Raw genomic sequence first — 41,769 nt, forward strand, 5'->3', positions numbered from 1 at the left:
GACGATCCACGGACGCGACTCCCTCTTTCCCACGACCAGACCAACGAGCAACCAAGCCGACAGTCACATGATCAACAGCTTCTGTTAGGACCTCTAAGGGGTCTGTCCGGCCTCGTCGACGGTGCCGCTGTCGATGAGTGCGACGGAGGTGACGACCGTGCCGACTTTCCCCCATGCGGTGTCCTCCACCAGGACTGTTCGCTCACCCAGCAGTCGGGCCGTGCTCTTGTCGAAAATCCACTCAGTCCGTTCGCCATCATGGGTCCGGGTGACGGCGACCCCGTGCCGGCCTGCCGCGTCCACGGCATGGGAGACAACGTCGACTCCGGGGATGAGGGCAGCGGCTCGGTAGAGAGCCGCGGCGATTTCGGGGGGAGTTGCCCCGTTGCGCAGAAGGTCTCCGATCGTGACGAAGGCTTCCTGGTCCGGTCCCATCGTGGAGTCGGAACCAGCTCCGTGATTCGCCTCGGCGTCGTCGCGGATCCGCTTCAGCAGCGCGTCGGGATCGACTGGCAGAGCAGCGAGAAAGCTGTGGGTCGGTGAGTTCAAATTGCCTCGGCCCGGGGTGCCCGGCACCAGGTGGTCGATACCGCCCCTGCGCTGCAGCGTCTGCTCACTGCCGTCCACGGACGTCCACTGCTCCATACCCTCGTCCTCGCGCGAGAGTTCCATCACACCGGAGTCGGTCTCGGACAGCACCGACGTATGGCCGACCGTCTTGACGTACGTGTACTGCTCACCACGCACCTTCGTCTGCGGCGTCGTAGCAGCAGCCAGAGCGGCCCTCTCCAGCAGTTGGACCGAGGCTGCCGAGGCCGGTGGCACGTCAGGCGGAGCGTCAGAGAATCCGGAGCCGACACTGAGAACGACGACGGTCGCTCCAGCGGCCACTGCCGTTCCCACCACCAGCCCCCAACGTCCTCTCGGGCGCAGCGCCGGGCGCGGAGAGCGGGATCGCGTCTGCCGATCGGCCTCGTTCAAGAAGTGCTCACGGCGAGCTTCCACTCGCCCGGGCGCCGGCTCCGGATAAGGAGCCGCAGGCAGCACCCGGCTCACCCGCTCACGCTCGGACTGTTCCCACTGTTCCCACTGTTCCAGACTCATCGTGTACTCCTCTTGTGGAACGCGCGGGCTGCGGCCACCCCGCTCTGCGATAGGTGACCGCTGCCGGGCTGCGGTTCCACACCATCCGGATCTGCTCCAAGCTCCTCCTCGACGAGCCTGCGCAGTTTCTCTCTTGCTCGTGAGAGCCGGGAACGCACGGTGCCGACAGGAATCCCCAACGCCTCAGCGGCCGCGGCATACCCCAGATCGGACCAGACGACCAGGGTGAAGACCTCGCGCTCGGTCCGCTTCAGACGCTGCAGCGCCCGGGCTGCGGCGGCCAGCCGCTGAGCGTCGGCCATCTGCCCGACCAGCTCCTCCGAAAAGTCAGGCAACGCTTCCGGCGGCGGCAGACGCGACATCGCCTCCCGATGCCGACGTGCCGCCCGGGTGATGTTGCGCATCACATTGGTCGCTATGCCCAAAAGCCACGCCCGAACGCTCCTGACTTCCCCGCGCAGCTTGTCGCGCAGACGCCAGGCCTCCAGAAAGGTGAGCGACATGACATCCTCGGCAAGGGCCCCATCTCCCGTCGTCCTGACCGCATGGGCATAGACGACACGCGCATGCTCATCGAAGATCTCTGCGAACGCCGTCCGATCACCAGACCGGACCCGTTCATGCAATAGGACGTCCACAGCAACAAGTGTCCGCACATCCGCGCCGGTTCCACTCATTCTCCGCCACACCCGGAACCCGGGCCGGACCGAGCCCCTCCCGCAGCCCGCGCCCGCCCGCGCGAGGGCTGTGCTCGGCCCGATCCGGTCCCGGCGCCGCCCCACACCGCCTGGCCTGCGCAGACGTCGGACTCGAACGGGCGCGGGGTGACGGTGGTAAACACCGCGACATCGGACGTCCATTGCGCGCAGTGTCACCCGGTGTGCTCAGTGCACCAGGTGCCGGACCTCACGTCCATGCAAGCAGCGACGCCGAGGGAGAAGGTACTCCGACCAGAGCGAAGCGCCGTCAGCCAGCATTTGCGGTCGCCGTAGTTGTCACGGGCAAACCGACACGGACTTCACGGCCGCGGGCGGACTGGCGAGTTTCGGACCACAGAGCGAGAGACCGGACGATAGCTGTGCCGCGCCCATGCTCGTCGGGGTCGGTCTGAGCACGTAGTCCGGGCCGGGCCGGGCCCGAATCGGTGACGGCAATGTGGAGCGTGTCGCGGACGAGGCCCAGGAGCAGAGTCATGTGGGCGTGGCCGTGCTGGGCCGCGTTTGCGGTGAGCTCGCTGACGATGAGGACGGCGGAGTCCCGCTCGTGCTCAGGCAGTCGCCAGCAGGTCAGCAGGCTGGTCGTCCAGCGTCGGGCTGCGGCCACGCAGGCGTGCTGCGAGGGCAGAGCGAGGAGCGCCTGCCGATGGCCAGGACGGGGCTCTGTGGCCTGCGCACCGTGTTGGCCGCTTGCCGGTAGATCGGTGACGAGCACTCCCCTGCGGGGTGGTGTGCCGTGGGCCTCGGTGGCGGATGGCTGCATGTCCATGCGGCTTCCTGCGCGGGGCGGACCCCGCTTGTCGTGAGCGGTGTGGGCGGGGTTACCAGGGGATGGTGCCGTCGGCTTCGAGGAAGGTGCCGGTGGGTCCGTCGGGGCCGATGGTGGCCATGCGGATGATGATTTCGGCGCCTTCTCCAACTGTCTGGGTGCCCTGGTTGTCGTTGAGTCCGGTGGCGGTGAAGCCCGGGTTGACGGCGTTGATCCGCATGTTGGAGAAGGCGTTGGCGTACTGAACGGTGATCATGTTGACCGCGCTCTTGGAGGAGTTGTAGGCGACCATCGGAAAGGTCGCTTCCAGGCTGGTGAGATCGCTGCAGCGGGTGAGGGAGCCGCCGCTGCTGCTGACGTTCACCACGACGGGGTTGCTGCTGGCACCCAGGAGCGGCAGGAAGGCGTGAGTGACGCGCACGAGGCCGAAGACATTGGTGGCGTAGACGGCCTCCATGTCGGCGGCGGTGATCTCGGCGGGTGGGTTCCAGCTGCCTGAGATTGCGGCGTTGTTGACCAGAACGTCGAGCAGGCCGGCTTCCTCGCGGACCCGCCTGGCAGCCGTCTGGACTGACTGTTCGTCGGTGACATCGAGCTGCAGAGCGTGGGCGCCGATCCGCTCGGCGGCTTCCTGTCCGTGCTTGAGGTCGCGTGCTCCGAGGTAGACGGTGTGTCCGGCTTCGGCCAGCCTTCGTGCGGTCTCCAGGCCGAGGCCGCGGGTGGCTCCGGTGATCAGTGTTGTGGTCATGGGCTTGTGAAGGCGTGCGGGGCCTTCCTTCTCGGGCCTCATTCGCCTCCGTCTCCTTCCGGACGTGTGCGCAGGGTCCTGCCGTGCGTGTTTGCTGTTCTAAAGTGTGCTGAGAGTGGTGACCCGCTGTCCGCCTTCTTTGCCGGAAGCGGCCGGGAGGGAGGCCCCGTGGGTGGGTGCAGTTCCCGGCCGGGTCTCTCTCCGCCAGTTAGTGCGCTGCTGTCACCAGGGGACGGGGCCGTCGGCTTCGAAGAAACCTCCGGTGGGGCCGTCGGCGCCGATGACGGCCATGCGGACGATGATCTCGGCGCCCTCCTCGACGCTCTGGATGCCCATCTCAGTGAAATCGATGGGTGTGGGCCCGGGGCTGACGACGTTGGTGAAATCGGTGTCAGTAAGGCTGGGGTTGACGGCGTTGATCCGCATGTTCGGGAAGGCGTTGGCGTACTGGATGGTGACCATGTTGACTGCGCTCTTTGAGGAGGCGTAGGTCAGGATGCCCAGCGCGTACTCGCCAGTGGTGGGGTCGGAGTTGCGCGTGAGGGAGCCGCCGCTGCTGCTGACGTTCACCACGACGGGGTTGCTGCTGGCGGTCAGCAGCGGCAGGAAGGCGTGGGTAACGCGCACGAGACCGAAGACGTTGGTGGCGTAGACGGTCTCCATGTCGGCGGCGGTGAAGTCGCCGGCCGCCTTCCAGGGTCCTGAGATGCCGGCGTTGTTGATCAGAACATCGAGCGATCCGGCTTCCTCGCGGACCAGCTTCGCAGCTGCCTGTACTGATGGCTCATCGGTGACGTCGAGCTGCAGTACGCGCGCGCCGATCTGCTCGGCGGCCTTCTGTCCGCGCTCCAGGTCGCGTGCCCCGAGGTAGACGGTGTGTCCGGCCTCGGCAAGCCTTCGTGCCGTCTCCAGGCCGAGGCCGCGGGTGGCTCCGGTGATGAGTGTGGTCGTCATATGCTGGTGAAGGCGCCGGTTCCCTTTGTTTCGGGGCCCTTTTACGCCTTCGCCTCCTTCCAGGTAGGCGGTGCATGGTCATGCCATGCGTGGCTTTGCGGTGTGATCAGGGGTGTGAGCCGTTGTCTGCTTTCCTCGTCAGAGGGGGGCAGGACCACGAGGAACTGGTCGCGTTCCTGGGCGACTGTGAGGATCTGCCAGTCCAGCCGGACCTCGCCCACAACCGGATGCAGAATCCGTTTGCTGCCGAAGTTCCTTCCGGAGACCCGGTACGTGTTCCACCAGTGCTGGAACTCCGATTCCTGTGCGCTGAGTTCTGTCACCAGTTCGCTAAGCCGGGGGTCGCTCGGGTAGCGGCCGGCCTCCATCCGCAGAAAGGCGACACATTCGCCCGCCGACTGGTCCCAGTCGAGAGTTCGCTCGCGCACAGAGGGATCGGTGAACGTCAGCCAGAGAAGGTTCCGCCGTGCCTCGGGTACGGCAGCGAAGTCGTACAGCAGCTCGGCCACGAGGTCGTTCCAGGCCAGGACGTTCATGAACCTTCCCAGGACCAAGGCGGGCGTGGTGCCCAGGTCGGACAGCACAGCTTGCACTGGCCCCGGCACGACTTGCCGGCGGGTGCGCCGGCGTCGGGCGGGGGCCAGGTCGGCCAGCTGGCGCAGGTAGTCATGTTGGTTCTCGTCCAGCAGCAGCGCACGGGCGAGCGCGTCCAGGACACTGCCCGACGGCGCGGGCAGGCGGCCCTGCTCGAGGCGGGTGTAGTAGTCCACGCTGATACCGGACCGGTGGGCGACTTCCTCCCGCCGCAGCCCGGCCACCTTGCGTGACTGCCCGCCTGCCGGAATCCCGACCTGGCGGGGCGAGACCCGGCCTCGGCGGGCGCGCAGGAACGCGGCCAATTCACGGCGCTTTTCTTCTTCCGTGCCCTTCACCCGGACCACTTTGCCAGATACCCGCGGCTGTCCGGCAGGCCACGTTTTTCCTGGGAAAATTATGTCCCCCAAGCTGAGGGGCAAGGATTTTCCCAGGAAGAACCTGACCTTCCGGATCCTGATGGCTGTCGCGACTATGAATTGTCGGGCCGATCTCGCCCGCTATCGAATCCCCGTGCTGCCGACTTCTGAGTGACAGCACGTCCAAGGCTAAAAAGGTGGCCAGCCATCCGGCGCTTCGACGGCTACCACTACTTCATCGAGCACCCCGAGCAGATGCTGCAGTGGGCGATGAGCAAGACGGTCTGCCCCTGTGCCGGACTCCCGGCCGGGCACGTCCTTCAGGTAGGCACGCAGACGCACTTCGGTGAAAACCGGTCGGATCTAGGCGCTGCCCCGTCATAGATCAAGGAAGATTTGTCACACATGCAGGAAATCGAAAATCAATACTTCACCGGCGAGCGGGCGCTGTTCCAGGGTCGGGATCTGAACATTTCCTATACGACCTTCGCCGATGGGGAATCCCCCCTCAAGGAGAGCCGGGGTGTCACGCTCGACCATAGCTTGTTCAAGTGGAAGTACCCGCTGTGGTACAGCCAGAACGTCACCATGACCCACAGTGCTTTGCTGGAGACGGCACGCTCAGGCGTCTGGTACACCCATAACCTCACCGTCTCCCACAGCACGATCGAGGCTCCGAAGACGTTCCGCCGGGCACGGAACATCACCCTCGACCATGTCGACATGCCCGTCGCCCAGGAGACCCTGTGGGACTGCGACACCGTCCGTATGTCCCATGTCACCGCCAAGGGCGATTACTTCGGTATGAACAGCAGAAACATCTCGGCGATCGATTTCCGCCTGAGCGGAAACTACGCCTTCGACGGCGCACGGAACATCGAGATACACAACGCGACGATGCTCTCCAAGGACGCCTTCTGGAACTGCGAGGACGTGACCGTCCACGACTCCTTCATCGTCGGCGAGTATCTCGGCTGGAACTCGAAGAACCTGACCTTCGTCAACTGTACGATCGAGAGCTTGCAGGGGCTGTGCTACATCGAGAACCTGACCCTGAAGAACTGCCGGCTCATGAACACAACGCTCGCCTTCGAGTACTCGACCGTCGATGCCGACGTCACGACGGAGATCGAGAGCGTGCTGAATCCGAGCGGCGGCACCATCCGCGCCAAGGGGATCGGTGAACTCATCATGGACGACACCAAGGTAGACCCCCGGAACACCACGATCGTCCTCACGGAGCAGGCCTACGCGGCATGACACCGTACGACTTCTCGGAGTTGACGGACCGCCGCCGGACCAACTCGCTCAAGTGGAACGTCGCCGAACGCGAGCTGCCCATGTGGGTGGCCGACATGGACTTCCGGACAGCACCCGAAATCACCGAAGCGATCCGCAGGAAAACCGAGACGGGCATCTTCGGGTACACCGTCGTCCCCGACGACTACGCTCAGGTCATCGCCGAATGGTGGGGGCGGCGCCACGGCTTCGAGATGCAGCAGGATTGGATCGTCTTTTGCACGGGGGTCGTGCCGGCGATCTCCTGCATCGTGCGCAAGATGACAACGGTCGGCGAGAACGTGCTGATCCTGCCGCCGGTCTACAACATTTTCTACAATTCGATCGTCAACAACGGCCGGAACGTGCTCTGCAGCGACCTGCGCTACGACGGCACCAGCTACGGAATCGACTTCAAGGATCTCGAACACAAACTCGCAGCTCCGCAGACGACGCTGATGATCCTGTGCAACCCGCACAACCCGATCGGCAAGATCTGGGACGCCGGGACGCTGGCGAGGATCGGCGAGCTCTGCGCCGAACATCATGTCCTGGTCGTCTCGGACGAGATCCACTGCGACCTGACGGCCCCAGGCCGCTCGTACACGCCCTTCGCCTCCGTGTCCGACACCTGCGCGGACAACAGCATCACATGCGTGGCCCCGACCAAAGCCTTCAACCTGGCGGGGCTCCAGACAGCGAGCGTCGTCATCCCCAACGAGCAGATCCGCGCCAAGGTCCGTCGCGGACTCAACACAGACGAGGTGGCGGAGCCGAACGCGTTCGCGATCGAGGCGACGATTGCGGCGTTCACAGCCGGCGAGCCATGGCTCGACGCCCTGAGGGCCTACATTCAGCAGAACAAGGAACGTGCAGCCGACTTCATCCACACGGAGCTTCCCGGGTTGAAGGTGGTGCCGTCGAACGCGACCTATCTGATGTGGATCGACTGTGGTGCCATCACCTCCGACACCACCGACCTGTGCAGATTCCTGCGCGAGATGACCGGCCTGCACCTGTCCGACGGTGCGGTCTTCGGCGGGCACGGGCGCTCGTTCCTCCGGATGAACGTGGCCTGCCCACGCTCTCGCCTGGAAGACGGGCTGTCACGCCTGAAAACAGGCATCGACGCATACCGCACATCGTGAGCCCGCACGCCTACCCGCGACGCCACGCTGTCGCACAGAGTCTGCTCCTCGGAGCCGAGCTGGTCGAGACACCCAGCGCCGCCCGACGAACTGGGCAGACCGCCAACGTTACTGAGCTCATCAGAGCGGCGGCATACCGGCGATCCATCATTGATCGTCTGATTACGAGGAATTGGACAGTGCCCCCGAAGCCCGACAAGCACACTTCGGCCGAAGCCCCTGCTGACGGCCGCCGAACCCCCGACAGGGAACAGCCACGCGGCTCGCTGCTGACCGCGGCAGACGAACGGTTCGCCTGTGAGTTCCAGGACACGTCTGTGAAGGAAATCGCCACCGCCGACGGCGTCACCGTGTTGGGCGTGCGCTCCTTCCGCACCACAACGCCGCACTGCCCCGAAGCTCAGTCGCCACTGCGGGGCCGACAGGACGGTGTCCTCGGTAGCCCCGGAACAACGGGCGCCACTCTGGTCGAACGGGTCCTGCGCCGGCACGACGCGACGCGGGACGGCACACTCGAGGAAGCGTTCGTCATGGCCGCCCGCTTTCACGATCCGACACAACTCGCCTCTCATGCCGAGGCACTCGCACATTCGCTGGCTGAGCGTTTGGAAGGCCCCGATGTGCGGCTGCGGGCGGAGTTGGCCACGGCGCAGATGCTCGGCCTGGCCGTGCTGGAGGGAGTTCTGCCGGCGCTGGACGGTGCTGCCCCCGTCGACATCGTCCGCGTTCTCGGGCCCGCAGTGCAGGCTGTCCTCGACAACCCTGCTGCCGGCGCTGTCGGCTCGAAAGCCGGCAGCGGGGCCCACTCATGACGAATTTCCTGCTGACCCTGGCCGCGGCATTCACGCTCGGCACCCCGGCCGGGGCACTCGGGGCGTCCCTGGACGTCCCCGCCGCCCTCGTCGTCCTCGCCCTTGTCCTCGGCGCCCTGCCCGTCCCCCTGCTCACCACCTTCGCCGTGACACGCCTGCGGCCACTGTGGCGCCCCTGGTACGACCGGCATCGGCAGCGACTGCCAGGCGCCGGCCGGTCCCGCACGAACGCGCACGGATCCGGTTCACTCAGTGCAGATCGGCCCAGCGACCGTGCCCGCCGCCTCCTGGACCGCTACGGGGCACCCGGCTTCGGCATGCTGGGCCCGCTCCTCTTCGGTACCTGGGGTACCGCCATCCTCGGCTCAGCCCTCAGCCTGCCCCACCGCCGCCTCATTCCCTGGCTCGCTGCCGGCGCCGCCTTCTGGGGCACCGCCTGGCTGTTCCTCTCCGAAGCCACCCTGGGCGTCTTTGCCCCCTGACGCGTTGCAAGAACGGCCTTGCTGCGCCGGGTCGAGGCCTGCTGCTCGCGAGGACTGTGGAGTCTGGAGGGCGCTGCGAGCAGCGCCCGTCCGCGCAAAACCGTGACGGGGTTACCGGTCGGATTGATGCAGCACCGCACCGCGCAGGGTCATGAGGCGGTGTCTGCTCTCATCGTCTGCCGGGGAGAGGACTACCAGGAATTGATCGCGGTCCTGAGCGACGGTAAGGATCTGCCATGTCAGGCGCAGCTCTCCGACCATGGGGTGCCGGAGGTGTTTCGTGCCCCAAGCGCTGCTCGATGCCTTGTAGGAGCTCCACCAGCGGCGGAATTCCGGGGCCTCGTCACTTAGCTCGGTGACCATTGCGGCCATGCGGGGATCGCTTGGATGACGGCTGGCGTCCATTCTCAAGTATGAAACACATTCACGTGCTGTCTGCTCCCAGTCGACGACCCGGTTACGCATTTCCGGGTCGAGGAATGCGAGGCGTAGATAGTTTCGCTGTCCTTCTGGGATCTTGGCGAAGTCGGTCAAGAGCTCGGCAGCCATCGAGTTCCAGGCGAGAACGTCCATGAATCGCCCGAGAACGACTGCTGGTGTGGTTGCCAGGTCGGAGAGGACGGCGCGCACTGGCTCGGGTACGACCTGTCGGTGGGCGCGGGGGCGTGGAGCCGGCGCGCGATCGCCCAGTTGGCGCAGGTAGTCGCGCTGGTCGTCGTTGAGGCGCAGGGCGTCGGCGATAGCGTCGATGACGCCGCCCGAGGGCGCTGGCAGTCGTCCCTGTTCCAATCGCGCGTAGTAGTCCACGCTGATGCCTGCCAGGTGGGCGACTTCCTCCCGCCGAAGTCCGCGAACCTTGCGTGATTCCTCCTGTGCGGGCAGCCCCACCTGGCTGGGAGAAATCTCGCTTCTGCGGGCGCGCAGGAATGCAGCGAATTCCTGACGTTTATCTTCTTTCGTGCGATTCACGTCACTCACTCTGCCAGATTCGCCGTCAACCAAGGGGGACACGATTTTACCAGGCAGACCCTGGCGGCTTCGAACTGAAAGAGATGACCAGTCACTCAGGATCGGGAACCCGCTGTTGCCCGAGGGCGACGCGCCAGGCAAAGAAGACTGCTGCGGTTGGGACGCCCATGCAGGTATGACCAGGCGGCCGGGAGGAGGACGCCACCGGTGAGCAGCAGGCAGGGCGGGTACCACCGCGGTGCTGTGCCAAGGCGGTCACCACGGTGCAGACACAGCGCTGCCGAAGTCGTGAGGGCGCCCCACGCCCACCACACGGGCAAGGAGGATCGAGGAACGCTCGAATTCGGCGGCCGTGGATCGCCGTGCAGGCCAGGATGTAGACGGTGGCCACAAACACGAGGTCAGGGGAGATCGAAGCAGTTCGGATGGGAGCTGTCCGCGCGTGAGCCCGTCCGCGGGTTCGTGCGGTCTCGTGGAGGGGGTGGTCGCTCACTGCATCAACCGCGGGACCGACTGCGCGAGGGGTCCGGCGCGCTGAGGCCTCGGGGGATCATCCGCCAGCAGCAGCGCAGCCTTGTCTGCTGTCCAGGATGTCAGGCATGGCGGGCGCTATCTGGGCGCGTGTTTCCGCAGCGCTACTCCCCCACGCCGAGACTGCTGGCACGAAAGGGGGTTTTATTTCCCTAGGAAGAATGTGTCCTTCCGGCGTTCGGGTACAGAGGCAACGATAGAGCTACGACAGTTGTGCGGGTGCGATGTCCCGCCAACAGCCCGAATTATTAGCGTCGGCGTCCCGATCCCGGATGCGTCCGTAGCTACGGACGGCCACGATGGGCAGATAGCGGGTTTGGCGAAGGTCTAGCCGTTTCGTGGCGAACCCGGCTCGGGCGTCTTCTGTACTGCCGGAGGTAGTGGACATGCCCATTCCAAATACGAATGACGCTGTACGCAGCGTCAATATTTCGTTGCGAGTCAATGGCATCAAGCATGAACTGACTGTTGATCCCCGCGTCACACTGCTGGACGCGCTGCGTGAGCAGCTCGGCCTCGGTGGGACCAAGAAGGGGTGTGACCAGGGGCAGTGCGGTGCGTGCACCGTCCACGTCGAAGGCCGTCGGGTGCTGGCCTGTCTCACTCTCGCCTGCCAGGTCGAGGGTCGTGAGATCACCACGATCGAGGGACTCGCTGCGGAGGACGGAACCCTGCACCCGGTGCAGGCCGCTTTCGTGGAGCACGACGGTTTCCAGTGCGGTTACTGCACGCCTGGCCAGATCATGTCGGCAGTCTCCTGCATCCGCGAAGGGCACGCGAACTCCGATGCCGACATCCGGGAGTTCATGAGCGGCAACCTTTGCCGCTGCGGGGCCTATCCGAACATCGTTGCCGCAGTACGCGAGGCAGCACAGCGCGAGGTGGACCATGCACGCCATTGATTACCTGCGGGCGGACACCCTCGAAACGGCTATTGAAACACTGCGCGACGACCCCTCCTCAGCACCGCTCGGCGGAGGAACGACCCTGATCGACCTCATGAAGTGCGGGGTAGCGCAGCCGTCCCGCCTGATCGACCTCACCCATCTGCCCGGCCTGAACACGATCGTAGCGAGCGAATCGGCGCTTCTGGTGGGTGCCCTGGCCAGGATGAGCGATGTGCAGGCCCACCCGGAGGTTCAGCAGCGCTGGCCGGCGGTCTCCGAGGCACTCCTGCGCGGGGCGTCTCAGCAACTGCGCAACATGGCGACCATCGGTGGAAACCTGATGCAGCGCACCCGATGTGGCTACTTCAGGGACCCCACGTTCTCAGAGTGCAACAAGCGCTCTCCCGGCTCAGGGTGCGCGGCCCTGAACGGCGAGAACCGAGGCCACGCCGTACTGGGCACCAGCGACCACTGCATCGCCACCTACCCCGGCGACCTGGCGGTAGCCCTGGTGGCGTTCGACGCCATGGTGCACATCCTCGGGCCGGACGGCCCCAGGACCGTACCGATCGACGACTTCTTCCTCCTGCCCGGCGACACCCCGGAGCAGGAGCATCCACTGAGCCAAGGCGAACTGATCACCGCGGTGGAGGTGCCGGCATCGCCTGCAGCCAGGCGGTCCCGCTACCTCAAGGTTCGCGACCGGGTCAGCTACGAATTCGCGGCGGCCTCGGCTGCCGTCGGGCTGGAGATCGCCGATGACGGGACTGTCGCCGACGCTCGCGTAGCGCTGGGCGGGGTGGCGGCCAAACCCTGGCGGGAGCCCGCCGTGGAAGCCGCGTTGCTCGGCCGGCCAGCGGTCCCGGAGCTGTTCCGTGAGGCCGCTGCACTGGCCGCTTCAGGCGCCCGCCCGTGGCAACACAACGCCTACAAGGTCGAGTTGGCCCGCCGCACGGCCGCCAGGGCGCTCATGACCCTGCCCCTGTGACGGAGGAAAGCGACAGAACATGACGAGTACCAACTTCTCTCAGATCGACGTCGGACCAGGCTCACCGATCGGTGCTGCGACCCGCAGGCGGGACGGCCGGGACAAAGTCACCGGGACAGCCCGCTACGCCGCCGAGTTCCAGCCAGAGGGCATGCTGTACGCCGCTTTGGTGACCAGCACTGTCCCCTCGGGCACCATCACGGCCATCGACACTGAAGAGGCCCAGGCCATGCCCGGCGTCCGCATGGTGCTCACCCACCTCAATGCCACACCGCTGTTCCCCGCGCTGCTCTTTCCCTTCGGGGCGGCGTTCCAGAGCCTGCTTCCGCTGCAGGACGAAAGGATCAGGTTCAGTGGCCAGCCGGTCGGCCTGGTGGTCGCGGACACCTTCGAGCAGGCAACCGAAGCGGCCACCCGAGTACGTGTCGCCTACCGCACCGAACCGTTCATCCCCGATGGCAGTCATCCGGACGCCACCACCTTCGGGGCAGAGGACTGCGGCAAGGTGCAGGAGATGGTCCCTGACCTCGTCATGGGTGATCCAGACACCGCGCTGGCCGCTGCGCCGGTCACGCTGGACGTCACGTACTCCAGTCCGCGGCACTATCACGCCGCGATGGAACTGCACTCCACAACGGCCCACTGGAGTCCGGACGGCACCCTGACCGTCTGGGAGCCCACCCAGTGGACCGCCGGTGCCCGGGCGGCGTTCGCCCAGTGGTTCAAACTGCCACTCGATCAAGTGCGGGTGATCTCGCCCTACGTCGGCGGCGGCTTCGGCTCCAAGGGCGGACTACATCCTCACGCGGCTGTGACCGCGATGGCCGCCCGCGAGGTGGGCCAGCCGGTCAAACTCGTACTCACCAGGCCGCAGCAGTTCACCTGCACATCGCCTCGCCCGGCAACCCGGCAGCACCTGCGTCTCGGCGCTGACCATGACGGGAAGCTGACAGCGCTGACACACGACAGCCTCAATGAAACGTCCTTCGATGACCTCTACATCGAGGCATCGGCAACCCTCAGCGCGCTGACCTACAGCGTGCCCAACGCGCGGTCGAGGTACCGGTTCGTACGTGTCAACGCGGTGACCCCAGGCAGTATGCGCGGTCCTGGGGAAACCATGGGCAGCTTCGCCTTGGAATCCGCGATGGACGAACTCGCCGTCGCCCTGAAGCTCGACCCGATAGAGCTGCGGCTCCGCAACTACAGTGATCGTGACCAGCTGTTCGACAAGCCCTGGTCAACCAAGGGACTCAGGCAGGCTTACGAGCAGGGCGCGACCGCCTTCGGCTGGCAGGACCGCGACCCGAATCCGCGCAGTATGCGCAACGGAACGGAACTGATCGGCTGGGGCATGGCCGGCGGCGCCTTCCCCTGCTACTCCCATCCCACGTCGGCCGGGGTCCGCGTACATGCGGACGGGACCATAGAAGTCTTTAGCGGTGGCTCCGACATCGGCACCGGAACCTACACCCTCCTTGCGCAGGTGGCGGCCGACGTCTTCGGGCTCCCCGCGGATGAAGTGGCGGTACGGCTCGGCGACAGCGCCTACCCGGAGGCTGCGGTCGCGGGTGGCTCCATGCTTGCCGGAGCCCTCACCCCCGTAACCCACCAGGCCGCGACCGCGGTACGCGACGAGCTGATCCAGCTGGCGTCCACGCTGCCGGGGACCCCGTTGCACGGGCGTGAGGCGAGTGAACTCGCCGTCGGGCAAGGCCGGGTTCACCTCGCGAGAAGCCCTGACACCGGTCTGCGCTTCACCGAGATCCTGAGTGCCTGCGGCCGCAAGCTGGTCGAAGCGGTAAGGGACACCTTCGGGGACATTTCAGAGCAAGACCGAAAGGACAACTACGGCACTCTGGCGCTGCTCCAGCTGCCCGCCGCCGGCACGCATTCCGTGTACTCATGGAGTTCGATCTTCGCCGAAGTCGGCGTGGACGAGGAACTTGGCACCGTGCGGCTCAAGCGTCTTGTCGGCGCGTTCGACTGCGGACGGATCCTCAACCCCACCACGGCCCGCAGCCAGCTCATCGGCGGCATGATCATGGCCAGCGGTGCTGCCCTACTGGAAGCCGGCGTCGTCGACGCCCGCCAGGGCCGCCTGGCCAATCCCAACCTCGCCGAATATGTGGTCCCCGTCAACGCCGACATTCCCGAGATCGAAGTTCTGTTCGCAGGCGAACCGGACCCCCACTCCAATCCCCTCGGTTCCAAGGCAATCGGCGAGCTGGGCATGACCGGCGTTCCGGCCGCGATCGCGAACGCCGTCTACCACGCAACCGGCCGACGCGTCCGAGACCTGCCGATCCTGATGGAGAAGATGCTCTGACCAAGACAAAGAGATGACTACCAACCGCGCCCATCTACACCGCCACGGGATAAGACACCGTTTCTTACAGTATGGTGTGATCGTTCGTTGAGCCGTGCATGACGGATCTGGTGGAGCGGTTGGTCCCGGACGAGTTGTGGGTGCTGTTTCGGCGGGTGGTTCCGCCGATGCAGGTCATACGCCCGCAGGGTGGCGGGCGACGTCGGGCCGGGGACCGTGAGTGCCTGGCTGCGATCATCTTCGTGGCCACCTCGGGTTGCACCTGGCGGCAGCTGCCGCCGGTGTTCGGGCCGGCCTGGCCGACGGTATACCGGCGCTTCGCCCAGTGGAGCCGGGACCGGCTCTGGGCCCGACTCCACCGCGTCCTGCTTGACGAACTCGGCGCCCGGGGCGAGCTGGACTGGTCGCGGTGCGCGATCGACTCCGTCAGCATCCGGGCGGTAAAAGGGGCCACTGACCGGACCGAATCCGACCGACCGCGGCAAGCCAGGATCGAAAATCCATCTGCTCACGGACCGGAACGGACTGCCCTGTCCCTGGGCATCTCTGGCGCCAACACCCATGACAGCCTTGGCCTGGAACCGCTGGTGCTCGGAATCCCGCCCATCCGCTCCCGTCGCGGACCGCGGCGCCGGTGCCCGGCCAAGCTCCACGCCGACAAGGGCTATGACTACGACCACCTGCGCCGATGGCTGCGCAAGCGCGGGATCCGGCACCGCATCGCCCGCAAGGGCATCGAGTCCTCCAACCGGCTAGGCCGCCACCGCCGGGTCGTCGAGAGGACGGTCTCATGGCTGGCCGGCTGCCGACGTCTGCACCGACGCTACGAACGCAAGGCCGAGCACTTCCTCGCTTTCGTCGGCATCGCCGCAGCCCTTATCTGCCACCGCCGACTTGCATGCTGAGGTGCAGGCTCACTTGGTGATCGGGGTCAAAGGATCCGGCCGAGACAACGTCTCGGACAGCGGCAGCCCATCTCTGACAGCAACGAGCCGACGCGCTCGCAGTTCGGCGCGCGTACGCGGACGGAACTTCGGCTCCCTACCGCACCCGCAGGCCGAGCGCCCCTCATAGCGCAGGCCTCCAGCCAGGACTGCGGCTACCACAGACCATCCGCGAACGTCCCGCCTCGATGGCGGAGCGAAGTCGTGACCAGCACATATCAGTGACCTGCCGCAGTTCGGGCAGCCATGCTTCCGCTTCGGATTGGCGTGCCGCTTGAAGCTGACACGACACGATACGCACGCGTAGTGCTGCTTGTAGGAAGCCATGGCATAGACGCACACCAGGCGACCCTGCTGAGCCGGCCCTTGAACGGCCACTCCTTTCCACCACTCGCCCCTCTGGCTACCAATGACAACTGACCATAAGAAACGGTGCCTTAGGCGCGTTCAGGCGCCATTCGGGACACATCGCTGGGTGCACATCTGGGGCGCCTGCACGTGAGCCTGGGCCGGGCCTGCGGTCGGGGGCTGCTGCCGGGTGTGCCCGAGACGATCTGGGCGGAGGTCACGCTGGCGCTGTGGCGAACGCCGTCCGCCTCGTCCTCCCGTTCCGCTCTGGCCGGCTGGCCGGCGTTTGCTCTGGCTCGTCGACGTCGACGCGGGTGAGAGGGAACCCGCGCCGACGTCGTCCGGTGTCAGGCCGGTTCGTGTGTCCGGTCCTGTGCGGAAGGTGAAGTGGCGCTGCCCGCAGCCTCTCGATCGAGGGCGGCCAGGTGGCGGAAGAGCTTGCCCGGCCACCAGAACCAGCGGCCCAAGTCCAGGGCCAGGGCCGGGACCAGGACCGTGCGGACGAGGAAGGTGTCCAACAGGACACCGATGCCGACGAGGACGCCCATCTGGGCCATGGTGACCAGCGGCAGACCGGCGAAGACCGCGAAAGTGGCGGCGAGGACGATGCCCGCGGAGGTGATGACGCCTCCGGTGCTGGTCAGACCTTCCAGGACGCCACGCATGTGACCGAGGCCGGCGGCTTCCTCCTTCACGCGGTGCATGAGGAAGATGTTGTAGTCGATGCCGAGAGCGACCAGGAAGACGAAGCCGAGCAGCGGGATCGACCAGTCCACGCCGGCGAAGCCCAGGACGTGCTCGAAGAGCAGGTTCGAGGCGCCCAGGGCCGCGAAGTACGACAACACCACGGTGGCCAGGAGCAGGAGCGGGGCTACGAGGGCCCGTAGCAGCCAGATCAGGACGCCGAGGACGACCAGGAGCACGATCGGGATGACCGTGGTCAGGTCGCGGTCGGCGGCCCGCTGGGTGTCGAGGGTCTGTGCGGTGGTGCCGCCGACCAGGGCATCCGCGTCCTCGACCTGGTGCACGGCGTGGCGGAGTTCGTCGATCGTGTCCTTGGCGGCCTGACTGTCCGGGGCGTCCTGCAACACCACGGAGAGGGTGGTGAGTTCGCCGTCCGGGGTGCGGTCACCGCCGTCCTCGATGCGTGCCACGCCCTCGACCGCGGCTGCGGCCGTACGGACCTCCGCGGCCTGGTCGGTGCTGGTGATGATCTCCGCGGGGTCTGAGGCGCCCGACGGATAGTGCGCCGAGATCCGCTCCTGGGCGACGACCGACTCGGGCTTGTCCTGGAACATCTCGGCCTGCGTGAGGCCCATGCTGATGCCTGCCGCGCTGAGGGCGAGGACGCCGGTGACGGCGACGGACATCATCCACGACCAGCGCGGGCGGCGGGCGACGGCCGTTCCGATGCGGGACCAGACGGTGCGGGGCTTGCGGGCCGGCGTGCCGTGGTGCGGTACGGACGGCCAGAACACCCACCGGCCCGTGATGACGAGCAGCGCCGGAAGCACCGTGACCATCGCGAGGAAGCCGCAGACGACTCCGACCGCGCCGACCAGTCCCAGCGAGCGCGAGGAGTCGATGTCGGCGAAGGCGAGGCAGGCCAGGCCGACGGCGATGGTGCCGGCCGAGGCGAGGATCGCCGGGCCGGAGCGGCCGAGCGCGATGCGCATCGCCTCGTGGCGGTCGGCGTGGCGGTGCAGTTCCTCGCGGTAGCGGGCGATGAGCAGCAGCGCGTAGTCGGTGCCGACGCCGAAGACGAGCACCATCAGCACGCCCGCGCTCTGCGGATTGACGGGCAGTCCGGCGTGCTTGGCCAGCAGGTAGGCGGTGACCTGGGTGAGGACGGCCGCGAAGCCGACGGAGAGCAGGGGGAGGAGCCAGAGGATCGGGCTGCGGTAGGTGATCAGCAGCAGGAAGGCCACGACCAGGGCGGTGGCGATGAGCAGCGTCGAGTCGAGGCCGTCGAAGACCGCGACCTGGTCGGTGAGGGATCCGGCCGGTCCGCCGACCTCGACGTCCACGCCCGGCGGGGCGTTCGCTCCGGCGATCTCGCGCAGTTTGTCGATCGTGTCGGTGATCTCGTCCTCGCTGTCCAGCGGGACGACGGTCATCAGGGCCTCGCCGTCCTCGGACGGGATCGGCTGCGAGACCTCCTCGCCCGCCGGGAGGAACTGCGCGAAGGCGTTCTGGTCGGCGGCGGCCTTCGCGTCCGCGCCGTCGCCGGTGTAGACGACGACGGCGGGCATCACCGTGTCCGTACGGAACTTCTCCAGCTCGGTGTTGACCCGCGCGGACTCGGCGCCGCGCGGCAGGAATGCGTTGGCACTGGAGTCCTCGACGTCGCCGAGCTTTCCGGCGAGCGGGCCGAGTGCGACGGCCACGATCAGCCAGGCCGCCAGGACCAGCCATTTGCCGCGCCGCCCTCCGGGCGCACGGGTGACGCGCTTGAGCAGCGCACGCATGAGTAGTCTCCTTCGTGGGAGCGCGCCGCCAGCAGCCGCGTACGGCGACCGGCACAGGGCGCACGGGACCGGCACCACGGCGTATGAGGTGTGACGACCTGCCGTGGCGTACGGGATGGGTGTGTCCGGGGGTGTGCTTCTCGGTACGGCCGGGAGTTGGCGCTCCCGGCCGTACACCTACGCCAGCTGCTATTCGATCTCGCGCATCATCTTCTCCATCGAGCCGACCGCCAGCCGGGTCTGCGTCAGCTCGTCCAGGGTCTGCCGCTGTTCCTCGACGGTACGGCGCTGCAACTCCACGGTGTCCTCGAGGAGTTGCGCGTACTTCGCCGCAAGCTCCTTGTACTGCTCCTCGCGCGCGGCCAGCATCCGGGCCCGCCAGGTCGCGGCGAGCTGCCAGACGATCACGATGAGCAGGGCGAAGACCCCGGCCGCACCGACAGCGCCGACCAGTGCCTCCACCTCGGATCCGTCGGCGGCGAGCGTCACCAAATCCTCATTCACTTCGCTTCCTCTTTCGCGGTCCGGTCAGCGGTCTCGGTGATCGTCGCGGCCGCCCGTGCGATGACGGCGGGTGTCAACTCATAGAAGAACGGGGCGACTTCGAAGTACTTCATCGCTTTGCCGTCCTCCGCGAGTTCGAGCGTGCCGACGACCAGGCCGGCGGCCTCGAGCCGCTGCAGGTGCATGTGCAGCAGCGGGCGGCCCATGCCGATCTCGCGGGCCAGCGCGCTGACGTAGTTCCGGCTCTCCATCAGCGCCGCGACGATCCGCATGCGGTGCGGATTACCGAGCGCGGAGAGCACCTTCAGCAGCTCGTCGCCCGTCCGTGCCGGAGGCGGTACGCCGTCCTCGTCAGCGACCTCGGGCATCGCGGCCCCCTTTCCGTCGCACCTGTCAGAAAAGGCTGACAGCTGCTGCGGACACCTGTCAAAGGTTCCTGACACGTCTCGGGGGGAGATGGGGGACGCCTCAGGGTCGGTTCGGGGATGCGTGCGGGTACTCCCGCTGTCATATGCGCCCACTTGATCGAGACCGACTCCCGTGCCCATACGCTCGTCCGCTCCCCGGAGCCGGAGAAACTGCGCGAAATGCTGCAGGCCCAGGGCGCGACCGTACGCCTGGAAGCCCGGGGCGGCTGGCGCGTGGACGGCCGCGACGCGGCCATGATCGGCGACCTGGCCCGCAACCACGGCCTCGCCCTCAACGGACTCACCCCCACCCACACCTCGTTGGAGGAGGTCTATACGGCTCTGTCCCAGGACTCAGCCGAGTACCGGACACGGCAGGAGACCGTCCGATGACGGCTCTCATCGATGCCCGGGCCGGGTTCCACCAGGCCCCCTCCGACGCCCAGCGCTGGGTCGCCGGCATCTCGCCCACCGCCGCCCTGCAGGAACTCACGCAGACCTCGGACGCCACCGCGGAGACGGTCGGCGGTCTGGGCCCCTGGCCGTCCCTGCTGCTCGTCACGGCCTGCACGGGAGCACTGCTCCTGCTCGCGGCCCGGAACGCTGCGCAGGCGAGAGACATGACGGCAGCGCACGTAAACACCCTTGGACGAAAGGAGATGTCGCCATGCCGTGGAGCCCCGCACGCTTACGCCTGCTCCTCGCCCTCGTGATCGCGGACCTCGTACTGCTGGGCGTGGTTTCAGCTTCCGGCGCCGAAGCAATCACACCACACGACGCTCGAGTCGCCACCGAGGAGAAGGCGGGCGACCACCTGGTCACTCAGCCCGAACATGTGGACCTTTCCCGCCTCAGACGCCGACGCCGAAGTCGGAAGCGATGCCCGCGAGGCCCGAGGCGTACCCCTGGCCGACCGCGCGGAACTTCCACTCTGCACCGTTGCGGTACAGCTCCCCGAAGACCATCGCGGTCTCGGTGGCCGCGTCCTCCGACAGGTCGTAGCGGGCGATCTCCGCGCCGCCGTCCTGGTTGACCACGCGGATGAAGGCGCCCCGGACCTGGCCGAAGCTCTGGCCGCGGTTCTCGGCGTCGTGGATGGAGACCGGGAAGACGATCCGGTCGACGTCGGCGGGTACGGCCGCGAGGTTCACCTTGACGACCTCGTCGTCGCCCTCGCCCTCACCGGTGAGGTTGTCGCCGGTGTGCTCGACGGAGCCGTCCGGGCTGGTGAGATTGTTGTAGAAGACGAAGTGCCGGTCGGAGAGGACCTTCCCGGAGGTGTCGAGCAACAGGGCGGACGCGTCCAGGTCGTAGTCGGTGCCCGTCGTGGTGCGCACGTCCCAGCCCAGGCCGACCAGTACCGCGGTCAGACCCGGTGCCTCCTTGCTGAGCGAGACGTTGCCGCCCTTGGACAGGGAAACACCCACTGTTTTCCTCCTGCTTGAGATTCGATCGAGCCTTCACCGCTGTAGAATCTACAGCACTGTAGAAATATTGGAAGGTGAGATCCGGACGCGAGAGCACCGCGTGGTCCCCGGTGTCCTTACGATGGACCGCTCGTGGCGTAGCGGCAGCGGAAGGGAGACAGGGCGTGACGGATCACCACCGTCCCCGGCGACGGGGGCAGGGCGAGCTGGAAGTGCAGGTCCTGACTGCCTTGCGGGAGGCTGACAGGCCCGCGACGGCGGGCTGGGTTCAGGAGAGGCTCGGCGGCGACCTCGCCTATACGACAGTGATCACGATTCTGACCCGGCTGCTGGCCAAGGGCGCGGTGACCCGGGAGCGCGACGGACGGTCGTTCGCCTGGACGCCGGCCTCGGACGAGGCCGGCCTGGCCGCACACAGGATGCGCAAGGTGCTGGACGCCGAGCAGGACCGGGAGGCGGTACTGGCCCACTTCGTCACCGGACTCGACCCCGAAGACGAACGGCTCCTGCGCGAATTGCTGGGTCAGCCGAAGGCCGAAGGGGAAGACTGAGGCCTCATGGGGGTGTTCGTCTTCCTGCCGCTTGTGCTGCCGCTCACGGCCTGGCCGATCGCGCGGCTGGCCGAGCACCATCTGCATCCGCGCATCGCCACCCGCCTGCTCACCGGCGTGGCCGGCGTGATGGCCCTGTGCAGCACGGTGTGCCTCGGGCTGCTGATGGTGGTCGGCACCGCCCAGCTCCCCGGCAACCCGCTGCCGGACGGCTGGTCGGACCCGGAGGTGCGTGAGGCCGTTCCGTACGACGAGGTGGCGGGCAAAGCAGCCATCCCCGCACTGCTGGTCGTGGCCGTGGTGTGCGGCCGGACGCTGTGGCGGCACAGCCGGGTACGCCGCCGCGCCCACCGAGCCCTGGCAGGACTGCCCAGTACAGAGGTCGCGGTGCTGCCCGACGACGTGCCGTACGCGTACGCCCTGCCCGGCGGCACCCGTGATCGAATCGTGGTGACCACGGCGTTGCTCTCCGGCCTCCAACCCGCCGAGCGGCGCGCCCTGTTCGCCCATGAGCGGGCCCACCTCGCCGCCCGTCACCACAGGTTTCTGCTCGCTGTGCAGCTGGCGGCGCGCGCCAATCCCTTCCTGCGCCCGTTGAGCACGGCCGTGACGTACACGACCGAGCGATGGGCGGACGAAGAGGCGGCCCGCGCAGTCGGCGACCGCCGCGTCGCGGCGCGGGCGATCGGCAAGGCGGCTCTCGTCTCCCGGGGCACGCCCGTCCCGACGCTCGCCGGCTTCGCCGCCCCGGGACCGGTGCCGCGCCGGGTGGCGGCCCTGCTGGGTCCCGCGCCGGCAACGCGCACCTGGCCTTCGGTCTTCACCGCGGTGGGCATGGCCGCGTGGACGGCCGCCGCGGGTACGGCCGTATCCGCACTGTCGTCCGCCAACTCCGCGGTGACCATGGCCGTCATCCTGCACGCGGCGACACCGCTCTGACCCCTGTCCGGGGCAGAGCAGTGTCGCCCGCGCTCAGTGTGTTGAGAGGTCTCAGAGGTCGAACTCGTGCGGCGGCAGGTCCAGCGCGAAGCATGCCTCGCGGACCACGGCCTGCTCGGTCTTGTCGAAGTCGCCGTCGGCACCGCCGATCACGATGCCGATCTGGATGACCGCCCGCGCCTCGGCGGGCTTCTTCTTCGCCTTGGCGATCTCCTGCAGCACGCTCACCTTGCCGAAGGCGAAGTCGGCGGTCAGCTTGTTGAGGTTCTCCTCGAAGCGCCGCTGCAGATCCGTGGCATCGAAGTTCTGCAGCACCTCGTTGGTGGCGATCAACTGGGCCACCCGCTGCCTCTCGGAGGGGTCGATGGTGCCGTCGGCGGCGGCGACCAGGGCGCACATCGCCATGCTCGCGTCGCGGAAGGCACCGCTCTTGAGGTCGTTCTTCTTCGCCGTCAGCTGGGTCTGCATCGTCGATGCGGACTCCTTGATGCGGTCCCACAGGGCCATGAGAACTCCGTACGTGTCAGGAGGTGTGCCCGGACCGGCGCGGCCCGGGCAGCCGCAATCCTCTACAGCAATGTAGAAGCTATCAGCAGCGGTTACTCCTCTTCTTCGTCGCCCTCGAAGAAGTCGCCGACCCCGTCCACGACTTCGGCCGCGACCATGCCGCCGACGACACCGACCGCCAGCCCGGCCGCGCCCGCCGCGACGGCGGTGCCCATGCCGGGGCGGTGGCCTTCATGTCCGTGCGAGGCGTGTGAGCCGTACGACGTCCGGTGCTCGACCAGCTGCCGGATCCACCCGTCGACCTCGGTGTTCCAGTCCCGGGAGTCGTGATGGCCGACCGCGAACCGGGTAACCACGTCGCGCCCCTCGGAGAAGAGGCCCCCGCGCTTGTCCGCCTCCAGGACCACCTCCATGCCGCCCGGCGAGGCGAGGAAGGTCAGCTCGACCTCGTTGACCTGGTGCGCGTACTGCGGGGCGGGTGCGAGCTCGATCTCCTGGAAGAAGGGCAGCTGCTGCCCGGTGCCGCCGATGCGGCCGTACTCCAGGTCGGCGGACCGGAAGCCGAACCCCAGCTGCCCGAGAGCCTCCAGGATCGCCTCCTGCACGGGCAGCGGGCCCACGGTCAGCTGGTCGAGGTCACCTTTGTCCTTCGCGCCGGCCACCGCCAGCTCGGTGCGCACCCCGAGCACGACGCCCAGCGGCTGGCCGTACAGCTCGGTGATCGGCGTCTCCCACGGCAGCGTCACGCTGAAGAGCACGCCGCGCTCCTCGCCCGCCGAGAGCCGGAAGCCCCCGCCGACCACGAAGCGGTCGAAGACGACGACCCCCTCGCTCTCCCCGCCATCGTGCTCGGCCTCGACCCGCGCCACCAGCTCCAGAGTGATGTGCTCGATGTCGAAGTCGGCGTCACCGCCCTTGAGGCGGACCTCCCCCGACAGACCCCCGCCCGGCAGGGCTGGCCCCGGGTTCAGGACCGTGTCCACCGTGGGTCCGCCCACACCGAGCGAACCGAGCAGCCGTTTGAACACCATCGCGGCGTCCACTCCTTTACAAGCGATTGCATACGTCCGTCACGCGCGGAACATCCGGGAGGGCCCGCACGTTCTCTACAAGCGAGTAGAAGCATAGAGTGGCTTACATCCACCCGACGTACCGAAAAGGAGCCAGAGTCCCGCAATGGGTGAGCCTCCCAGTACCGACCGTGCCATGCCCCACCCAGGTCGCAGACGTGAGGGAACGGGGGTGGCACGGTGATCGAGGTCCTGCTGCTCCTGCTGGCCCTCCTTCTCACACTGGCCTGCGCACTCTTCGTCGCCGCCGAGTTCTCGCTGACCACCGTCGAGCGCAGTGACCTGGAGCGCTCCGCCGAGGCGGGCGAGCGCGGCGCCGAGGGCGCGCTGAAGGCCGTACGCCGCCTGACCGTCCAGCTGTCCGGCGCCCAGCTCGGCATCACCGTCACGTCGCTGCTGATCGGCATGCTCGCCGAGCCATCGCTCGCGGCGCTGCTGCGTGACCCACTGGAGGCAATCGGCCTCGGGGGCGCGGCATCCTCCGTAGCGACCGTGCTGGGCGTGGTCGTGTCCACCGTGGTGCTGATGGTGGTCGGCGAGTTGGTGCCCAAGAACTGGGCGATCTCCCGCCCGCTGACAGTCGCCAAGGTGGTGGCCGGCCCGCAGCGCGGCTTCACGGCTGCCTTCGGCCCGTTCATCAGGCACCTGAACAACACGGCGAACCGCTTCGTCCGCCGCTTCGGCCTGGAGCCCGCCGAGGAGCTGGCCCACGCCCGCGGCCCCGAGGAACTGGTCGCGCTCGCCGAGCACTCCGCCGCCGAGGGGACGTTGGAAGCGGACTCCGCCGAGCTGTTCGTACGCACCCTGCACCTCGGGGAGCTGACCGCCGAAAACGTGATGACCCCACGCGTCGACGTCAGGGCCCTGGAAGCGCACGCGACGGCCGCTGACGCCGCGAACCTCACCCACGCCACCGGCCTGTCCCGCTTCCCCGTCTACCGCGACAGCCTGGACGAGGTCATCGGCACCGTCCACATCCGCGACGTACTCGCCCTGCCGCCTGAGAAACGGCAGCTCACCCTCGTCACCGAGCTGGCCACCGCGCCCCTGCTGGTGCCCGACAGCCTCACCGCCGACCGGCTGCTGGAGCGGCTGCGCGCCACCCGCACCATGGCCGTGGTCATCGACGAGTACGGCGGCACGGCGGGCGTGGCGACGATGGAGGACATCGTCGAGGAGGTCGTCGGCGAGGTCCGTGACGAGCACGACCCCGTCGAGGTGCCGGACCTGCAGTCCGCACCGGCCGCAGCCGACGGCCGCGCGGCATGGGAGGCGGACGGCTCCGTCCGCCTCGACCAGCTCACCGCGATAGGGCTGACAGCGCCGGACGGCCCGTACGAGACCGTGGCCGGCCTGGTCGCCAACCGCCTCGCGCGCATCCCAGCCAAGGGCGACGTCCTGGACCTGGACGACGGCTGGCGCCTGGACGTCCTCGACGTCGAGCACCACCGCGCCGACCGCGTCCGCATCACCGAACCGGCCCGGGTACCGGCCCATGCTGGGGAGGAGTCCCGATGACCGTGCTGCAACTCGCGATCGGCGCGCTGACCCTGTTGACCAACGCCTTCTTCGTCGGCGCGGAGTTCGCCCTGATCTCCGTCCGGCGCAGCCAGATCGAGCCGCACGCCAAGGCCGGGAACACCCGGGCCAGGATGACGATGTGGGCGCTGCAGCACCTGTCCGCGATGATGGCCACCGCCCAGCTCGGCATCACCGTCTCCTCGCTGGTGCTGGGCGCGGTCGCGGAACCGGCCATCGCGCACCTGATGGAGCCCGCCTTCGAGGCGGCCCACATCCCGCACGGCCTGGTGCATCCGATCGCGTTCGTGATCGCGCTCACCGTGGCGACGTATCTGCACATGCTGATCGGCGAGATGGTGCCGAAGAACATCGCCCTGGCGGCACCGGTCCCGACCGCCCTGCTGCTCGGCCCGCCGCTCGTCGCCCTCACCCGCGCCCTGCGCCCGGTGGTCTTCGGCATCAACGCCTTCGCCAACGCCCTGCTGAAGCTGCTGCGGGTCGAACCGAAGAACGAGGTCGCGTCGGTCTTCACCGACGACCAGCTGGCCCGTATGGTCGTCGACTCCAGCGAGGCCGGGCTGCTGTCGCCGGCCGACGGGGAGCGGCTGCGCGACGCCCTGGAGCTGGGCACCCGCCCGGTGGGTGAGATCCTCGTCCCCGTGCCGCGGATGCGCACGGTCGGCCACACGGTCACTCCGGACGAGCTGGAGCGGGTCGCGGCACAGGCGGGATTCTCCCGCTTCCCGGTGACCGGACCGAACGGCGGCGTGCTGGGTTACCTGCACATCAAGGACACCCTCGGCGTCACCGACCGCGACCGCCCGTTCCCGCGCGAGGCGCTGCACCGGGTCACCCGGGTCCGCATCGACACCCCGCTGGACGACACCCTCACCGCCCTGCGCGCACACGGCAGCCACCTGGCCGCGGTGACCGGCGCGACCGGAGCGGTCCTCGGCTTCGTGACCATGGAGGACGTCCTGTCGGAGCTGGTCGGCCCGGCACGTGCGACCGCCTGAACACCGGCCGTGGCGTACGGCGGTCGAGAACGCCGCTGAAGCCACAATCGTTCACACACCGCACGTCAACTCGAGGAGCAAGCCCTTGTCCGCCAGACCGACGGACTCCCCGCGGCGCGACCCGCGATCGATGCGCCGATGAGCGCCGCGAACGCCCTGCTCGGCCTGCTGGCCGTCTTCGTCCTCACCGCCGGCACCGGATACTTCGTCGCCCAGGAGTTCGCCTACGTCTCCGCAGACCGCCTCGCCCTCACCCGCGAGGCCGAGGCGGGCGACAAGAAGGCGGCCCGTGCGATGAAGGTACTGGAGCGGCTGTCCTTCATGCTGTCCGGCGCCCAGCTCGGCATCACCGTCACCGGCCTGGTCGTCGGCTTCATCGCCGAGCCGTCCGTCTCCGCACTCCTCAAGCCGGCCCTGACCGGCATCGGTATCCCTGAGGGGGCGGTGGGCGGCATCTCCGTCGTTCTCGCCTTCGTGCTCGCCACCGTCGTCCAGATGGTGCTGGGCGAACTGGCCCCGAAGAACCTCGCCATCGCCGTACCCGAGCGGCTGGCGAAGTCCTTGGCCGCCTCCACCCTCGCGTACCTGAAGGTCGTCGGTCCACTGGTACGGATCTTCGATGGCGCCGCCAACAGACTGCTGCGCAAGGTCGGCATCGAACCGGTCGAGGAACTGCACCACGGCGCCACCCTGGAGGAACTCGGTCACCTGATCGGCGAGTCCCACCAGCAGGGCGAACTGCCCAAGGACACCGCCGACCTGATCGACCACGCCCTGGAGTTCTCCGAGCGCACCCTGGACGAGGTGATGGTGCCCCGCGTCGACACCGTGTTCGTCCGCAAGGACGCCACCGCCGCCGAGGCCATCGAGCTGATCGCCAAGCACGGACACTCCACCTATCCCGTCCTCGGCGACCACCCGGACGACGTCCCGGGCGTCCTCGGCGTACGCGAACTGATGCGCCTGCCCGCCTCCGCCCTCACCTCCACCACCGCGGGCACCCTCGCCCGGCGCCCGCTGCTCCTGCCCGACACCCTCCCCCTGCCGGACGCGGTGACCCGCATGCGCGAGCAGGACGACGAGTTCGCGGTCGTCCTGGACGAGCACGGCGGCGTGGTCGGCATCGTCACCTACGAGGACATCGCCGAGGAACTCGTGGGCGACATCGCCGACGAGACCGACACCGTCACCGAACTCGCCGTCGCCGACGGGAACGGCTGGCTGGTGGACGCCGGCCGCCGCCTCGACGAGATCGCCGAGGCCACCGGCATCGAACTGCCCGAGGAGGAGGACTACGACACGGTGGCCGGCCTCATCGTGGACCGTCTCGGCCGCTTCCCGGCGATCGGCGACCGCGTGACGGTCGAGTTGGCCGACGGGGGTCGCGCGGTGATGGACGTACGCACCTTGAACCGGCATGTGCCCGAGCGCGTACGGCTTGAACGGCTTCCCCTCGAGGACAAGACGCAGGAGCAGGCATGAGTTTCCCGATGGCGCTCTTCGTCACCGTGCTGCTGCTGATCGGCAGCGGATTCTTCGTCGCGGCCGAGTTCGCGCTGGTCGCCGCCAAGCGACACCGCATGGAGAAGGCCGCGGCGCTGGGGCAACGCGGCGCCAAGGCGGCCCTGGCCGGCATGCGCGAACTGTCCCTGATGCTGGCCGGCGCCCAACTCGGCATCACCGTATGCACCCTGGGCCTGGGCTCCGTCTCCAAGCCCGCGATCTCGCACGAACTCGACCCACTGCTGCACGACCTGGGCCTGCCCAGCGCACTCAGCTACGGCGTCGCATTCGCCGTCGCCATGATCATTGTGGTGTTCCTGCACATGGTGATCGGCGAGATGGCCCCCAAGTCGTGGGCCATCGCCCACCCCGAACGCTCGGCCATGCTGCTCTCCCCACTCTTCCGGGCTGCGGTCAGGGCAGTACGACCGCTGATCTCGCTCCTGAACAAGATGAGCAACGCCCTCGTACGAGTGTGCCGGGTCACCCCGCGCGACGAACTGGCCTCGGTGCACAACCGCGAGCAGCTCACCCACCTCGTCGAAGAGTCCGAGCGACTCGGCCTGATCAGCGAGACCGACTCGGACCTGATCACCCGCTCGCTGACAGAGCCGGAGACCCCCGTGGGCGCCTTCCAGGTGCCGGCGGCGGAGATCACCTCGGTGGACGGCGCGGCCGGCATCGACGACATCCTGCGCGTGGCCACCGAGAGCGACCGCACCCGCCTCCTCGTCCGGGACAACGGCGCCGTCCTCGGCTCCGTCCACGCCCGCGACGCCCTGGTCGCCCGCGCCCAAGGCCGCAGCACCAGCGCCCGCGACCTCGCCCGGCCGGTGCCCGAACTGACCGCGGACACCACCGTCGCCGACGCGATCGACCTACTCCGCCGCAACCGAGCCTCGCTGGCGGTCGTCCGCGACGGAACCGGAGACATCACCGGCATGGTGACCCTCGACGACCTCCTCGCCCGCTACCTGCAACCGCACGCTGCCTGATCGCCGCTTCGTTCGATTGCGGCCTCGTCCGTCACCGACAGACCGTCGCTACGATCACTGGCCATGGACTGGCTCGAGCGGACCGCGAATCTGAGGCAGTGGACCAGAAAGCGGGACGCGCACGCCGCACAAGCCCCTACTGCTCCTGCTCCTGTATGCCCTCGGCCGGTTCCAGGAGGTCGCGGACAGCGAGCTGCGATACAGCGCGGTGGACGAGGACTTGCAGCGGCTGCTTGCCGAGTACGGCCCGCTCAACAGGACGACGCCTGCCTACCCTTTCCACCACCTGTCAGCGATGGCGTATGGGAAGTGCGTACCGACCGCGGACCCGGCAGTCCCGGCACTGGTCTGCGGGACCTTCGGGAGTCGGGAGCCACCGGACGACTCACGCCCGACCTCAGAACTGCCCTACGGCGCGAACAAGAACTGCTGCACCGGATAGCGCGCTCGCTGCTCGAATTGCCCCCCTCGCTCCACAGCGAGTTGAGCGAGGGCGTCGGCCTGAACCTGGAGCCAGCGGCGACCGGGGGCGGCCTGTTATGCCAGGCGCCGAGGAACAGCACCAAAGCCCCGCGTGTGCACCCACAAAAACACATCCAAGCCGACCGACAACGCCCGGGAGCCCCGGGCAGAACGAGGGGCGGAGACCCTTGTGTTCCCCTCTCTCCACGACGCCATGCCCACAGCGTGCCCGTAAGAGTGGACAACCACGGTCAACAGGAGTGCGTCCCGAGGGAGCGCACCACCATCGTCGAGCGCGTACCCGCAGTGCAGAGGCGGTTCAACCGCCCAAGCGCCGTCGCTTCCCAAGCTCAGAGCTTCAGCCGGATGCCTGGTGATCCGTCTCGGCCGTTCAGTGCGTTACTGATCTCTAGAAGGCGGCCTCCGGGCAGAGCGAAGGCGTTGCCGGGGTTTCGGTACGAATGACTGCCGTCGTTGATGCAGACGCCGTCTGCCAGCCTCCAATGAGCAGCAGCCCATTGGCCCTGGTTCTCAAGGAGCATGCTCGCCACGTCGGCGGGCGCGCTCCCCCGCCCCACCCCCACCTTGGCCCTGGGCACCCCGACCACGGAAACGACCACACCAGGTCGCAGCGTTGCGCACCGCGGGTGCGAAAGAGCAGGAGTGCGGGCGGAGTTGGTGCGTTCGGCCCCCCATCCCTGGGGGGCGCGCGCAGCAGGAGGGCGGCAACGACGAGGGGGAACCCGGCCTGGGACTATTTCCCCGCGAGTACGGGGAGCAGTGCACGCGAATCAACGCCCTCCGGGGCGGGTACGACTACAGGTCCGGCCGGTAGTCGACCTGGGCGTGAGAGCAACCCCCGCGGGTGCGGAGAACAGCGGCGCGGCTCGGCCTGGACGGCGCCGACGTTAGAACCGTCCCTGCGGGTGCGGGGACCAGGGCGAACTTGGGATCATCCCATCGGGTGCGAGGAGCAGTCCAGTCGCCAGTCGGCCACGCCAGGGGCGCGCTCGTATGACTTGTTCCGCCGCTGGCAGCGCAACGACACCTGGCATCGGATCTTCGCCGCCCTACAGGCCCGTGTGGACGCTGGGAGCCTGATCACCTGGGATGTCAACATCGACTCCACCGTATGCCGGGCCCACCAGCACACCGCGGGTGCAAGGAAATGGTGGATCTCCAGAGAAGAGCCACCCGGTGGGGTCGTTGTCGAGCAAGCCAACCACGCACGGACGTCGCGCGCCGGGCTGACCGCCGAACTGCACCCGGCTGTCGAGCAGCAACAGAAGCTGATCACGGCCGGGCAGCGCGGCGAGTCCCGCAGTTCTAGGCCATGAAGGAGCGGATCCGGGTGCCCCCGGCTCGGCCCGGGCCGACCACGCACCCGTCCCCGCCGAGTCCGCGCCGGCAAGGCATACGCGTTCCACAGGAAACGCGCCTGCCTGCGCCCACACGGGATCCTCTGCACCATCCTCGGCAAGGCTGAGCAGGCCGCCGACCGCACATGCGGGGCCCATGGTGGCAGGCCGCCGAAGTGCGACAAGGCCGAAGCAAGGGAAGGCATAGCCGTTGAGTGCGGCATCAACCGACTCAAGAGGCACCGTGCCGTCGCAACCCGATACGGCAAACTCGCGGTCGCTGCGAAGCAACTGTCCTCGTCGCAGCGATCAACGAGTGGCCGTGAGCAGCAGCGTGGCCCAACGATTCCTATAAAACGTCGAATTCGTTGCCTTCCGGGTCCTGCAGCAGGACGGCGTAATGCCCCTTGCCCGGCTCATCCGTGACCCGAAGCACGCTGGCGCCGGCTTTGATCAGTCTTTCCACCGTGGTGGTGACCCGCTGCGCGCGGACCGCCAGCGGGACGTCGCGCCCGCCGCCGACCTTCAGGTCCAGGTGTATCCGATTCTTGGCGGCTTTGGGTTCCGGAACCTGCTGGAACCACACCCGGGGCCCTCGTCCTGCGGGATCCACGATCGACTCCGGTATGTCGCCCGCCCCTGCCGGCAACTCTTCCTCGGGCACCCCCATGGCTGCCCAGTACTCCCGCCAGGTGGCATGGCCGCCCGGTGGAGGTTCCGGTACGTATCCCAGAGCCTCACTCCAGAACGCCACCAGCCTCTGCGGGTCGACACAGTCGATCGTCAGCTGCACCGTCATCTCCATGAGCAGAGCCTGACAGACACGTCTGACATTCATACCGGACCGACCCCGCAGACGAGAGAGACACCCCTTCGCCCGAATCTAGCCGTGGTTCTGCACTCGACGGATGCCGGGGCTGCCCGGGCTGCAGGCTGGCCGCCGCTCCATGACTGAGCAGGCGGCCGGATCGCGGAGCACATCCGAGTCGGCTGACTTCGCGGCGCCCAGATCATCGTGCGCGAAGTCGATCGACGCAGTCGCTGTCGGCGGCGTGCTTGAACGGCTCGTCCAGCGGGGGCTGCGGCGGGCGCGCTCGCCACCATAGGCCCGAAGAGACGATCCGAGGTCGGCGAGGGCCCGGCCGCCGCCTGCCCAGATTGCGCGGCCCGTGGCCCGTGGTTACCGAGCAGGCACAGTGGCTGATCCTGCGCCTCGGTGAACGTTCCAGGACCCGGCCGGGGACGGCTCGGATGGCACGGACAGTGGCGCCGACCTGACGGACCGGGCCCAGTGTAGTGACGGGCCCTCGTGCCCGGCCGCCGCCTCCAGGCGTGCGGTCGGGCCGGGGGCACCGCCGCTACGGCACAACCCTGTTTTCAAGCCCGTCGTTGGAACCACGGGGCACAGGGGGCACTTCCGTGGTTGGCTCCCTCCTACGCTGCCGTTGTCTCAGGACACCACGCGCAGGTGTGTCGGCCACCCGATCCGGTCCAGGAGCCGGAACATCTTCTTGATGTCGTCCGGGTTCAGCTTCACGCAGCCGTTAGACCTGTAGTCGCCGCTGCCATCCCAGCGACGGGACTCGCTGCGGCCCCGGCTCCCGTCGCGGTTCATCTCGGAGTGGATGAACATCTCAGTCCGGGTCAAGGTGCCCTAGGAGCACTTCATGTCCTGGAGGTAGACGGCGTAGCCCTTGATGAGCCTGCCGTTGTACGTGCGGGACTTGAGCTTGATCTTCCAGTTGCCGTCCGGCATCGGGCCCTTGGCGCGCACGCAGTCGTTGGTGATACCGAGGCCAGATCCGGCGATGTAGGTGGCCCACAGCTTCTTGCCCTGGTAGACGGAGAGCCGCGAGTTGGCGGGGGCGCCCTGGTTCTTGTCGAAGACCAGGGTGGTTGAAGTGGACGGCGCCTGCGCCGGCTTCTGTGCGGCAGCGGCCGGTGCCAGGGCCAATGTGGTCACCACGGCCCCCGCGAGCAGGGTGCCGAGCACAAGTCGTCCGTTGCTGTTCATGTGCTTTCCCTCGTTCCTCCCGCACGGTCGGTGTCCCGGCCGCGCATGTGTGGCCTCTGTGTGATTGGTGCGGTACGGGCGTGTGTCCATGACCGCTGCGGTCCGGATGCGAGCAGCCCCGGACCGCGGCGCTAACCGGGGCGGGCGGGATGGCCCGTCCGCCCGGGGGTGTGGTCAGGCGATGGCGAGGCGTACCTGAGCGGACTGTGTTCCTGCGAACGTGTAGGAGAACTGCTCCCAGGACGCCGGAGCTGCAGGCGGACTTCGTGGCGTAGTCGCCGTTGCCGGCGTTGATGCGGACCTTGGCGCACTTGCCGTCCGTGCGGGTGTCCTGCAGCCAGCCGGCCACCGTGACGTTGCCGCCCGAGCAGCTCAGGCGCCAGCTGGCCGCCGCCCCGTCGGTCACCGGGGATGCCGAGGACGGGCAGGTGGCCGCGCTGGCCGGGCTTGCGGCGCCGACGGCCAGCCCGCCGGCGAGGATGACGGCTGACACAGCGGACGTGAGGGTCTTACGGAAAGCGGACATGGGTGCCCCCTTCGGGCAGCGTGCTGACAGGAAGCGGACCGGGCGAGGAACCACGGTCATCCGCGACGGGGCGGGTGACCGGGAGTGCCGGCCGCAAAATCAGCATCGCCGGGGCAAGGGGGCGGGAAAAGCGATTGCGGCTGCTTGCACAGGCGCATCGATGCGCCGTGCATAGCAGGGCTATGACCTGCGGCTATGGGTCTGATGCAGGAAGGAATGCACGATGCGGCGGACGAGCGTGCCGCGCCCTCACGGTGACACGGAGGCCCTCTGGTAATCCGGTGCTTTGACAGGAGCGAGCTGTTTCACCAGCAGCACCAGCCAGGTGCCCTCATCGACTCGACCGGTCACGGGCAGGCCCCACGTGCGCTGGAAGTGCCTCACGTCTTGGGCGGTCTCCGCGGAGAACCTCCCCGTCACCGCTGTGCCGCCGAGCCCGACGTTGTTCAAAAGTTCCTGCACGGCCCGTACCTTGAGCGTTGCGGATCCCGGCCCGACCTCTTCCACCAGCTCCGGCCAGGTCTGATCGCCCGCCTTTCCGTCGGCCGGCAGGCCGACCTTGCGCTGAAAGTGCATCACGGCGTCCTGGGTGTCCTGCCTGAAGACGCCGTCGGTCCGCACCTTGTAGCCCTGCGCGTTCAGGAGGTACTGCAGGACACGGGCACGGGTGAACTGGTCCTGCTGGTCCACGCGCAGCAACGGCCACTTGTAGGGGGCCTCGCTCACGCCAACGGAACCGGTCGCACCAGTTGCGGCCTCGGCCGTGCGGTCCTCGGTGAAGAACCATGCGTGGACGGCCGCTCCGGCCATGAAGGCGGAAACAAGGGCCGCTGCGGCCAGGGCCGGTCCAAGCCACCGGGGACGGGGCCGAGCGGAGGGGCCGCGGCCGGTGGTGAGGGCGGGGGTGGCGTCGGGTGCGGGGGTTTCCGCGGATGTATCCGCGTCGGGCGTCGGCGCGGGGTGCTCCCCTGCATCGGTGGCCCGTTGGCGGCTGTTCTCGCGCATCGCGGCCCGGCACAGCTCCCGTGCCCGTTCGAGCTCCGTCGCCGGGGCGTGCAACTGGGCATGCAGAGCATCCACCACTCTCAAAGGAGCGGTCGACAGGTGCTTGGGATTCAGGTAGCGCGACAGGGTTGTCTGGTCGACCCCCAGCCTTGCCGCCAGCGCCTGCTGTGTCGGCCGGGTGCCGCCGGCCGGGCTTGCGGCTTCTTCCCACCAGCGGCGCAGCAGCTGCGCCAGCTGCACCCCCGCGCTGCGCTCCGCGTCCTGGCCGCCCGGCTCCTGGACCATGTACGTGTCCCCTCCCTGTACGAAGCATCTTGGGGCCTCTGCATCGCCTGCATAGCGGCATAACGGCAGGTCAGGTCGATGCATCTCGGTAAGCAGAATGCATGGGCCTCGGTTGCGCTGATCGTAGTGAAGTGATCACGGCGGATGGCGCCGCCGTGTGCGGGCCGTTGACGGTCCAGGCCTGGCTCCGGCAGGTCTGTGACCGTGCGGCTGAGCCGTCTCCGTCTTCAGGGGAGCCCACGCGGGAGCCGTCGTGGACAGCAGACGTTCACTCAGACGAGTGCACGGGACAGTGTCATGCCACATGGAGCATGCCGACGAAGCTACGACGCGATACGCGCCCACGCCTCCTCGACCCGGGCGGCCTGATGCGCGATGCTGGCGGCCGGTCCAGCGGACGTGACCCGAGCTCTCCAGACAGCGCCGCGACAAACGGCATCGCGACCCACTCGGGCCACGCGAGACCAGAGCCTCACGACCAGGTTGGATAGGACCCTCTGAATCTGAATCAATCGGAAGGAGGCCCGCCGCTATCCGAACTCGTGGTCCGCAGCGGTAGAAAGTGTTCGCGGACCAGGATCAGGTCGTCGATCCAGTCGTCCAGCTCCTCCTCGTCTCGCGTGGTCACCCTGCAGGAATGGGATGTGCCGTCGGCCAGGCGGACAGTCACGGTCAGTCCCATGCCACGACCTGATTCCGTGTAAGCGACGTCATGGACGCTGGACCAGGGGAAGTCGGCCTGGCGGCCGTTGAGGCCGAGGGAGATGCCCTCGACGTCGGCCACGACAGCGTTCTTGCGGTCCATGGCCAGGAACTGCGGGCTCTGTTCCACTGCGTCGACCGTGGGCGGCAGACTCGGCGGCCCAGACGGCTTCGGCGGTGCGGGTGGAAGTGCCGGGGAGGGGTCGACAAGCGTGCGCTCGTACTGCGCAGGCCGTCGCCAGGGAACAAGCGCGTCGAGCAGTTGCTCGGCTGTCGGGCGCTGCTGTGGAATCTTGGCCATACAGGCCGCCACGGTGTCGCGCAAAGCCTCGGGCAGAGCGGTGAGGTCTGGTTCGTGGTGGACGGAGCGGTACATCAGGCTCGCTGGTGTGCCGTCTCCGAAAGGGCTGCCGCCGGCAGCCGCCACGAGGACGGCGCCCAGGGCGAAGATGTCTGCTGCCGGTGACACCTGCAGTCCTTCGGCCTGCTCTGGCGCCAGGAAACCGGGTGTGCCGACGGCGACGCCCGTCATGGTCAGGCGTGAGCCCTCGACGGCGCGAGCGATGCCGAAGTCGACTACCCGGGGACCGTCTTCGGCCATGATGATGTTGCCGGGCTTCAGGTCTCGGTGGACCAGGCCGCACTTGTGGATGGCCTGCAGGGCCTCGGCCAGCGCCAGCCCCAGTTGTCTCAGCTTCTCTTCCGGCATTGGCCCCTGGGAGGCGAGGAGCTGGGCAAGGTTGAGGCCGGGGATGTAGGCGGTGGCCAGCCAGGGGGTAGGCGCTTCAGGGTCGGCGTCAACGACCGGTGCCGTGTGAAAACCACCCACCGCACGGGCAGCAGTGATCTCTGCCCGGAAGCGCTCCCGGAATCCGGCATCGCGCGCAAGCTCCGGTTTGGCTACCTTCACCGCCACCGGACGCCCGCCTCTGGAGCGGGCGAGGTAGACCGTGCCCATCCCGCCTTCACCGAGTACCCGTTCGATCGCATACGAGCCGATCCGCTCCAACACCCCTCCCCCGCAAGCGCTCTCACGCGCCACCTTAGAGCAGTCCCCCTCACACACGCTGACAGAGGCGCCACCGGCGGAGAAGCTGACGGGCCGACTGCTCGCGCACGATGCGCACCAACATCGCTTTCTCCCTGCTGCCCAGCAATACGCCACTGAGTGGGAGCCAGCGTTCGACGAGGCGTTCGACGGCGGCCGGCCGAGCGGCGCTGCCGCGTGATCCTCCGCGTCGACCGCGCCTGGCTGCTGGAAGGCGCGCACCAATACCTCTGGGGCCGACCCGGACGTGACCGACTACGGCGTCCTCGCGGCCGCGGTCGCCTGGCACGTCGACGAGGTCATGGACGTACCTGGGTACGCCGACCTTCACCACCGGGCCGCCGCGCTCATGCACCTCCGTATCCGGGTGCCCGCGCTGGAGTCCCGCAACGAACTGTTCGGAGCAGTCACCGCCGCGGCGTACCTGACGGCATCCGGCGCAACGGTCACCGTCACGCCGAAGGACGCCGTCGCGCCGCGCCCGCCACCCGGGTGCGTGACGGACGAGTTGACCGCGGCCGAGCGACACCCCGCTGCGCACCCAACCCACCAGACACGCGGTCGAGTGCGGGTAACGGCGGCCGATGAACGGCGCGACCCGTCGTGGCCAGGGAACCATCCGCGCGGATGGGGCCTGCGGCTGCGAGAGGAGACGAGTAGCGTGCGGGCCATACGCTTGCGCTGGGGCTGGATCGAGCCCGTGATGCCTGTGCCGTACGTACCGACCCTCGGCCCGCACCGTTCGGAAGAGCTCCTTCCAAAACTGTTGGAGGCCGTCGTGGCGACGGTTGGCTTCCGGCCAGTTCCTCGCGTACGACAAGGACCGCCGCTGGTCGGCCACGAAGGCTGAGCACGTCCTGGTCGACCAGGACGTCGAGGACCGCGGGGACACGCGACCTCCCCCGGTGGCCCCTTCCCGCCACAGCGTGAACAGGCTCTCCCGGCTGCTGTCCGCCGCCCGCGGCCTCAGAATCGGATCGGGAGGTGGCGGGGTCCGCGGAGCATGGCGTTCTGCCGGTAGGGAGGCGGGTCCTCGACCAGGTTTGCCGTGCCGAGGTGAGGGATCAGCGCGCCGAGCGCGGCGTGGGCCTCGACGCGGGCGAGGGATCCGCCGTAGCACAGGTGGATACCGCTGCCGAAGCCGAGGTGCTCGTTGTCCGGGCGGGTGGGGTCGAACCGGTCGGGATCATGGAACCGCCCGGGGTCGCGGTTTCCCGAGGCCAGGACCAGAACGACGGGTGTACCTCGGGCGATCGGTGTACCGGCCACGTCGATGTCGGCGAGCGGGATGCGCTCACGCATGTGTACCGGAGGTTCGTAGCGCAGCAGTTCCTCCACCGCTCGCGGCAGCAGGTCCGGTTCACGGCGCAGTCGGTCCAGGTGCGCGGGTTGGCGCAGCAGGGTGAGCACCCCGTTGGTGATCAGGTTGACGGTGGTCTCATGTCCGGCGATGAGAAGCAGCACGGCTGTTTCCGCGAGTTCCTCCTGGGTGAGGCGGCGGGCCGGGTCCGGCTCGTTGACGAAGGCGGAGAGCATGTCGTCGCTCGGGTTGCCGCGACGCTGCTCGGCGAGGTTCACCAGGTACCCGCCCATCTCGATCCGCGCCTGGTCGCCCGCCTTGTCCGTCTCGGTGGCCTCCTCGCCGGGCCTGACGTCGGCCGCCGCGACCAGAGCATCGGACCAGGCCCGGAACAGTGGCTCGTCCTCGTGGGGCACCCCGAGCAGGCGGCAGATCACGGTGACGGGCAGCGGGTAGGCGAAGTCGTCGACGATGTCGATCTGCCGACCCCCCTCGAAGGAACCCATCAGGTCCTTGGCGATCTCGTCGATCTCGCCGCGCATCGAGTCGACCCGGCCCGGGCTGTGCGGCGGGCCGAAGGGCCGCATGGCCAGGGTGCGCAGCCTGTGGTGCTCGGGGTCGTCGAGCCGCAGGAACGGCGGCTTGTGGGTCACCTCTCCGCCGGTGCGGGGGTCGACACTCATGCGCGGGTCATGGAGCAGCGCGGCGATCTCGTGGTAGGTCCCGACCAGACAGCTGCCGTCCGCCTGCCGCACCACGGGACCGGACTCGCGGAGTTCCGCGTACAGCGGGTAGGGGTTGGGGCGGCTGGCGTAGTCGGTGATCCGTGCCAGCAAAGTCTCGGAGTCCATGGTGGCTCCTCGTGGTTGTGCGGGACTCGCGTCAGTTCCCGGGCTACACCACCGTCAGCCGTCGATCGGGAAGGTAACCAGTGAGCGCGACGGTGGGGCCGTGCGACAGCCCTTTCGGATCCGGCACGTCGGAGGGAATCGGGACGTCGGCCGCGATCGCGCGGTCCTGGGCTCCGGGCGGGGGCGGGAACGGAGCCGCGGTCTCGATCAGGTGCCGGTAGTAGTCGAGCGACTTGGCCATGTCGACGGTGACCGCGGCGGTGACCCGCCCTTGGTAGCCGTAGACCATCGTCAGGCGGCGCGCCTCCAAGGAGCCCTGGGCGATGACCACGTAGTCGGAGTAGGTGGGCACGCCGACCGATTTGATGTTGAGCCCGAACTGGGTCGACCAGAACGAAGGGACGGCCAGGTGCGGGCGCTGAAGCGGCCCTGGGTTGACCATGTTGTGTGCCGCCACCTCGGCCTGCTCGACCGCGTTTCCCCAGTGCTCCAGGGAGAGCATCTGGTAGCCGAACAGCGGGTGCGGGAAGCGGGAGACGTCACCGGCCACGAAGACGTCGTCGGTGACGATTCCGTACATGTTGAATGCCCGGCAGCCGGCGTCGCAGGCGATCCCGCGGGGGCCCGCGGCCAGCCCGGACTCCGCCAGCCACTCGACGTTGCGGATGGCGCCCAGCGCCACGACGCAGACGTCGGCGTCGACGCGACTGCCGTCGGACAGCTCAGCACCGGTGATGCCGCCGTTTCCGCGCAGGGCGGTCACCGTCACTCCGGTGCGCAGATCCACACCGTGGTTGCGGTGCATGACGGCCGCGAGCTTGGACAGGGTGCCACCGAGCGCGCCCACCAGGGGTGCGGGGCCGCGTTCGGCGACCGTGACCTCCAGTCCCCGTTCCCGGCATGCCGAGGCGATCTCCGAGCCGGTGAAACCGGCGCCGATCACCAGCACCCGCTCCGGCCCCGCATGCAACCGCTCTGCCAGCCCCGCGGCATCCTCGCGGGTGCGCAGGGTGAACACCCCGTCCAGAGCGCCCTCCTCCGCGTTGGGCCAGGGCCGCGCCCGGGTTCCGGTGGCGATCAGCAGCCGGTCGTACGGCAGTGACTCGCCGTCCTCCAGCAGCACCTGTTTCGCGAGCAGGTCCACGCCGGCGGCCCGTACTCCCAGCCGCCAGTCGGCGTCCGGGTCTCGGCGCATCGGCAGCTCGGTGGTGTCCGCCGTCGCCTGACCGAGCAGCACCTGCTTGGACAGCGGCGGCCGGTCGTATGGCGGGTGGGGCTCGTCACCGACCAGGGTGAGTGAGCCGCTGAAGCCTTCCTCGCGCAGCGCCTCCGCGCCCCGCAGCCCGGCCAGTGACGCACCGACGATGACGATCCGGCCGCTTTTGAGGTCGTCAGGCACCACTGCTCACCTCTTCCCCCAGGAGGATGGCCTGGACCGGGCACGCCGCCGCGGCCTGGCGTACGCGCTCGACCTGGTCGTCGGGGACGGCGGTGGCGTACAGCAGCCCCTCCTCCCCGTGCAGCTCGAATACCTCCGGCGCGAGGAACACGCACTGCGCATAGCCCTGGCAGCGCGTGAGATCGACAACGGTCCGCATCCTCACCACTTCCTCCGTTGTCTCACCCCTCCTTCCAGCATGGGGGTAGATCCGAACCCCCGCACGGGCACGGCGGCGGGGACGGCGGACGTATGCGGCTCCCGTCACCGGAGGGCGGCGGTCAGCACACGACGCGGTCGATGTTAAGGGCGGCGCCGATGCGGGCGAGGTGGCTGAACGCCTGGGGAAAATTCCCCTGTTGTTGTCTGGTGAGGCTGATCCCCTCGGCGTACTGGCCGAGATGGTTGCCGTAGGTGAGCATCTTCTCGAAAACCAGGCAGACCTCGTCCAGGCGTCCGGCGCGGGTGAGGGCCTCGACGCACCAGAACGAGCAAGCCGCTGCGCAGGGCCATGCGGATGGCGCGTTTGATGGCCACCCGGCACCTCGGATGCAGTGGGTGGTCTCGACAGAACGTCGAGCTGTTCGGCGGGCCACGTCGACGAAGGTGGTGCGGCCTTCGGTCAGGGTTGATCGGTGTTCCTGCGGTCGCTGCTGACCGAGCGAGCTGCCCCTCGACACCTCGACACTTCCATACGGCGTATGGTAATTCTCAGAATGGGCGTTCCCTCCACCGCATGGAACGGTGAACCCGGGCACCCTCGTGTCTCACGTCACCTCCGCAGCAGCCGTCGGGTGCAGATCGCACCAACCGGGAAGGAACGACCACGAAGAATCTCACGAAGCGCAAGCGACTTGACCGCAACCAGCACCAAGACAGGCGACACCTTCCTGCAGTTGACCTCCGTCCACGGACGCGCTCCAGCTTCCGCTCGACACATCCAAGGCGCCTGTGGCGTTCGACAGCGACGAGTACGGCCGCAGCAGGGCGGAGCAGGAATCGACCCGCTACGGCTGGCTGGGCAACCACCAGCGTTCGTCCGAGACGGTCAGCTCCCTGATGCTCATGGGTGTTCGCCTCTACAATCCGGACACCGGCCGCTTCCTGTCCGTCGACCCGGTCTACGGCGGCAACGAGAACGCCTATGAGTACTGCGGCGGTGACCCCGTCGCCTGCATCGACACCACGGGAAAGCTAGGGGTGCGCTGGTGGAAGGCGTGGTGGTCTCCCAAGTACTTCATCAGGCTGGACCTGAACCGGTCGGAGACCCGTTGGATCGCATTCGGTACGGGCAGCGCCGCAGGTTCCTCAGCTGGGCCAAGGACATCAAGTGAATCCCGAAGATCTAGAAGCACGCGATCACCGCCGTGCGCGGGTACCTCTGGTACTTCACCGTGGTAGCCGGATACGCCGTAGCCCGTAAGTAGTGCACTTCGGTGATCTCCGGTGCCCTCAGACTGGGAGGCAACGTATTCATTCCCGTTCCGCCCACGATCTGGACGCGTCGATGCTGAACCAACGCCCCACCGGTACGACCAAGCGCCGCTTCGCGCCGGCCCTGGAGATAACTGCCGCCACGATCCTGGGGGCTCTAGCCATCGCCCTCGGCGTCCAGCAGGAGACCGCGCTCGCCGTGCTCATGGCCGTGGGCTGCGGTTCCTTCCTCATGGACGCAGCGCGACGTGTCCGTAGGACCGGCAGAAACTGACACCCGGTCCGACATGTCGCCCAGCCGAACTGGGCGACCGGCCCGGACACGTCAACGCTAAGGAAAGCGTTGGCTGACCTGGTCTTCCGGTGGTGCCCCCCCGGCACAGCGGCGGGGCCCCCCAAAACATAAGGGGGCCCAACGCCCGGCCACGCAAGAGGATGTTTGGGCTGTGTCTTTTAAAAAAAAAAAAACCCCCCAGAA

General features: G+C 68.0%; 40 protein-coding genes and 2 pseudogenes. 20 read left to right on the forward strand and 22 right to left on the reverse strand.

The genetic code is table 11. From position 1 onward, the window contains the following. Positions 1-93: 93 nt before the first annotated feature. The 6 genes from ACFV6X_RS33005 to ACFV6X_RS33030 all read right to left on the reverse strand — a co-directional run bounded on the left by ACFV6X_RS33005 (position 94) and on the right by ACFV6X_RS33030 (position 5,223). On the reverse strand, positions 94-1,104 hold the full coding sequence (locus ACFV6X_RS33005; protein ID WP_385389878.1) for a CU044_5270 family protein: 1,011 nt from the start codon (positions 1,102-1,104) through the stop codon (positions 94-96). Continuing rightward, entirely contained in the window at positions 1,101-1,781 is a 681-nt protein-coding gene (locus tag ACFV6X_RS33010) for an RNA polymerase sigma factor (RefSeq protein WP_385389880.1), read from the reverse strand. Before ACFV6X_RS33010 ends, ACFV6X_RS33005 begins: the two co-directional genes overlap by 4 nt. A 289-nt stretch (positions 1,782-2,070) precedes the next feature. Next, complete coding sequence (locus ACFV6X_RS33015; protein WP_385389882.1) at positions 2,071-2,589, reverse strand: ATP-binding protein; 519 nt, start codon at positions 2,587-2,589, stop codon at positions 2,071-2,073. A gap of 52 nt (positions 2,590-2,641) precedes the next feature. Continuing rightward, positions 2,642-3,337, reverse strand: a complete 696-nt coding sequence (locus ACFV6X_RS33020) for an SDR family NAD(P)-dependent oxidoreductase (RefSeq protein ID WP_385389883.1) — start codon at positions 3,335-3,337, stop codon at positions 2,642-2,644. A 222-nt stretch (positions 3,338-3,559) separates the two neighbouring features. After that, positions 3,560-4,291: an SDR family NAD(P)-dependent oxidoreductase gene (locus ACFV6X_RS33025; RefSeq protein WP_385389885.1), complete on the reverse strand. Its 732-nt coding sequence runs from the start codon at positions 4,289-4,291 to the stop codon at positions 3,560-3,562. A gap of 41 nt (positions 4,292-4,332) precedes the next feature. Beyond that, a complete protein-coding gene (locus ACFV6X_RS33030) occupies positions 4,333-5,223 on the reverse strand; it encodes a helix-turn-helix transcriptional regulator (RefSeq protein WP_385389887.1) in 891 nt (296 codons plus the stop codon). Between the two features lie 426 nt (positions 5,224-5,649). On the opposite strand from ACFV6X_RS33030, the gene ACFV6X_RS33035 reads away from it, so the two are divergent. The 4 genes from ACFV6X_RS33035 (at position 5,650) to ACFV6X_RS33050 (ending at position 8,964) form a co-directional block, all read left to right on the forward strand. After that, positions 5,650-6,504: a DUF3737 family protein gene (locus ACFV6X_RS33035; RefSeq protein ID WP_385389889.1), complete on the forward strand. Its 855-nt coding sequence runs from the start codon at positions 5,650-5,652 to the stop codon at positions 6,502-6,504. Then, a complete protein-coding gene (locus ACFV6X_RS33040) occupies positions 6,501-7,670 on the forward strand; it encodes a MalY/PatB family protein (protein WP_385389890.1) in 1,170 nt (389 codons plus the stop codon). Before ACFV6X_RS33035 ends, ACFV6X_RS33040 begins: the two co-directional genes overlap by 4 nt. Before the next feature lie 179 nt (positions 7,671-7,849). Further along, the gene (locus tag ACFV6X_RS33045) at positions 7,850-8,482 is read left to right on the forward strand and encodes a hypothetical protein (RefSeq protein WP_385389892.1); all 633 of its coding nucleotides are present in this window, start codon (positions 7,850-7,852) and stop codon (positions 8,480-8,482) included. Beyond that, complete coding sequence (locus ACFV6X_RS33050; protein WP_385389894.1) at positions 8,479-8,964, forward strand: hypothetical protein; 486 nt, start codon at positions 8,479-8,481, stop codon at positions 8,962-8,964. Before ACFV6X_RS33045 ends, ACFV6X_RS33050 begins: the two co-directional genes overlap by 4 nt. A gap of 111 nt (positions 8,965-9,075) precedes the next feature. Here the strand turns inward: ACFV6X_RS33050 and ACFV6X_RS33055 are convergent, their stop codons facing one another. Continuing rightward, on the reverse strand, positions 9,076-9,933 hold the full coding sequence (locus ACFV6X_RS33055) for a helix-turn-helix transcriptional regulator (protein ID WP_385389896.1): 858 nt from the start codon (positions 9,931-9,933) through the stop codon (positions 9,076-9,078). A 917-nt stretch (positions 9,934-10,850) separates the two neighbouring features. Between ACFV6X_RS33055 and ACFV6X_RS33060 the strand changes: the two genes are divergently transcribed. The 4 genes from ACFV6X_RS33060 (at position 10,851) to ACFV6X_RS33075 (ending at position 15,573) form a co-directional block, all read left to right on the forward strand. Continuing rightward, entirely contained in the window at positions 10,851-11,366 is a 516-nt protein-coding gene (locus tag ACFV6X_RS33060; RefSeq protein ID WP_385389898.1) for a (2Fe-2S)-binding protein, read from the forward strand. Next, a complete protein-coding gene (locus tag ACFV6X_RS33065; protein WP_385389900.1) occupies positions 11,353-12,339 on the forward strand; it encodes an FAD binding domain-containing protein in 987 nt (328 codons plus the stop codon). Before ACFV6X_RS33060 ends, ACFV6X_RS33065 begins: the two co-directional genes overlap by 14 nt. Before the next feature lie 19 nt (positions 12,340-12,358). Continuing rightward, positions 12,359-14,668 (forward strand): xanthine dehydrogenase family protein molybdopterin-binding subunit, encoded by a 2,310-nt coding sequence (locus tag ACFV6X_RS33070; protein ID WP_385389901.1) that lies wholly within the window; start codon positions 12,359-12,361, stop codon positions 14,666-14,668. A 98-nt stretch (positions 14,669-14,766) separates the two neighbouring features. After that, positions 14,767-15,573, forward strand: coding sequence for an IS5 family transposase (locus ACFV6X_RS33075; RefSeq protein ID WP_385389903.1), 807 nt, complete (start codon positions 14,767-14,769; stop codon positions 15,571-15,573). A 734-nt stretch (positions 15,574-16,307) separates the two neighbouring features. On the opposite strand, the gene ACFV6X_RS33080 is transcribed toward ACFV6X_RS33075, so the two are convergent. The 3 genes from ACFV6X_RS33080 to ACFV6X_RS33090 form a co-directional block, all read right to left on the reverse strand. Continuing rightward, positions 16,308-18,428 carry an MMPL family transporter gene (locus tag ACFV6X_RS33080; protein ID WP_385389904.1) on the reverse strand — a complete coding sequence of 707 codons (2,121 nt, stop codon included), beginning with the start codon at positions 18,426-18,428 and terminating at the stop codon, positions 16,308-16,310. Positions 18,429-18,617: 189 nt separating this feature from the next. Further along, positions 18,618-18,932: a hypothetical protein gene (locus tag ACFV6X_RS33085; protein WP_385389906.1), complete on the reverse strand. Its 315-nt coding sequence runs from the start codon at positions 18,930-18,932 to the stop codon at positions 18,618-18,620. Next, on the reverse strand, positions 18,929-19,300 hold the full coding sequence (locus ACFV6X_RS33090) for an ArsR/SmtB family transcription factor (RefSeq protein WP_385389907.1): 372 nt from the start codon (positions 19,298-19,300) through the stop codon (positions 18,929-18,931). Before ACFV6X_RS33090 ends, ACFV6X_RS33085 begins: the two co-directional genes overlap by 4 nt. 153 nt (positions 19,301-19,453) lie before the next feature. On the opposite strand from ACFV6X_RS33090, the gene ACFV6X_RS33095 reads away from it, so the two are divergent. Continuing rightward, positions 19,454-19,732, forward strand: coding sequence for a hypothetical protein (locus ACFV6X_RS33095; RefSeq protein WP_385389909.1), 279 nt, complete (start codon positions 19,454-19,456; stop codon positions 19,730-19,732). Then, positions 19,729-20,052 carry a hypothetical protein gene (locus ACFV6X_RS33100; protein ID WP_385389910.1) on the forward strand — a complete coding sequence of 108 codons (324 nt, stop codon included), beginning with the start codon at positions 19,729-19,731 and terminating at the stop codon, positions 20,050-20,052. Before ACFV6X_RS33095 ends, ACFV6X_RS33100 begins: the two co-directional genes overlap by 4 nt. Before the next feature lie 138 nt (positions 20,053-20,190). Here the strand turns inward: ACFV6X_RS33100 and ACFV6X_RS33105 are convergent, their stop codons facing one another. Beyond that, positions 20,191-20,766 (reverse strand): TerD family protein, encoded by a 576-nt coding sequence (locus ACFV6X_RS33105; protein WP_385389912.1) that lies wholly within the window; start codon positions 20,764-20,766, stop codon positions 20,191-20,193. Positions 20,767-20,930: 164 nt separating this feature from the next. On the opposite strand from ACFV6X_RS33105, the gene ACFV6X_RS33110 reads away from it, so the two are divergent. Next, a complete protein-coding gene (locus ACFV6X_RS33110) occupies positions 20,931-21,317 on the forward strand; it encodes a BlaI/MecI/CopY family transcriptional regulator (RefSeq protein ID WP_385389913.1) in 387 nt (128 codons plus the stop codon). A 6-nt stretch (positions 21,318-21,323) separates the two neighbouring features. Continuing rightward, positions 21,324-22,256 (forward strand): M56 family metallopeptidase, encoded by a 933-nt coding sequence (locus ACFV6X_RS33115; RefSeq protein WP_385389915.1) that lies wholly within the window; start codon positions 21,324-21,326, stop codon positions 22,254-22,256. 51 nt (positions 22,257-22,307) lie between these two features. On the opposite strand, the gene ACFV6X_RS33120 is transcribed toward ACFV6X_RS33115, so the two are convergent. Continuing rightward, entirely contained in the window at positions 22,308-22,763 is a 456-nt protein-coding gene (locus ACFV6X_RS33120) for a tellurite resistance TerB family protein (protein WP_385389917.1), read from the reverse strand. 92 nt (positions 22,764-22,855) lie between these two features. Beyond that, on the reverse strand, positions 22,856-23,794 hold the full coding sequence (locus ACFV6X_RS33125; protein ID WP_385389919.1) for a sporulation protein: 939 nt from the start codon (positions 23,792-23,794) through the stop codon (positions 22,856-22,858). A 219-nt stretch (positions 23,795-24,013) separates the two neighbouring features. On the opposite strand from ACFV6X_RS33125, the gene ACFV6X_RS33130 reads away from it, so the two are divergent. The 5 genes and pseudogenes from ACFV6X_RS33130 to ACFV6X_RS33150 form a co-directional block, all read left to right on the forward strand. After that, positions 24,014-25,351, forward strand: coding sequence for a hemolysin family protein (locus ACFV6X_RS33130; protein ID WP_385389921.1), 1,338 nt, complete (start codon positions 24,014-24,016; stop codon positions 25,349-25,351). Then, complete coding sequence (locus ACFV6X_RS33135; protein ID WP_385389923.1) at positions 25,348-26,370, forward strand: hemolysin family protein; 1,023 nt, start codon at positions 25,348-25,350, stop codon at positions 26,368-26,370. Before ACFV6X_RS33130 ends, ACFV6X_RS33135 begins: the two co-directional genes overlap by 4 nt. Positions 26,371-26,508: 138 nt before the next feature. Then, positions 26,509-27,852 carry a hemolysin family protein gene (locus ACFV6X_RS33140; RefSeq protein WP_385389925.1) on the forward strand — a complete coding sequence of 448 codons (1,344 nt, stop codon included), beginning with the start codon at positions 26,509-26,511 and terminating at the stop codon, positions 27,850-27,852. Then, positions 27,849-28,868: a hemolysin family protein gene (locus ACFV6X_RS33145; RefSeq protein WP_385389926.1), complete on the forward strand. Its 1,020-nt coding sequence runs from the start codon at positions 27,849-27,851 to the stop codon at positions 28,866-28,868. Before ACFV6X_RS33140 ends, ACFV6X_RS33145 begins: the two co-directional genes overlap by 4 nt. Before the next feature lie 63 nt (positions 28,869-28,931). Next, positions 28,932-29,393: pseudogene (locus ACFV6X_RS33150) on the forward strand (restriction endonuclease); the annotation flags it as partial. Positions 29,394-31,037: 1,644 nt separating this feature from the next. Here ACFV6X_RS33150 and ACFV6X_RS33155 read toward each other — a convergent pair. The 5 genes from ACFV6X_RS33155 to ACFV6X_RS33175 form a co-directional block, all read right to left on the reverse strand. Continuing rightward, entirely contained in the window at positions 31,038-31,493 is a 456-nt protein-coding gene (locus ACFV6X_RS33155) for a VOC family protein (RefSeq protein ID WP_385389928.1), read from the reverse strand. A gap of 645 nt (positions 31,494-32,138) precedes the next feature. Further along, a complete protein-coding gene (locus ACFV6X_RS33160; RefSeq protein ID WP_385389929.1) occupies positions 32,139-32,321 on the reverse strand; it encodes a hypothetical protein in 183 nt (60 codons plus the stop codon). Positions 32,322-32,342: 21 nt separating this feature from the next. Beyond that, positions 32,343-32,702, reverse strand: coding sequence for a hypothetical protein (locus ACFV6X_RS33165; protein ID WP_385389931.1), 360 nt, complete (start codon positions 32,700-32,702; stop codon positions 32,343-32,345). Between the two features lie 775 nt (positions 32,703-33,477). Beyond that, positions 33,478-34,518, reverse strand: coding sequence for a peptidoglycan-binding protein (locus ACFV6X_RS33170; protein ID WP_385389932.1), 1,041 nt, complete (start codon positions 34,516-34,518; stop codon positions 33,478-33,480). 508 nt (positions 34,519-35,026) lie between these two features. Further along, positions 35,027-36,229 carry a serine/threonine-protein kinase gene (locus ACFV6X_RS33175; RefSeq protein ID WP_385389934.1) on the reverse strand — a complete coding sequence of 401 codons (1,203 nt, stop codon included), beginning with the start codon at positions 36,227-36,229 and terminating at the stop codon, positions 35,027-35,029. Between the two features lie 286 nt (positions 36,230-36,515). Between ACFV6X_RS33175 and ACFV6X_RS33180 the strand changes: the two genes are divergently transcribed. Further along, a complete protein-coding gene (locus ACFV6X_RS33180; protein ID WP_385389936.1) occupies positions 36,516-37,118 on the forward strand; it encodes a hypothetical protein in 603 nt (200 codons plus the stop codon). 116 nt (positions 37,119-37,234) lie between these two features. Here ACFV6X_RS33180 and ACFV6X_RS33185 read toward each other — a convergent pair whose 3' ends face one another. The 4 genes and pseudogenes from ACFV6X_RS33185 to ACFV6X_RS33200 form a co-directional block, all read right to left on the reverse strand. Next, on the reverse strand, positions 37,235-38,419 hold the full coding sequence (locus ACFV6X_RS33185; RefSeq protein ID WP_385389938.1) for a cytochrome P450: 1,185 nt from the start codon (positions 38,417-38,419) through the stop codon (positions 37,235-37,237). A 43-nt stretch (positions 38,420-38,462) separates the two neighbouring features. Further along, entirely contained in the window at positions 38,463-39,818 is a 1,356-nt protein-coding gene (locus tag ACFV6X_RS33190) for an NAD(P)/FAD-dependent oxidoreductase (protein WP_385389940.1), read from the reverse strand. Further along, positions 39,811-40,017 carry a ferredoxin gene (locus ACFV6X_RS33195; protein ID WP_385389941.1) on the reverse strand — a complete coding sequence of 69 codons (207 nt, stop codon included), beginning with the start codon at positions 40,015-40,017 and terminating at the stop codon, positions 39,811-39,813. The genes ACFV6X_RS33190 and ACFV6X_RS33195 overlap by 8 nt, the downstream gene beginning before the upstream one ends. A gap of 121 nt (positions 40,018-40,138) precedes the next feature. After that, positions 40,139-40,351: pseudogene (locus ACFV6X_RS33200) on the reverse strand (glycoside hydrolase family 15 protein); the annotation flags it as partial. A gap of 457 nt (positions 40,352-40,808) precedes the next feature. Between ACFV6X_RS33200 and ACFV6X_RS33205 the strand changes: the two are divergent. Further along, positions 40,809-41,258: an RHS repeat-associated core domain-containing protein gene (locus ACFV6X_RS33205; protein ID WP_385389942.1), complete on the forward strand. Its 450-nt coding sequence runs from the start codon at positions 40,809-40,811 to the stop codon at positions 41,256-41,258. A 106-nt stretch (positions 41,259-41,364) separates the two neighbouring features. Beyond that, the gene (locus ACFV6X_RS33210) at positions 41,365-41,565 is read left to right on the forward strand and encodes a hypothetical protein (RefSeq protein WP_385389943.1); all 201 of its coding nucleotides are present in this window, start codon (positions 41,365-41,367) and stop codon (positions 41,563-41,565) included. Positions 41,566-41,769 lie beyond the last annotated feature (204 nt).

This window comes from Streptomyces sp. NPDC059861, from assembly GCF_042731435.1.
GTDB lineage: Bacteria > Actinomycetota > Actinomycetes > Streptomycetales > Streptomycetaceae > Streptomyces.

Coding starts and splice junctions, on each gene's coding strand:
- ACFV6X_RS33005 (WP_385389878.1), bottom strand. CDS start 1,104: ATGAGTCTGGAACAGTGGGAACAGTGGGAACAGTCCGAGCGTGAGCGG.
- ACFV6X_RS33010 (WP_385389880.1), bottom strand. CDS start 1,781: ATGAGTGGAACCGGCGCGGATGTGCGGACACTTGTTGCTGTGGACGTC.
- ACFV6X_RS33015 (WP_385389882.1), bottom strand. CDS start 2,589: ATGGACATGCAGCCATCCGCCACCGAGGCCCACGGCACACCACCCCGC.
- ACFV6X_RS33020 (WP_385389883.1), bottom strand. CDS start 3,337: ATGACCACAACACTGATCACCGGAGCCACCCGCGGCCTCGGCCTGGAG.
- ACFV6X_RS33025 (WP_385389885.1), bottom strand. CDS start 4,291: ATGACGACCACACTCATCACCGGAGCCACCCGCGGCCTCGGCCTGGAG.
- ACFV6X_RS33035 (WP_385389889.1), top strand. CDS start 5,650: ATGCAGGAAATCGAAAATCAATACTTCACCGGCGAGCGGGCGCTGTTC.
- ACFV6X_RS33040 (WP_385389890.1), top strand. CDS start 6,501: ATGACACCGTACGACTTCTCGGAGTTGACGGACCGCCGCCGGACCAAC.
- ACFV6X_RS33050 (WP_385389894.1), top strand. CDS start 8,479: ATGACGAATTTCCTGCTGACCCTGGCCGCGGCATTCACGCTCGGCACC.
- ACFV6X_RS33060 (WP_385389898.1), top strand. CDS start 10,851: ATGCCCATTCCAAATACGAATGACGCTGTACGCAGCGTCAATATTTCG.
- ACFV6X_RS33065 (WP_385389900.1), top strand. CDS start 11,353: ATGCACGCCATTGATTACCTGCGGGCGGACACCCTCGAAACGGCTATT.
- ACFV6X_RS33070 (WP_385389901.1), top strand. CDS start 12,359: ATGACGAGTACCAACTTCTCTCAGATCGACGTCGGACCAGGCTCACCG.
- ACFV6X_RS33075 (WP_385389903.1), top strand. CDS start 14,767: ATGACGGATCTGGTGGAGCGGTTGGTCCCGGACGAGTTGTGGGTGCTG.
- ACFV6X_RS33080 (WP_385389904.1), bottom strand. CDS start 18,428: ATGCGTGCGCTGCTCAAGCGCGTCACCCGTGCGCCCGGAGGGCGGCGC.
- ACFV6X_RS33090 (WP_385389907.1), bottom strand. CDS start 19,300: ATGCCCGAGGTCGCTGACGAGGACGGCGTACCGCCTCCGGCACGGACG.
- ACFV6X_RS33100 (WP_385389910.1), top strand. CDS start 19,729: ATGACGGCTCTCATCGATGCCCGGGCCGGGTTCCACCAGGCCCCCTCC.
- ACFV6X_RS33115 (WP_385389915.1), top strand. CDS start 21,324: ATGGGGGTGTTCGTCTTCCTGCCGCTTGTGCTGCCGCTCACGGCCTGG.
- ACFV6X_RS33120 (WP_385389917.1), bottom strand. CDS start 22,763: ATGGCCCTGTGGGACCGCATCAAGGAGTCCGCATCGACGATGCAGACC.
- ACFV6X_RS33125 (WP_385389919.1), bottom strand. CDS start 23,794: ATGGTGTTCAAACGGCTGCTCGGTTCGCTCGGTGTGGGCGGACCCACG.
- ACFV6X_RS33135 (WP_385389923.1), top strand. CDS start 25,348: ATGACCGTGCTGCAACTCGCGATCGGCGCGCTGACCCTGTTGACCAAC.
- ACFV6X_RS33140 (WP_385389925.1), top strand. CDS start 26,509: ATGAGCGCCGCGAACGCCCTGCTCGGCCTGCTGGCCGTCTTCGTCCTC.
- ACFV6X_RS33145 (WP_385389926.1), top strand. CDS start 27,849: ATGAGTTTCCCGATGGCGCTCTTCGTCACCGTGCTGCTGCTGATCGGC.
- ACFV6X_RS33155 (WP_385389928.1), bottom strand. CDS start 31,493: ATGGAGATGACGGTGCAGCTGACGATCGACTGTGTCGACCCGCAGAGG.
- ACFV6X_RS33160 (WP_385389929.1), bottom strand. CDS start 32,321: ATGTTCATCCACTCCGAGATGAACCGCGACGGGAGCCGGGGCCGCAGC.
- ACFV6X_RS33165 (WP_385389931.1), bottom strand. CDS start 32,702: ATGAACAGCAACGGACGACTTGTGCTCGGCACCCTGCTCGCGGGGGCC.
- ACFV6X_RS33170 (WP_385389932.1), bottom strand. CDS start 34,518: ATGGTCCAGGAGCCGGGCGGCCAGGACGCGGAGCGCAGCGCGGGGGTG.
- ACFV6X_RS33185 (WP_385389938.1), bottom strand. CDS start 38,419: ATGGACTCCGAGACTTTGCTGGCACGGATCACCGACTACGCCAGCCGC.
- ACFV6X_RS33195 (WP_385389941.1), bottom strand. CDS start 40,017: ATGCGGACCGTTGTCGATCTCACGCGCTGCCAGGGCTATGCGCAGTGC.
- ACFV6X_RS33210 (WP_385389943.1), top strand. CDS start 41,365: ATGCTGAACCAACGCCCCACCGGTACGACCAAGCGCCGCTTCGCGCCG.